Consider the following 54,441-nt stretch of genomic DNA (forward strand, 5'->3'; position numbering starts at 1 on the left):
CTGCGGCTGCTCCCCGGCGCGGCGCTGCTCGGCAGGTCCGCGGCCGTCGCCGACGCGGCGGCGGCGGCCGGCCTGCCGGCGTCCGAGGCGTGGGACCTGCTGCCGCCCGCCCAGGACGCCGGGCTGATCACGCTCGACGCGTCCGGCAGGCTGGAGTTCGGCCATGACCTGATACGGGAGGCGCTGCTCGACACCCTGCCCGTCACCGAACGCCTGAGCGTCCACGCCCGCATGGCCGACCTGCTGGAGCGGCGGCCGGCCGCCGACCCGGCGAGCCTGGCCGCGTACGCGCACGACGCGGCGGGCGCGGCGACCCCCGGCAAGCAGGACGCGGCCCGCGCGGTGGCGGCCTGCCGGGCGGCCGCGGCGGCGCTGCTGCGCGGCCTGTCCTACGAAAGGGCCGCCGACCTGCTGGAGACCGCCGTGTCGGTCAGGGCGCAGGCGCGGGTCCCGGGGCCGGTGGCGCCGCTGCTGGTGGAGCGGGCGGAGGCCGTGCTCCTGTGCGGGCGGCTGCGGGACGCGCGCACGATGTTCGACGAGGCCGCGGCGGTCGCCACTCGGGAAGGCGACGTGAACCGCCTGGCCAGGGCCGCGATCGGGCTGGGCGGGATCTGGGTGGACGAGCACCGTACCCGCATCGAGTGGGAGCGGGTGGCCGGCATCCAGCGTCGCGCCCTGGCCGCGCTGCCCGCGTCGGAGTCCTGCCTGCGCTCCCGGCTGACCGTGCGGCTGGCCGCCGAGGAGGTCTATCAAGGAGCGCCGGTCGAGCCGGTGCTCGCCGCGCTGGAGCAGGCCAGGCGCACCGGCGACGGCGAGGTCCTGGCCGAGGCGCTGTCGCTGTGCCACCACGCGCTGCTCACCCCCAGGTACGCCCGCGACCGCCTGCCCCTCGCCGAGGAGCTGATCAAGGTGGCGGCGGGGGCGGGCAAGGGCATGCTCGCCCTCATGGGGCTGTGCTGGCGAACCGTGGACCTGTTCCTGCTCGGCGACCCCCGGGCCGAACGCTCCCTGGCCGAGCTGCGCGACCGGGCCGAGTTCCTCACCTGCAAGACCATCGGCTACATCGTGGAGGCCATCGACGTCATGCTGCTGATCAGGGCGGGCCGGCTGGACGACGCCGAGGCCAGGGCCACGACCTGCTACCAGCTCGGCGAACAGGTCGGGGACGCCGACGCGCTCGGCTACCTGGGCGCGCACCTGGCGGTGATCCGGTGGGCGCAGGGCCGGGAGAGCGACGTGCTCGACATGGTCTCGGTCGTGGCGACCTCGCCGACGCTGGTGCCCGCCGAGTTCGCCTTCCGCGCCACCGTGGTCTGCTTCACCGCCGCCGCGGGCCGCCACGACGAGGCCCGTACGCTCCTGACCCGCCTCCTCGCCCCCGCCCCTCCCGCCGCCGGCCCGCCCGCGCCGTATCAGCCCGGGGCCGACCTGGCCGGGTTGCCCGAGTCGAGCACCTGGCTGGCCGGGATGGCGGCGCTCGCCGAGGCCGCGTACCTGCTCGGCGACGCGGACCTGGCCCGCAGGGTGTATCCGCTGCTGGAGCCGTACGCAGCCCTGCCCGTCATGGCCTCGCTCGCCACCGTGTGCCTCGGCTCGGTACGGCGGCCCCTCGGCCTGGCCGCCCTGGCCATGGGCGACCCGCGCCGCGCGGCCGGCCACCTGACCGGGGCCGTCGAGGCGACCCGCCTGCTCGGCAACCGCCCGGTCACCGTGCTGACCCAGGCCGACCTGGCCGAGGCGCTGATCGCCCTCGGTGAGCGCGAACGCGCGGCCGACCTGCTGCGGGACGCCGCGCTCGCGGCGAAGGAGCTGGACATGGGCCTGCGCGCCGAGCAGTGGACCGCCCGGCGGCTGGAGATCAGCCACCGCGAGGGCACCGTCCGCAAGGACGGGCGTACCTGGATCTTCACCCTCGGATCGCGCCGCGCCGCCGTCCCCGACATGGTCGGCGTCCGCCACCTGGTGACGCTGCTGCTCAACCCCGGCACGCCGATCTCCGCCCTGGAGCTCGCCACCGGCGAGGACGCCGCCTCCATGGCCCCGGCCGCGCGCCAGCCCCTGCTGGACGACCAGGCATTGACGGCCTACCGCGAGCATGCCCGCCGCCTCATGAACGAGATCGCCGAGGCGGACGCGGAGCCCGCCGAGCGCCTGCGCGCCCAGCTGGACCTCGTCATGGGGGAGCTGCGCGCCGCCACCGGCCGGGGCGGGCGGCGCAGGAGCTTCGCCGACCCGGGGGAGCGCGCCCGTACCGCCGTCAGGAAGGCCGTCAAGCGCGCGATCGACGAGATCACGGCGGCCGACCCCGAGATCGGCAGGTCCATCGCCGCCTCCGTGACCACCGGCACCCAGTGCCTCTACACGCCCGGCGACGTGACCTGGTCCTACCCTTCGCCCTGACGAGGCACCGCGCATCCCGGCCGGTTGAGGCGCCCGGACGGCGGGCCGCCCTGCGGGACGAGCAGGGCACGGCGGGCGCGATCCTGGTAGACGACGAGGGTGGGCGCCGGGATGGAGGAATGGAGCGCCTCGCGGATCAGGTCGCCGGCGAACTCGTACGCGCTGCCCGACACCACCAGCAACCCCCTGCCGAGCGCCCGTTCACAGTGCTCCGCCACCACCTGCGGCGGCAGCCCGAGCATCTCCCCGAGCAGCGGGGGATCGAACGCCGCCGCCCCCAGCACGCTGGCCGCCCGCAGCACCCGCCGGGCCTGGTCACCCAGCCCGCTCAGCCGGGCGAGCACGATGGCCCGCAGCGACGCCGGCACCCCGTGCCGGATCGCGCCCGGCTCGCCGAGCAGCGCCACCACGAGCTGCGGATGCCCCCGCGTCCGCCGGAACACCTCGTCGGCCAGCTCGCCCAGCCCGGCGCCGGCCGCCAGCTCCGCCACCGCGCCCGGCGGCAGCGGCCCCAGGCGCACCACCTCCGCCAGCCCGCGCAGCGCGTCGGTCACCGCCTCGTCGTCCGTGCGCACGGTCGCGACCACCAGCAGCCGGACCCCCGACGTCCGCCTGGCCAGATAGTGCACCAGCTCCACGGAGGCCGCCCCCGCCGCGTGCAGGTCCTCAAGGACCAGCAGCACGGGCTCCCGCTCGGCCAGCGCGCGCAGGAACGCGGTCACCGCCTCGTAGGCGTACCGGCGCTCCATGGGCTGTCCCTGCGACAGCGACTCCAGGGCCGGCGCCCACCCGCCCACCATGTCCCGCAGGAGCTGCCCGGCCAGGTGCGCGACGCGCGGGCGCAGCGCGTCCACGAACGGCTGCAGGAACAACGCCCGCTCGACCTCGTGACAGCGGGCCCGCAGCACGATCCCGCCCGTCGCCCCCGCCATCCGCTCCGCCTCCGTGGCCAGCCGCGACTTGCCGATGCCCGCCTCTCCGCAGATCAGCAGCACGCCGGTACGTCCCGCCGCGGCCTGCGCCCATGCCGCGGCGAGCCGGGCCACCTCGCTGGCCCGCCCCGCCGGCCCCCGCTCATAGGGCACCGCCACGGCGTCGGCGGCCGCGGCCTCCGGCGCGGGGGCGGGCTGCGGAGCGCGTACCGGCTCCTCGCGCAGGACCGCCAGGTGTACGGCCCGTGTCTCCGCCGCCGGATCGGTCCCCAGCTCCGCCGCGAGCCGGCGGCGCAGCCGCTCGTACGCCAGCAGCGCCTTGGCCGGCTCGCCCGCCGCCACGTGCGCCCGCATCAGCAGCCGGTAGGCCACCTCGTCGAACGGATCCGCGCTGACCGCCCCCTCGGCCGCCCGCCGCGCGCTCGCCGGATCGGCCGTGCGCAGCCCCGCCGTGGCCGCCGCGTGCCGCGCCCGCCGCACCAGGCCCGCCGCCTCCTCGCGGGCGGCCACCACCCATCCGGCGTCGTGCGGCTCGCCCTCCAGAACGGCCCCTTCGTGCAGCAGCTCCAGCGCCCGCCCGGCCGCGGCCCCGGCCAGCGCCGGCTCACCGGCCCCCAGGCATCCCTCCGCCTCGCCGGCCAGCGCGGCCGCCACGTCCAGATCGACCAGCACGCCGGGCGGCCCCCCGAGCCGATACCCGTGCCGCCCGCCGGTCACCACCCCTGGCCCGAGCGCCCCGCGCAACCTGCTGACCAGGGTCGCGACGTTCTCCGCCGGCCGTCTCGGCCCGCCGCCCGGCCACAGCGCCGCCACGACGCGGTCCGCGGCCACGGCCCGGCCGCGCTCGGCCGCGAGCAGTTTCAGCAACGTCCGTGCCTTGCCGCCGACCACCCCTCGCGGATACGGCACCCCGTCCCGCTCCACCGCGAAGGATCCGGCCAGCCGGATCAGCACATCATTCGGTACGGTCATGTTCCCCCCGGCGTGACAGCCCCCTGCCCTATTGGCGTGACACGCGCGTGCCACGGCCGTTCCACGGCGGCGGCACGAGATCTCGGGAGGTCAGAACGTCATGCGCCGCCCCGCGCGGCCTTCAGGTGGGCGGCCGCGGCCTGTTCGAGGTGGACGAGGTCGGAGGCCACGGTGGCGAACGTGTAGCCCTCGGCCAGCCGCCGGGCGGCCTGCTCGCCGGTGGGGTTGTGGATCCCGGCCGCGATCCCGGCGTCCCGCGCGGTCGTGCGGATCTTCTCCAGCGCGGCCTCGAACACGTCGGCGACCTCGGGATCGTTCGGGAACCTGCCGCCGACGGCCAGGCACAGGTCGGACGGGCCGACGTACACGCCGTCCAGACCGGGCGTGGCGCAGATGGCCTCGATGTCCGCCAGCCCCTCGGGGGTCTCGATCATGGCCAGGACCAGCACGCTCTCGTCCGCCTCCGCCGGGGTGGGGCCGATCCTGAGCATGGAGCGCATCGGCCCGTACGAGCGGCGTCCCTTGCCGGGGTAGCGGGCGGCCGACACGGCGCGGGCCGCGTCCTGCGCCGAGTCCACCAGCGGCACGATCACCCCGGCCGCGCCGAAGTCCAGGGCCCGGCCGATGACCGCGGGATCGGAGGACTCGACGCGCACGAGCCCGGCCGATCGGCCGCCCGCGTCGACGGCCATGAGGTTCGACAGCAGCCCGGCGGTGCCGATCAGCCCGTGCTGCCCGTCCAGCGCGACGTAGTCGTAGCCCAGCCTGGCCAGGCGCTCGGTGGCGACGGGGGCGTCGAGCACCACCCAGTAGCCGAGGCATTGTTCGCGGTCGCGGATCTTTCTGGCGAGCTCGGCTGCGGTCATGCCCTATCGATCTCCTCTGCGAACGTGCTCATCGGTTGTCTGCGGGCATCGGGCCGGCTCATCGGTTGTACGCCGGCATCGGCCGGTTGTCTGCCCGGCGATCGGCCGGTGTCTGCGGACATCGGGCCGTATCACCGGTTATATGCCGGCATCGGGCCGCGGAGCGGGTCGCCCACGGCGTCACAGGCGGCGGCCACGTCGGCGGGCAGCGGTCCGGCCGCCAGCGCCGCCAGGTTGGCGCGCAGTTGCCCGGGACCGGAGGCCCCGAGCAGCACGGAGCTCACCACCGGCTTGCCGAGCAGCCAGCGCAGCGACAGCTCGGCCAGCGGCACCCCGGCATCGAGGGCGACCGCGCCGAGCGCCTCCACCGCCTTGAACAGCTCCGCGTCCCAGTACCGCGCCCGATACATCGCCGCCACCCGCGAATCACCGAAGCGGCCCGTCTCGGGCGCCTGGTCGAAGCGATGCCTGCCGGTCAGCAGGCCGCCGCCGAGCGGGTTGTAGACCATCGTGCGCAGGCCGGCGCCGGCGGCGAACTCGGCGTACTCGTCCTCGATCCGCCTGGCCAGCAGGTTGTAGAGCTGCTGGGCGACCACGGGGCGCGGGCTCATCCCGGCGATCTGCCAGGCGGCGTAGTTGGACACGCCCAGGGCGCCGATCTTCCCCTCGGCGATCAGCTCTGCCACCGTGCCGAGGGTGTCCGCCAGGGGAGTGGCCCGGTCGGGCTGGTGCAGGTAGAACAGGTCCACGTGCTCGACCCGCAGCCGCCGCAGGCTGCCCTCCAGGCCGGCGCGCAGCCCGGCGGGGGACAGCGGCGCGTGCTCGCCGGCGTCGGGGTGCGGGATGCCCGCCTTGGTCGCCAGCACCACCCGGTCCCGCCGGCCGCGCAGCAGCTCGCCCAGGATCTCCTCGGCGGCGCCGCCCGCGTAGCCGTTGGCCGTGTCGACGCCGGTGACGCCCGCGTCCAGCGCCAGGTCGAGCATCCGCCCGGCGGTCTCCGCGTCGGCGGTGTCACCGAAGGTCATGGTGCCGAGCACCGGTTCCACGCTCATCGCGGGCCTCCTCTGGCCGCCGCCCGGCGGGTGTGCGTGCCGGATCTTCTGGGCAACTGTGGCATATTGCGCGCGTTCTGTGCAATTCTGACGGCGTGATTCACGCAGTTCGGGGAGGGGTGCGCATGGCTGGCGTGTTCGCCCTGGCGGACGACCTGTCCGGGGCGGCTGAGGTGGCGGCGGTGCTCATGTCGGCCGCGCGTCCTGCGCGAATCGCGCTGTCCGGGCCGCCGTACGCGTCCGGTCCCGTGGTGGTGGCCGATCTGGACGGCAGGCACCGTACGGAGGAACAGGCCGGGGACGCGGTACGGGCGGCGCTGCGGCACGCGGGCGACCGGCACGTCTTCCTCAAGATCGACTCCCTGCTCCGCGGCCACATCGCCGCATCGGCCGCCGCCACCCTGCAGCTCCCCTGCGACACGGCGCCCCCGGGCACGGCGGTCGCGGTCCAGCGCCCCTCTGCGGCGGAGCTTTCGGGCACCGCGGTCCAGCGTCTCTCTGAGGCGCGGTCCCCAGGCATGGTGGCGGTGCTCGCTCACGCGCTTCCGTCGGCCGGGCGGACGGTGGTCGGCGGCGTGCCCCTCATCCACGGTGTGCCGCTGCGCGAAACGCGCGCCTGGCAGGCCGAGTCCCGGCCCGCTCCCGCCTCCGTCATGGAGGCCCTGGGCGGGCTGCCCTCGGTGCTCGTTCCCCTGGCCACCGTCCGCGCGGGCTACGCGGACCTGGCCGCCGCGCTGTCCGCAGCCGCCGGGCGGGTCGCCGTGTGCGACGCGGAGACGGACGCCGACCTGGACGCCGTGGTGGCCGCCGCCCTGTCCGGCACGGGAACCGCGCGACCACGCCTCATCGGCGCCGGCGGCCTGGCCGCCGCCCTCGGCCGCGCCCTGAACAGCCCGGCACCCGCCCCGGCACCGGACGTCGCCGGCCCGGCGCCCGGCACCCCCTTGCTCGTCGTCGTCGGCACGGCGGAGCCCGACGCGGCCGACCAGGTCAAGCTGCTCATCGAACACGGCGCAGCGGCGATCGCCCTCACCCCGCAGGACCTCACCGCCCCAGCAGGACGGCAGCGAGCGGCACGACGCGTACGGGATGCGCTGCGAGCCGCCCCGCCCGCGGCCACCGTACTGACCATCGAGTGGCAAGGACCGGCACCACCCACCCTCACCCGCACCCTCGCCGGCATCGTGCGCCAGGCACTCGAAGGAACACCGGCCGACCTGGTCCTGACCGGCGGCGAGACCGCCAGGAGGGTCCTCGACGCGCTGGGCGTGCGCGAGCTGACCCCCGTCGCCCAGATCCACCACGGCGCGGTGCACAGCCGCACCCCGGAAGGCCGCTCGGTGGTCACCAGGCCGGGCAGCTTCGGCGGCCGCGACAGCCTCCTCCGGATAGCCGCCCACCTCAGACCACACGTCTCCCCAACAAGCGACACGTCCGCGAAAGGATGAAATGAGCACCCCTCTCATCGCCCTCACCATGGGGGACGGCTCCGGCGTGGGCCCGGAGGTCATCGTCGGCGCGCTGCTGGCCAAGGAGACCGCCGCGTTCTGCCGCCCGGTCGTCATCGGTGACGCCGGGCGGCTGCGGATGGCGGCCGGGTTCCTCGGCGTGCGGCCGGCGGTGGTCACCGTGAACGCCGTCGGGGAGGCCGTGTTCGAGCCGGGCCGGATCAACGTCATCGACCCCGGCCTGCTCCCCGCCGACCTGCCCTGGGGCGAGGTGTCGCCGGTCGCGGGGCACGCGGCCCACGAGTACGTGCGGCTGGCCGGTGAACTGGCGATGGCCGGCGACGTACGGGCGATCTGCACGGCCCCGCTGAACAAGGCGGCCCTGCACGCCGCCGGCCACGTCTACCCGGGCCACACCGAGCTCCTCGCCCACCTCACCGGGACGGAGGAGGTGTCGATGATGCTGTCCACCGCCAAGGTCAAGGTCATCCACGTCACCACCCACATCGGCCTGATCGACGCGGTCGCCCGCATCGAGCCGGGCCTGGTCGAGCGGACCATCCGCCGGGGCGAGGCGGCCCTGCGCGGCTCCGGCGTCGAACGCCCCAAGATCGGTGTCTGCGGCATCAACCCGCACGCGGGGGAGAACGGCCTGTTCGGGTACGGCGAGGAGGAGGTGAAGATCGTCCCCGCGGTCGAACGCCTGCGTGCGGAGGGCATGGACGTGCACGGGCCGCTGCCCGCCGACACCGCCTTCTTCCTCGCGGGCCGGGGCGACTATGACCTGATCGTGGCCATGTACCACGACCAGGGCCACGGCCCGGTCAAGATCCTCGGCTTGGAGGCGGGCGTCAACATCACCGTCGGCCTGCCCGTGATCAGGACCTCGGTCGATCACGGGACCGCGTTCGACATCGCGGGGAAGGGCGTCGCCGACGCCGGTAGCATGATCGAAGCCCTCCGCCAGGCGGCCGAGCTGTCGTCCGCGCAGGGGTTGTGACGGAAAGGGACCATCGATGGGCCGGGCAGCACAGGTTCGCCGCGACGAGATCGTCCGCCTCGCCACGACCACCGGCCTGGCGAGCGTCGAGGAGCTGTCGGCCCAGCTCGGCGTGACGGCTTCCACGATCCGCCGCGACCTCGCCCACCTCAAGGCCGAAGGGCTGCTGGCCCGCACGTACGGCGGGGCCATGGCCGTGGTCACCCACCCGGAGGCGTCGCTGCGGCAGCGCATCGGGGAGGCGTTCGAGGCCAAGCGCGCCATCGCGGCCTGGGCGGCGGCTCAGATCCGCCCCGGCGAGACCGTCCTGCTCGACTCGGGCTCGACCACCGGTGCCCTGGCCCACGAGCTCCGGCACTCCGTGGACCTGACCGTGGCCACCACCGGCCTGAACGCGCTGCAGGAGCTGGCCGGCGCGACGGGCGTACACGTGGAGTGCCTGGGCGGGACCCTCCGCCACGTGTCACAGGGCTTCGTCGGCCCCCTGGCGGAGGCGGCGCTCAGCCGGATGACGTTCGACCGCGTCTTCCTGGGCGCCGACGGCGTGACGGCGGAAGACGGCATCTGCGAGGCCAGCCTGCAGCAGACCCGCTTCAAGGAGCTGATGATGCGGCGCGCCCGCCACGTCTACCTCCTGGTGCACGCCGCGAAGCTGGGCCGCCGCCCGTTCCACGCCTGGGCCCGCATGCCCGACACCTGGACCCTGGTCACCGACTCGTCCGCCACCCCCGAGTCCCTGAAGCCCTTCGCCGCGCAGGGCGTGGAGACCGTCGTCGTGTGACCCCTGACGCAGGTCACCATGGGCGAACACGGACGCCTGACCGCCTGATCTGCCATGAGATGCTGCATTCGTGACCACCGAGCCCACCGGATCCGCCCCGCGCCGTGGCCGTGGCCGTCCCGGCTACGACCAGGCGGCCATCCTGCGCGCCGCCGTGGAGCTGTTCAACCGCAAGGGGTACGACGCCACCAGCATGGGAGACCTGGCCAAGGAGCTCGGGCTGACGAAACCGGCCATCTACCACCACGTCACGAGCAAGGAACAACTGCTCAGCCAGGCCCTGGACGACGCGCTCGACGAGCTGACCGCCGCCGTGACGGAGGCCACCGGCGACCGGGCGGGCCAGACCGCCTACGAGCGGCTGCGTGAGGTGGTGCGGCGCAGCGTGGAGGTGCTGGTGGCGCACCAGCCCGCCGTGACGCTGCTGCTGCGGGTGCGCGGCAACAGCGGGGTCGAGCTGGCCGCGCTCGAACGGCGCCGCTGGCTCGACGACCGCCTCGCCGAGCTGGTCGCCGACGCGGTCGCCGAGGGCGCGCTGCGTGACACCGTGCCGCCGGCGCTGGTGAGCCGGCTGCTGTTCGGCATGGTGAACTCGCTGGTCGAGTGGTACTACCCGGGCGGCGCGTACGACCCGGCGATGCTCGCCGACGCGATCACCGTCATCGCCTTCGACGGACTGGCCAAGCACGCGGCCTGAGCGGCATTCACCAGGTGTAGAAGCCCTGGCCCGCCTTGCGCCCGAGGTGACCGGCGGCGACGAGGTCCCGCAGGATCCGCGGCGGCTCGAACCGCGGCCCCAGCTCGCGGGCCAGGTGCTCGGCGATCGCCAGCCGCACGTCGAGCCCCACCACGTCGGTGGTGCGCAGCGGCCCCATCGGATGGCGGTAGCCGAGGGTCATGGCCGTGTCGATGTCGGCCGCGCTCGCGACGCCCTCCTCCAGCATGCGCATCGCCTCCAGGGCCAGGCAGACGCCCAGGCGGCTGCTGGCGAAGCCGGGCGAGTCGGCGACGGTGATCGGCGTCTTGCCCAGCGCGGCCACCCATTCCTGGGCCCGGGTCACGAGCTCCGGGTCGGTACGGGGGCCGGTGACGATCTCGACGAGCGCGCTCACCGGGACGGGGTTGAAGAAGTGCAGCCCGAGGAAACGGCCGGGGGCGGCCAGCACGTCGGCGAGGCCGTCGATCGACAGGCTGCTGGTGTTCGTGGCGAGCACCGCGCCCGCCGCCCGCCGCTCGACCAGGGCGAGCACCTCGGCCTTGAGCGCCGCGTTCTCCGGTACGGCCTCGACGACCAGCTCACAGCCGGCCAGATCGCCCGCGTCGGTCGTCGTGCGCAGGCGGGCGAGCGCGTCTTCGAGGGGGACGCCGAGCTTGCCCTTCTCGCGGGCCTTGGCCAGGCCGTCGCCGATCCGGACGCGGGCCGCCTCCGCCGTCTCGGGGCCGTTCTCCACGACGGTCACGTGGCTGCCGGAGGCGAGGAACGTGTGCGCGATCCCGGCCCCCATCCGCCCGCCGCCGAAGACGCCCACCGTCTGGGGCAGGGTCATGAGCGTGGCTCCTTCCGCCGGTTCAGGAACTCCGTCATCCGGGTCTGCTTCTCCTCGGTCTCGAACAGGACGGCCTGCGCGACGTCGTCCACGAACGGGTGCGCGGCCCTGGGCGCGTGGAAGACGGCCTTGGTCAGCCGGGTCGCCAGCGGCGCCCGCGCCGTGATGCGGTCGGCGAGCCGATGGCCGGCGGCCAGGAGGTCGCCGGGCTCCACGACCTCGTTGAGCAGCCGCACGGCCAGCGCCTCGTCGGCCGCCAGCACCCGGCCCGCGAGCAAAATCTCCTTGGCCAGCGGCTCGCCGACCAGCTCCGCGAGCCGCCAGGCCGCCCCGGCCGCCGCCAGGATGCCGAGCCCGGTCTCCGGATTGCCGAGCCGGGCCTGCGGCGTGCCGATGCGGAAGTCACAGGCGTAGGCGAGCTCGGCGCCGCCGCCGAGAGCGGGCCCGTCCACGAGGGCCAGGGTGGGCATCGGCAGCCGGTGGATCCGATCGAAGATCTTGGAGTTGATGCCGCGCAGCGCGTCCGTCCGGTCCCGTTCGCGCAGCTGGGCGATGTCCGCCCCGGCCGCGAACGTGCGCCCCTCGCCGATGAGGAGGACGACGCGCGGCTCCTCCTCGACGGCGGCGCACGCCTCGTGCAGCGCCGCGACCATCTCCCGGTCGATCGCGTTGCGGACCTCGGGACGGTTGAGCCGCCACACCACCCGGTCCCGCTCCTCCTCGACGATCAGCGTCATGACCGCTCCACCAGCAGCGCGGTGCCCTGCCCGACGCCCACGCACATGGTGGCCAGCCCGCGCCGGCCGCCGCCGCGTTCGAGCCGGCCGAGCAGGGTGACGAGGATGCGGGCCCCGGACGCGCCCAGCGGATGGCCGAGCGCGATGGCGCCGCCGTCGGCGTTGACGCGGTCGAGGTCGAGCCCCAGGTCGCGGACGCAGGCCAGGGACTGCGAGGCGAACGCCTCGTTCAGCTCCACGGCGTCGAGGTCGCCGGCGGACCAGCCGGCGCGGTCGAGCGCCTTGCGGGTGGCCGGGACCGGGCCGATCCCCATGATCTCCGGCGGCACCCCGGCGTTCGCCGCCGCCACCAGCCGGGCGCGCGGCGTCAGGCCAGAACGCTGGAGGAACCGCTCGCTCACCACCACCACGGCCGCCGCGCCGTCGTTGAGCGAGCTGGAGTTCCCGGCGGTGACGACCCCGTCGGGGCCGTTGACCGGCCGCAGCCGGGCCAGCCGCGCCAGGCTCGTGTCCGGGCGCGGGCCCTCGTCGGTGTCCACCACGCCGTCACCGACCGGCACCGCGACGATCTCGCCGGCGAACCGGCCGTTCTTGATCGCGGCGACCGCCCGCTCGTGGGAGCGCAGCGCGAACGCGTCGAGCTCGTCGCGGGTCAGGCTCCAGCGCGCCGCCACCGTCTCGGCGGTCTGCGGCATGGACGCGGTCGTCGCGGTGCCGAAGCGCGGGTTGGTGAAGCGCCAGCCGATCGAGGTGTCGAAGGACGCGCCCGGCTTGGCGAACGCCTTGGCCGGCTTCTCGGTGACCCACGGCGCCCGGGTCATCGACTCCACACCGCCCGCGACGACCACGTCGGCGTCGCCCGCCGCGATCATGGCGCGCGCGGTCGCGACCGCCGTGAGACCCGAGGCGCACAGCCGGTTGACGGTGAAGCCGGGCACCGTGTCGGGCAGGCCCGCCAGCAGCGCGGCCATCCGGGCGACGTCGCGGTTGTCCTCGCCGGCCTGGTTGGCCGCGCCGAGCACCACCTCGTCCACGAGGGCGGGGTCGATCCCGGCGCGGGAGACGGCCTCGCCCACGACGAGGGCGGCGAGGTCGTCGGGGCGGACGTGGGCGAGCGCGCCGCCATAGCGGCCTATCGGCGTCCGGACACCGGAGACGACGAAGGCTTCGGTCACGATAACTCCTAGGGTTCAGGCGTCGAAGTCGACGGTGACGTTCTCGCTGGCCGGGAATGTCTGACAGGTCAGGACGAACCCGGCGGCCACCTCCGACGGTTCGAGGGCGTAGTTGCGCCGCATGTCCACCTCGCCGTCGCGGACGACGGCCCGGCAGGTGCCGCAGACGCCGCCCTTGCAGGCGAACGGGAGGTCGGCCCGGGTCGACTGGGCGCCGTCGAGGATCGTCGTCTCCCGCGAGACGGCCGAGGTGGCCCGCCGGCCGTCGAGCACCGTCGTCAGCTCGGTGGTCGCGCCGGTCAGGGCCGCGTCTTCCCTGCGCGGCGCGGGCGGGGGCGCGTCCACGTAGAACAGCTCCACGTGCACGTTGCGGGCGGGGACGCCGAGGCCGGTGAGCACCTGGCGCGCCTCCTCCACCATGGCCAGCGGCCCGCAGAGCCAGACGTGATCGAACGTCTCGACCGGCACCAGGTCGGTCAGCAGGCGGCGCAGCCGGTCGCCGTCGAGCCGGCCGGAGAACAGCTCGACGTCGCGCGGCTCCCGCGACAGCACGTGCACCATCTGGAGCCGGGGGCCGTAGCGGTTCTTCAGGTCGCCGAGCTCCTCCGCGAACATCACGGTGCGGCTGGTGCGGTTGCCGTACAGGAGCGAGACCTGGGCGTCCGGATGGGTCAGCACCGTCGAGACGACCGACAACATCGGGGTGATGCCCGAGCCGGCGGCGACGCACAGGTGCCGCTCGCCCCGCGCCGGGTCGGCCCGCCACGAGCCGGACGGCGTGCGGACCTCGATCCGCGTGCCCGGCCGCACCTCGCGCAGCAGCCAGGACGAGAACAGCCCGCCCGGGATCTCCCGCACCCCGATGCGCGGCGCGGCCCCGGCCGGCGCGCAGATCGAGTACGACCGCCGGTGCTCCCGCCCGTCCACCACGCGGCGCAGGGTCAGCGACTGCCCCGCCCGGAAGGCGTACGCCTCGCGCAGCTCGTCGGGCACGGCGAAGGTGATCGCGGCGGCGTCCTCGCACAGGTGGTCGACCGCCGCCACGGTCAGCGCGTGAAAGGCGGCGGACGTCCGGGCCGGCGCGGGTCCGGGCGCGAACGTGGTCATCTCATATCTCCTTGACATGCTCGAAAGGCTCAAGGCAGTCGGTGCAGGTGTAGAGGGCCTTGCAGGCCGTGGCGCCGAACTCGGAGATCAGCCGGGTGGCCGCCGAGCCGCAGCGCGGGCAGGCGAGCGCGCGCCGCACGGGCCCGAGCGTGAGCACCACCGGCCCGGCCGCGCGGCGCGCCGGGCCCGGCGCCGACAGCCCGGCCTCGTGCAGGGCGCTCCGGCCCCGCTCGGAGATCCAGTCGCTGGACCAGGGCGGGTCGAGCACGACGCGCACCTCGACGCGCGGGAAGCCGGCGTCGTTCAGCCGGTGCACGAGGTCGTCGCGCATGGTCGCCATCGCCGGGCAGCCGGTGTAGGTCGGGGTGATCGAGGCGACGACGATCTCGCCGCCGTCCGGCTTCCGCTCGACGTCCACGGCGCGCAGCACGCCGAGGTCGGCGAGGGTGAGCATCGGCATCTCCGGGTCGCGCACCTGCGCGGCGACCTCGGAAGCGCGTTCGCGGGCGTTCACCAGCGCCCCGGAAGCGCGTTCCCGGGCGCTCACCAGCGCCCCGGAAGCGCGTTCCCGGGCGCTCACCAGCGCCCGCTCGGGTGCGCTCGGGCGACCACCTGCATCTCGGCGAGCAGCGGCCCGAAGTCCTCGGTGTGCGTGCCGTGCCGGCCACCGCCGGGCAGCGGCGCGACGTCCGGACGGGCGACGCCGCTCACGGCGAGCACTTGGTCGAGGACCGCGTCCACCTCGTCGCGCGCGGTGGCGGGATCGACGCCGACGCCGGCCCGCGCGAGCGACAGCTCGACCGGGTGCCCGGCGAACAGCTCGGCCTGGAACGGCCACAGCCCTTCGAGGGCCGCGAGGAGCCGGCGGCGCGACTCCTCGGTGCCCTGGGCGAGGGTGAGGAACCAGCGGCCCGCCCAGTCACGGTGGTAGGTGAGCTCCTTGACGCTCTTGGCGGCCACGGCGGCCAGGACGGAGTCGGTGCTCGCGCGCAGCCGTTCCAGCACCGCGAGCCGGGCCGTGGCGAACAGCAGCAGGCGGACCACCACGTGCGCGAAGTCGCCGTTCGGAACCTCGGCCAGGCGCACGTTGCGGAACCCGCCGGCGTCGCGGAAGAAGGCCAGCGCGTCCTCCGGCGGGACCGGCGAGCCCTCGGGGAGGGCCGGCGGCACGCCGGGGTCGGCGGCGGCCGCCCGCGCCAGCAGCAGGCGCGCCTGCCCGAGCAGGTCGAGCGCGACGTTGGCCAGCGCGATGTCCTCTTCGAGGTCGGGCGCGCGGCTGCACCACTCCGTCAGGCGCTGCGACATGATCAGCGCGTCGTCCCCGAGCATGAGGCAGTACGCGGCGAGCTCGGCGTGGTCGACGCCGCCGGGCACCGTCGTGTCGACGCCGGCCAGCGGGTCCTCGAAGTCGGTGCCGAAGGCCCACTGCGCGGAATCACCGCCGATCAGGCCGTCGAAGATGCTGCCGTGGTCGTCGCTCACGGTGGTCCGCCTTCCTGTGGTGTGGTGTCGCATCGGGTCACATGTGCGGGACGTCGTCGGGGATGTCGTAGAACGTCGGGTGCCGGTAGACCTTGTCGCCGTTCGGCGCGAACAGCGGATCCTTCTCGTCGGGACTGGAGGCCGTGATGGCGTCGGCCCGTACGACCCAGATGCTCACGCCCTCGTTGCGCCGCGTGTAGACGTCGCGCGCGTTCCGCAGCGCCATCGTGTCGTCGGGGGCGTGCAGGGATCCGACGTGCACGTGGTTGAGCCCGCGCTTGCTGCGGACGAACACCTCGTACAGCGGCCATTCCCGCCGGTCGGCGCTCATCGGGCGCCCGCCTTCGCGGACCGGTCGGCGAACGCCGTCGCGGCCTCGCGCACCCAGGCGCCGTCCTCGTGGGCGGTCCGGCGGTGGCTGATGCGCTGGGCGTTGCACGGCCCGTCGCCGCGCACGACGGCGGCGAACTCGTCCCAGTCGGGCGAGCCGAAGTCGTGGTGGCCGCGCTCGTCGTTCCAGCGCAGCTCCGGGTCGGGCAGCGTCACGCCGAGCGCCTTGGCCTGCGGGACCGACATGTCCACGAACTTCTGGCGCAGCTCGTCGTTGGAGTTGCGCTTGACGCCCCAGGCCATCGACCGCTCGCTGTTGGTGGACTCGGCGTCCGGCGGGCCGAACATCATCAGCGCCGGCCACCAGAACCGGTCGACCGACTCCTGGACCATGGCGCGCTGGGCGTCGGTGCCCCGCATCATCGTCATGAGCAGCTCGTACCCCTGCCGCTGGTGGAAGGACTCCTCCTTGCAGATGCGGATCATGGCCCGGCCGTAGGGGCCGTAGGAGGTGCGGCACAGGGGCACCTGGTTGCAGATCGCGGCGCCGTCCACGAGCCAGCCGATCGTGCCGACGTCGGCGTAGGACGGCGTCGGATAGTTGAAGATCGACGAGTATTTCTGCCGGCCGGCGAGCAGCAGCTCGGTCAGCTCCGTCCGGGAGACGCCCAGGGTCTCGCACGCCGAGTAGAGGTAGAGGCCGTGGCCGGCCTCGTCCTGCACCTTGGCCAGCAGGATCGCCTTGCGGCGCAGGGACGGCGCGCGGCCGATCCACTCGCCCTCCGGCTGCATGCCGATGATCTCGGAGTGCGCGTGCTGGGCGATCTGGCGTACCAGCGTCTTGCGGTAGGCGTCAGGCATCCAGTCGCGCGGCTCGATCCGGTCGTGGCGGGCGATGGTCGCGTCGAACGCGGCCAGCAGCCGCTCCGCCGCGTCCGGCTCCACCGGAGTCGTCGTCATCTCTCCTCCGACACCTCTGTCTTATTTACTTATCGCTCGGTCAGTAATACGGTGACATGAGTCGGGGCATCCGCGCAAGAGAGGAGACAGCGTGAGTACGCTGCTGGAGAGCTACGCCGCCGGACGATGGTTCCGGGCGGCGGACGACGGAGCGCCCTTGCTCGACGCCGCCACCGGCGACGAGGTCGCGCGCATCTCGAGCCGGGGGCTGGACGTCGCCGCCATGGTGCGGCACGCGCGCGAAACCGGCGGTCCCGCGCTGCGGTCCCTGACCTTCCACGAGCGGGCCGCCCTGCTCAAGGCGCTGGCCAAGCACCTGTCGGCGGCCAAGGACGAGCTCTACGCGCTGTCGTTGCGCACCGGCGCCACCGAGCGCGACACCTGGGTCGACGTGGACGGCGGCTTCGGCACCCTGTTCAGCTACGCGAGCAAGGGCGTGCGTGAGCTGCCGAACGACACGATCGTCCTCGACGGCGGCCTCGAACGCCTGGGCAAGGGCGGCACCTTCGCCGGTCAGCACCTCTACACCTCCCGGCCGGGCGTCGCGGTGCAGATCAACGCCTTCAACTTCCCCGTCTGGGGCATGCTGGAGAAGCTCGCGCCGGCCTTCCTGGCCGGGCTGCCGACGATCGTCAAGCCCGGGAGCCAGACGGCCTACCTCACCGAGCTCGTCGTCCGGCGCATCATCGAGTCGGGCATCCTGCCGGAAGGAACGCTCCAGCTCATCGCCGGCAGCGCGGGCAACCTGCTCGACGAGCTGACCGTGCACGACTCCGTGGCCTTCACCGGCTCCGCACACACCGCCGGCATCCTGCGCCGCCACCCGAACGTGCTCGACGGCGGCGTCGTGCTGGGCGTCGAGGCCGACTCGCTCAACTGCTCCATCCTCGGCCCCGACGTGCGGCCGGACGACCCCGAGTTCGATCTGTTCATCAAGGGCGTCGTCGCCGAGATGACGAGCAAGGCCGGGCAGAAGTGCACTGCAATCCGCCGGGTGCTGGTGCCGGAGAACCTGGCCGACCAGGTGGCCGAGGCCCTGGCCGCCCGCCTGGCGAAGGTCACCGTCGGTGACCCGCGCAACCCCGATGTGCGGATGGGCCCGCTGGCCGGCCTCGGCCAGCGCGACGAGGTGCGCAAGGCCGTCGAGGCGCTGCGGGCGAGCGCCGAGGTCGTCTTCGGCGACCCCGGGGGCGCGGCCCTGCTCGACGGCGACGCCGAGCGCGGCGCCTTCATGACCCCGCTCGTGCTGCGCGCCCGCCCCGGCGCCACCGAGCCGCACGACGTCGAGCCGTTCGGCCCCGTCAGCACCGTGCTCACCTACGACGGCGTCGAGTCGGCGCTCGCGCTGGCCGCCCGCGGCAAGGGCAGCCTCGTCGCCTCCGTCGTCACCCACGACCCGCAGGTCGCGCGCTCGGTGGTGCTCGGGCTGGCACCGTGGCACGGCCGGGTCCTCGTCCTCGACCGGGACGACGCCAAGGAGTCCACCGGGCACGGCTCGCCGCTGCCCGTCCTCGTGCACGGCGGCCCCGGCCGGGCCGGCGGCGGCGAGGAGCTCGGCGGTGTGCGGGCGGTGCTGCACCACATGCAGCGCACCGCCGTCCAGGCGTCGCCCGACCAGCTCACCGCGATCACCGGCCGCTGGACGACCGGCGCCGCCCGCGCCGCGTCCGGCGTGCACCCCTTCCGCAAGTCGCTGGCCGAGCTGCGGATCGGCGACACGATCGCCTCTGAGAAGCGGACGGTGTCGCTCGCCGACATCGACCACTTCGCCGAGTTCACCGGCGACACCTTCTACGCGCACACCGACCCCGAGGCGGCCGCGCGCAACCCGCTGTTCGGCGGCATCGTCGCCCACGGCTACCTCGTCGTGTCCCTCGCCGCCGGCCTCTTCGTCGATCCGGCGCCCGGCCCGGTCCTGGCCAACTTCGGCGTGGACGCCCTGCGTTTCCTCACCCCGGTCAAGGCCGGCGACACCATCGACGTGACGCTCACCGTCAAGCAGATCACGCCGCGAAGCAACGCGGATTACGGCGAGGTGCGCTGGGACGCCGTGGTGGCCAACCAGGAAGGGCAGCCGGTCGCCACCTACGACGTGCTGACCCTGGTGGCGAAGACCTGGGAGGACTGACGTGCTCAGCGTCGAACGGGACGGCGCGGTGGCCGTCCTCACCCTCGATCGCCCCGACCGGCGCAACGCGCTCGACGCCGGGCTCAAGACGGCGCTGCGCCACGCGCTGGCGGCCGCCGCCGACGACGACGGCGTCCGCGCGGTGCTGCTGACCGGCGCGGGCAAGGCGTTCTGCGTCGGCCAGGACCTCGCCGAGCACGCGGCCGGGCTGCGCGCCGACCCCGGCCACGCGTTCGACACCGTGGAGGCGGACTACGCGCCGATCATCCGGCTGGTGACCACGATGGCCAAGCCGGTCGTGGCCGCCGTCAACGGCGCGTGCGTCGGTGCCGGGCTGGCTCTCGCGCTCGCCTGCGACCTGCGGGTGCTCGCCGAGGAGGCGGTGTTCGCCACGGCGTTCACCGCGATCGGGCTCACCTGCGACTCCGGGCTGTCGGCGACGCTCACCCGGGCGGTCGGCGAGGCCAGGGCCAAGGAGCTCGTGCTGCTCGGCCGGTCGTTCACCGCCGAGCAGGCGGTCGCGTGGGGGATCGCCGGCCGCGTCGTTCCCGGCGCGGACGTCGGCAAGGCCGGCCTGGAGCTGGCGGCCCGGCTCGCGGCGGGGCCGACCGCCGCCTTCGCCGAGTCCAAGCGGCTCATCTCCGAGTCGTGGGGCCGCGACCTCGGGACGGTGCTCACGGACGAGGCCCGCGCACAGGAACGCCTCGGCCGGACCGGCGATCACGCCGGAGCGGTCGAGGCGTTCCTCGGCAAGCGCGAGCCCGTCTTCAGCGGGCACTGACCTCCTGGGCCTGCTGGACCGCCAGGTCGATGGCGGTCCAGGCCATGGCGGTGGCGCCGTCCAGGACCGCCCGATCGGCGGCCGGGGTGGCGCACGCCGCGGTGAACTCCGGCTGGTGGTTGGCCGCCGGCAGGCAGTCCAGCCCGAGCATCGGGTGGATGCTGCGGACGACATGCGAGACGTTGCCCATGTCGGTGGCCGCGCCGGGCGGGCCGCCGCCGGGCAGGTCAGGGAAGACGCGCCCGAGCGCCTCGGCGTTGGCCCGGTACAGGCCCAGCAGGACCGGGTCGGGCCGCATGTCGGCGTAGTCGAGGCCGATCGGGGTGAGCGTCAGGTCGCAGCCGGTGGCCAGCGCCCCGGCCTCGAAACAGCGCCGCACCCGGGACTTCAGGCCGGCCAGGCCCTCGAACGCCGGCGACCGCACGATCCACCGGCCGGAGCTGGCGTCGGGGATCACGTTCGCCGCGCTGCCGGCCTCGGTGACGATGCCGGCGATCCGGTCGCCCGCGCCCGTCTGCTGCCGCAGCAGCCCGATCGCCACCTGCGCGACGGTCATCGCGTCGGCGGCGTTGACGCCCAGCTCCGGGTAGGCGCCGGCGTGGGCCGGCTTGCCCCGGTAGGAGACCTCGAACTGGGTGACGGCCGCCCCAGGCATCGCCGCCATCTCGACGGCGGCCGGATGGACCATCATCGCCGCGTCGATGCCCTCGAACGCGCCCCGTTCCAGCATGCGGATCTTGCCGCCGCCGCCCTCCTCGGCCGGGGTGCCGAGCACGGTCACCGTCAGCCCGAGGTCGTCGGCCAGGCCGGCCAGCGCCGCCCCGGCGCCGACCGCGGCGGCGGCGATGACGTTGTGCCCGCAGGCGTGGCCGATGTCGGGCAGGGCGTCGTACTCGGCGCAGATCCCGATGTGCAGCGGGCCCGTGCCCACCGTCGCGCGGACGGCGGTGGGCAGGTCGTAGCAGCCGTGCCGGACGTCGAAGCCGGCGGCGCCGAGCGCGTCCGCCACCCACGCGCTCGCCCGCGTCTCCTCGAAGGCCAGCTCGGGGTGGGCGTGGATGCGGTGCGACAGGTCCACCAGGCGCTCGCTCCAGTCGCCGACGACGTCCGCGGCCCGGCGCTTGGCGCCTTCCTGCGTCTCTTTTACGCCCGTCATCAGGCCGTCGGAGCGAGGTGGACGGATGTGGGGCGGGTGGCGGCGTCGTAGGCCGCGCGGGCGCCGGTGGCCCCCATGCCGCTGTCGCCGGCCGGCTCGTAGAGCCGCTCGGGGCCGCCGCCCTGCCACTGGTTCACCCACACCACGCCGGCGGGGATGCGCCGCGCCGCCACCACGTGCTCCGGGTCGCCGGTGTAGACGGTGGCGGCCAGGCCGTAGCGCGTGGCGGCCGCCCGCTCCAGCCCCTCCTCGAAGGAGGCGACGACGGCGACGGGGGCGAGGGGGCCGAAGGTCTCCTCGGTCATGACGAGCATGGACTCGTCCACGCCGGTCAGCACGGTGGCGGGGTAGAAGAACCCCTTGCCCTCGGGTACGACGCCGCCGGTGCGGACGGTCGCGCCGCGTTCGACCGCGTCGGTGACGTGCCGGACGACGATGTCCCGCTGCCGCCGGTCCACCAGCGGCCCCAGGACGTCGCCGGTGGTGTAGCCCGCGGCGGCCGTCACCAGGGCGTCGATGAAGGCGTCGGCGACGTCGCGGTGCACGTAGATCCGCTCCATGGAGGTGCAGATCTGGCCCGAGTTGGCGAACGCTCCGAACGCCACGGCGGCGGCGGTCGCGACGGGGTCGACGCCCGCGTCCACGATCACCGGGTCCTTACCGCCGAGCTCGAGGATCGCGCGGTGCAGCAGGCCGCCGCTCTCCGCGCCGACCCGGCGGCCGGCCTCGATCGAGCCGGTGAAGTGCACCAGCCCGATCCCCTCCGCGGCGACCAGCGGCGCTCCGGCGCGCGAGTCGCCCAGCACCAGGTTGACCACGCCGTCCGGCAGGTCCATGAGCTCCAGCAGCCGCACCGCCGACATGGGGGAGCGCTCCGAGGGCTTGATCACGACGGTGTTGCCGGCGGCCAGCAGCGGGCCGATCGCCCCCAGCGTCATGGGAATGGGGAAGTTCCACGGCACGATGACCGCCGCCACGCCGACGGGGCTGCGCACGATCGTGGTGCCGCCGCCGTCCGTGCCCGCGATGGTCTCCTCGAACGGGTAGTCCAGGGCCTCGGCCGCGGCGCCCTTGAGCCCCATCGCCGCGCCGCCGATGAAGGCGCTGCCGAGGGCGACGGGCTTGCCCATCTCGGCGCACTCGACCTCCGCCAGCTCCTCGGCGTGCGCGGCGATCGTGTCCGCCCAGCGGCCGATCAGGTCCACGCGCTCGGCGACCGGCAGCGCGGCCCAGGCCGGAGCGGCCTTCGCGGCCGCGTCCACGGCCAGGCGGACGTCCTCCGCCGAGCCGCTGGGGCAGCGGGCGACGACCTCCTCGGTCGCCGGGTTGATCACCTCGTGGAAGGCGTCGCCCCGGGAGTCCGTCCAGATGCCGCCGATCAGGTTCTGCAGGGTCTTCACAGTGCTCCTTAGAGGCGGTCGGCCATGAGCTCGCCGACCATGATCGAGGCCAGGTTGGTGTTGGCGCGGGGGACGGACGGGAAGATCGACGCGTCGACCACCCGCAGCCCCTCCACCCCGAGGACGCGGCACGACGGGTCGACCACGGTGGCGGCGTCGCCGGGCGCGCCCATCCGGCAGGTGCTGGTGCCGTGCTGGGCGTCCATGGCGGTGGTGAGGAGGTAGTCGTCGAGCCGGGCGTCGTCGTCGAGGACGGCGAACAGGCGGCTGTTGCGGGCCTCGACGCTGCCCTCGACGATCTCCGCGGCCTCGGGGGAGCGGGCCAGCCCGACCAGCGCCCGTACGCCGTCGCGCAACCGCGCCAGGTCGCGGGCGTCCGACAGCATGCGCTCCCTGACCTCGGGCTGGGCCTGCGGATCCGCGGACGTCAGCGTCAGCACGCCGCGCGAGAAGTTCTGGTTCAGCCACACGCCGAACCCGCCCGCCGGCAGGCTCGTGTCGGCGGACTCCATGGCCAGCACGTTCTGGTTCAGCGAGACGAACATCATGTCGTACGGCAGGGCGCCGGGGCCGCTGGTGTAGCGGACGCAGACGTTGGTGTGGCGGTCGTCGGGCGTCTTGATGGCGGCCTCGGCGGTCAGCGGCAGCTCGACGACGATCATGGGGTGGTCCTGCATGCCGACGCCGACAGGCAGGTCCCGGCGTACGGTGATGCCCAGGCGACTCAGGTCGGCGGCCGGGCCGATGCCCGACCGCAGCAGGATCGCCGGAGAGTGGATCACTCCGGCGCTGAGCACGATCTCGTCGGCGTACTCGGTCACCGCCGCGCCGTCCTGGATCACCCGGACGCCGGCCGCCCGGTCACCGGCGAAGACGAGCCGGTCGACCAGGGCGTCACCGCGGATGGTGAGGCCGGCCAGGGACCGGGCCGGTTCGAGGTAGCCGTCGTTGACCGTGACCCGGCGGCCGGCGCGCGAGTTGATCGGGTAGGGGGACACGCCGTACGCCTGGGGCGCGTTCACGTCCGGGGCCCACGGGTGCCCGGCGGCCAGCGCGGCGGCGGCCAGCCCGGCGTCTCCGCCGCCCCACTGCTCCCGCGGCGCCCGGTAGATCGGGGTCGGCCCGCCGCGCCCGTGGTAGGGCTCGTCGCCGAACTGCTCGTCGTCCTCCAGCCTGGCGAAGTAGGGCAGCACGTCGGCGGCCGACCAGCCGGCGCAGCCGGCCGCGGCCCAGTCGTCGAAGTCCTCCATCGGCGGGCGGATGGCGATCTGCCCGTTGATCGCCGAGCTGCCGCCCACGCCGCGTCCCCGCCAGTAGGGGGCCTGCGGCTGCTTGTCGGTACGGGAGGAGGTGACGCCCATCCAGACCAGGCCGTCGACGGCGGTGGGGTCGAGCAGCGCGCGGCCCGGGTTCGGCGAGCGCCACGCCTCGTGCATCGCGGCCGAGCGGTAGTCGGGCCCGGCCTCCAGCAGCAGGACGCGCTTGCCGCGCTCGGCGGACCGGGCGGCCAGTGCCGCGCCGGCGGAACCGGCTCCCACGACGATGATGTCCCAGCCCGTGTCTGTCACGGAGAACCTCCTGCGATTCGGCTCAGGGGAGCGCGGCACCGGATCCGTCCGGAGCGCGTGTTAGCCGGTAGACTGCCGCTTAGACGAAAGTTCAGTCAATAGTGAACATTCAAATTTTTTTGAGAGTTTAGGGGCCGATGGTGTCCAGCGCCCTCGGCGCGAGCTGCTGAGCCTGGCCGAGAACGCGGCGCGCCGACCGGTCAGGTGGCCCGCCACTCCGCGCCCGGGCCGCGGGCCTCCTCGAACACCAGCCACGTGCGGGTGGCGCGCACGCCGGGGATGTCCTGGACGCGCTCCAGCACCACGTGCCGCAGCGTCGCGTTGTCCGGCGTCCTGACCAGCACCAGCACGTCGTAGTCGCCGCCGACCATGGCGAAGTGCTCCACGTAGGGGGTCTCCCGCAGCCGGGCCGACACAGCGCGCCAGGAGTTCTGCTCGATGGTGACCGACACGTACGCGCTGGTGCCCAGACCCGCCTTGCGCGGTGCCACCTCGGCCCGGAATCCGGTGATCACCCCGTCGTCCGTCAACCGGGTGAGGCGGGCGTAGGCGTTGGCGCGCGAGATGTGCACGCGCTCGGCCAGCGACCGCACCGACATCCGGCCGTCACGCACCAGCTCGGCGATGATCGCGCGGTCCACTTCGTCGAGCTGTCCGGCCGAACGTCCCGGCCAGCCCCCCTCAGTGCCCTCTCCGGCAGACATTTGGCCCTCCTTAAGCCTTAGTACAGCCATTTGTCGCCTATCATGCCCGATGTCTTGAACGGATGGCTCCGCAGGCGGACGCTTTGCTTGTCAAACGTCCAGAGAAAGTGAGCGTCGCATGTCCGTGCGGACGAGCCGCCGAGCGGTCGACGGCCTTCTCCCCTCGCCCGAGCCGGTTCGCTTCGTCGCCGAGGACGGCACGGCCGTCGAAGCGCCGGCCGGATATCGGGCTCCGGCGGACGAGCAGCTTCTGGAGGGCTACCGCCGGATGGTCCTGGGCCGCCGCTTCGACCGTCAGGCGACCGCCCTGACCAAGCAGGGCCGGCTCGCCGTCTACCCGTCGAGCCGGGGGCAGGAGGCCTGCCAGGTCGCCGGCGTGCTCGCGCTGCGCGCCGATGACTGGCTCTTCCCCACCTACCGGGACTCCGTGGCCCTGGTCGCCCGGGGCGTCGACCCCGTCGAGGTGCTCACCCTGCTGCGCGGCGGCTGGCACTGCGGCTACGACCCGGTGGCCACCCGCGTCGCGCCGCAGTGCACGCCGCTGGCCACCCAGACGATCCACGCGGTCGGCATGGCCGAGGCGCTGCGCCGCAAGGGCGAGGACGCCGTGGTCATGGCCTTCATCGGCGACGGCGGCACCAGCGAGGGCGACTTCCACGAGGCGCTCAACTACGCGGCCGTGCTCAACGCGCCGGTCGTGTTCTTCGTGCAGAACAACAAGTACGCGATCTCCGTCCCGCTGGCCAAGCAGAGCGCGGCGCCGGCGCTGGCCTACAAGGGGATCGGCTACGGCATGCGTTCAGAACAAGTGGACGGCAACGACCTCGTCGCGGTGCTGTCGGTGCTCGGCCCGGCGGTCGAACGGGCGCGGACGGGCGGCGGCCCGTCCCTGGTGGAGGCGCACACCTACCGCATGGACGCGCACACCAACGCCGACGACGCCACCCGCTACCGCGAGACGGAGGAGGTCGAGCAGTGGGCGGCGGCCGACCCGCTCGCCCGCCTGGAGACCTACCTGCTGGGCCGGGGCCTGCTGGACGCCGAGGCCGTCGCCGCGGCGAACCAGGTCGCGGAGGAGTTCGCCGCGCGGCTGCGCGAGCGGATGAACGCCGATCCCGAGATGAACCCGTACGAGCTGTTCGACCACGTCTTCGCCGAGCCCACACCCCAGCTGCGCGAGCAGCGGGCGGTGCTGGCGTCCGAGCTGACCGCGTCGGAGGAGTGACATGACCGAGATGACGATGGCGCAGGCGCTCAACACCGCGCTGCGGGACGCGCTGCGCGAGGACGAGCGCGTGCTCGTCTTCGGCGAGGACGTCGGCCCGCTGGGCGGCGTCTTCCGCATCACCGAAGGCCTGACCAAGGAGTTCGGCGAGGAGCGCTGCTTCGACACGCCGCTCGCGGAGTCGGGGATCGTCGGCCTGGCCGTGGGCCTGGCCATGGGCGGCTTCCGGCCGGTGGTCGAGATGCAGTTCGACGCCTTCGCCTACCCGGCGTTCGAGCAGATCGCCTCGCACGTGGCCAAGCTGCGCAACCGCACCCGGGGGCGGCTGTCGCTGCCGATGGTGATCCGCATCCCGTACGCGGGCGGCATCGGCGGCGTCGAGCACCACTGCGACTCCAGCGAGGCCTACTACGCGCACACGCCCGGCCTGAAGGTCGTCACCCCGGCCACCGCCGACGACGCCTACTGGCTGCTGCGCGAGGCCGTCGCCGACCCCGACCCGGTGATCTTCATGGAGCCCAAGCGGCTGTACTGGTCGAAGGGCGAGGTCAGGGCCGAGCCAGCACCCCGCTTCGGCCAGGCGGCGGTCGTGCGCGAGGGCCGCGACGCGACGCTGGTCGCCTACGGGCCCAGCCTCTCGGTGGCGCTCCAGGCCGCCGACGCCGCCGCCCAGGACGGCATCTCGCTCGAAGTGGTGGACCTGCGCACGATCGTGCCGTTCGACGACGAAACCGTCGTGGCGTCGGTGCGCAAAACCGGCCGGTGCGTGGTCGTCCAGGAGGCCCAGGGGTTCGCCGGGGTGGGCGCGGAGATCGCGGCCCGCGTACAGGAGCGCTGCTTCCACTCGCTGGCCGCGCCCGTGCTGCGGGTGGCGGGGTTCGACATCCCCTACCCGCCGCCGATGCTTGAGCACTCGCATCTGCCGGACGCCGAGCGCGTCCTCGACGCGGTGGACCGGCTCCAGCTCGACGACCAGCCGGACCTCGCGCACCTGTCACGGGAGGCGTCATGACCACCACCGTCACGGGGCAGGTGTTCCGCCTGCCCGACCTGGGCGAGGGCCTCACGGAGGCCGAGATCATCGACTGGAAGGTCGCCGTCGGCGACGTGGTCGAGGTCGACCAGATCGTGCTGGAGGTCGAGACGGCGAAGGCCGCCGTGGAGCTGCCCGTCCCTTATGCCGGGACTGTGCTGAGGCTGCACGCCGCGGCGGGCACGGTGCTGTCGGTGGGGGAGCCGCTCATCGAGGTCGGGACCGCGGACGCGGCGGATCCGGCGGCCTCCCGGTACCGGGAGGAGGAGCAGGCCGGGTCCGGCAACGTCCTGATCGGGTACGGCACGGGCCACGGCGCCGGCCCCCGCCGACGCCGCCGCGCCCGCCCGGCCGGGACGTCTGCCGAGACGCCTATCGAGACGTCCGCTGGGACGTCTGCTGGGACGTCTGCTGGGACGTCTGCTGGGACGTCTGCTGGGACGTCTGCTGGGACGTCTGCTGGGACGTCTGCTGGGACGTCTGCTGGGACGCCCACCAAGACGTCTGCCAGGACGTCCGCCGAGACGTCCGCCGAGACGGCCACCAAGACGTCCGCCGAGACGGCCACCGAGACGGGCGCCAGGACGGCCACCAGGACGGGCGCCGAGACGGGCGCCAGGACGTCCCCCGTGGTGGCCCCCGCCACTGCACCGGAGCCGGCGGACGCCGTTCGACATGCGCCCCGCGTGATCTCGCCGCTCGTCCGTAAGCTCGCCCGTGAGCACGGGCTGGACCTCACCGCCGTCACCCCCACCGGGCCGCGCGGTGTGATCCTGCGCCGCGACGTCGAGCAGGCCATCGCCGGGCAGACCCCCGAGACGCCGTCGTCCCCGGAGGGGAAGCGCATCCCGTCTCCGGAGGGGGAGCGCATCCCGCTGCGCGGCCTGCGCCGCGCGGTGGCCGACAAGCTGACCCGCAGCCGCACCGAGATCCCCGACGCCACCACCTGGGTGGACGTGGACGCCACCGCCCTGCTCACCACCAAGGACGAGCTGAAGCGGGCCCGCCCCGACCTCGGCATCGGCCTGCTGGCGATCATGGCCCGCATCTGCGTGTCCGGCCTGCGCCGCTTCCCCGAGCTGAACTCCTCGGTGGACGTCGAGCGGGCCGAGATCGTCCGGCACGGCCACGTCAACCTCGGTTTCGCCGCGCAGACCGACCGCGGCCTGGTCGTGCCGGTGGTCCGGGACGCGCACCAGATGACGACCGCCGAACTGGCCGCCGAGCTGACCCGGCTGACCGGCCTGGCCCGCGCGGGCCGGCTGCCGCCCGCCGCCCTGACCGGGGGCACGTTCACGCTCAACAACTACGGGGTCTTCGGCGTGGACGGATCCACCCCGATCATCAACCACCCCGAGGCGGCGCTCCTCGGCGTCGGCCGGATCATCGACCGCCCCTGGGTGGTGGACGGCGCGGTCGTGCCCCGCAAGATCACTCAGCTGTCCTTCACCTTCGACCACCGGGTCTGCGACGGCGGCGCCGCCGGCGGCTTCCTGCGATACGTGGCCGACTGCGTCGAGCAGCCCTCCGTCCTGCTGGCTCACACGTAGTCGAGCAGCCCTCCGTCCTGCTGGCTCACACGTAAGGGAGGCCCCATGGTTCTGCTCCGCCCGTCCCTGGTCGAGCTCCAGTCGTACGTCCCGGGGCGCAAGCTGCCCGGCGCCGTCGTCCTGGCCAGCAACGAATGCCCGTACGGCCTGCTGCCCGAGGTCGCCGCCCGGGTCACCGAGCTGACCGGCGGCCTGTCCCGTTATCCCGACATGGGGGCCACCCGGCTGCTCGACGCGCTCGCCGCCCACCACGGCGTGCCGGCCGAGCGGATCGCGGTGGGGGCGGGCTCGTCCGAGGTCTGCGGCCAGCTCCTGCACGCCGTGTCGGCGCCGGACGGCGAGGTCGTCTTCGGCTGGCGTTCGTTCGAGGCCTACCCCATCCTCACCACCGTGGCCGGCGGCACCGCCGTACGGGTCCCGCTGCGGGAGCACGTTCAGGACCTGGACGCCATGGCGGCGGCCGTCACCCGCCGGACCCGGCTGGTCTTCGTCTGCAACCCCAACAATCCGACCTCGACCCCCGTCGGCGAGGCCGCCCTGCGCGCTTTCGTCGACCGCGTGCCCGAGCAGGTGCTGATCGTCATCGACGAGGCCTACCACGAGTACGCCGACCCCGCCGTGGTGCCGGACGCGCTCGCCCTGTTCGGCGACCGGCCCAACGTCGTCGTCCTGCGGACCTTCTCCAAGGCGTACGCGCTGGCCGGGCTCCGCGTCGGCTACTGCGTCGGGCCGCCCGGCGTCATCGCCCAGGTACGCAAGGCGCAGACCCCGTTCAGCGTGAGCGCCCTGGCCCAGGAGGCGGCCGTCGCCGCGCTCGGCGAGCACGAGGAGGTCGCCCGCCGGGTCGCCGTCACGGTCGGGGAGCGCGACCGCGTCACCCGCGCCCTGCGGGCTCTCGGCCACGACCTGCCGGACTCCCAGGCGAACTTCGTGTGGCTGCCGCTCGGCGCGGACAGCGCCGGCTTCGCCGCCCACTGCCTGGACGGCGGCGTCATCGTGCGCGCCTTCCCGGGCGAGGGGGTGCGCGTCACCATCGGGCTGCCCGAGGAGAACTCCGCCTTCCTCACCCTCGCCGGGGACTGGACGCCCACGCTGAGGTAGGTCAACACCATTCAGCGACAAATGGATGATTCCGCACAACAAAAAGCCCCAGACTCCCGGCAGTGCCGTGAGCTGGGGCGACAGTTCCTGTTGGACCAGGTCCAACAAGGAGACTGGTGGACGATACTGGGATTGAACCAGTGACCTCTTCCGTGTCAGGGAAGCGCTCTCCCGCTGAGCTAATCGTCCGTATTGAGTGATAACTCAGAGCGGAAGACGGGATTCGAACCCGCGACCCTCACCTTGGCAAGGTGATGCTCTACCACTGAGCCACTTCCGCATGGTGTTGCCATTACTCTAGCGGATCCCCGAGGGGCCGCTGGTCACCGAGGTGGAGACGGGATTTGAACCCGTGTAGACGGCTTTGCAGGCCGCTGCCTCGCCTCTCGGCCACTCCACCAGGAGTTTTACTCCGAGCGGAAGACGGGATTCGAACCCGCGACCCTCACCTTGGCAAGGTGATGCTCTACCACTGAGCCACTTCCGCGTGAATCCCCGGCGGTGTGCGCCGGGCCACGGGAAAACCATATCGTCTTCGCGGAGTGCCCGTGCGCAGCAAGCGGCCCGTGGGAGCAAATTCAGCGGGTCAGGCGCACGTCCTTGGCCATCACGAACATCACCCGGTGCCCGAGCTGGATCTGGTAGTAGCGGGTCGTGCCGGTCGTGGTGACGTGCCGGGCCGGGCTGAAGGCGCCGGCGGCGTAGTAGGAGCCGGTGATCGTGTCGCCCACCGTGTACGTCTGGCCGGGCGCGATCTTGTACTGGAGCGGGATCAGGGCCTGGTACGACGCGCTCCGGTAGGCGGACTTCTCCGGGTACGCGCGCCCGTACACCCTCGTGTCGGGACGCAGCGGCGTGACCGTCGGGCCCTTGGCGGGGACGGCGGCCGGGTTCGCGGCCGGGTTGTGGAACCAGGCCTTCTGGCCCAGGTACCAGATCGCCGTCCAGTCGCCCTGCCTGGCCGCGACGGCGTAGCGCTGGCCGGTGGAGGCGCGGGCGCTGTGGTCGTACACGCTGTACGTGCTGGGCTTGCCCGGATGCTTGCCGGAGTCGGTGATCAGGGAGGAGGTCTCGCTCGGCGCCGTGTGCAGCCACACGCTGGCGGCACCGTGCGCGGGGCAGGCCTGGCCGGGCTTGGTGGACACGCAGCCGGTGAAGCGCGGGCGGTTGGTGTCGTACGACGGGCGGATCATGAGGGAAGTGCCGTCCTTGTCACCCTTGATCGGCCGGTCCATCAGGTCGAAATAGTGGGCCCAGTCCCAGTACGGGCCCGGGTCCTCGTGCATTCCGGCGACGGTGCCCGGGGTCGTGCCGGGCACGTTGTCGTGGCCGAGGATGTGGGCGCGGTTGAGCGGGATGTGGTGCTTGCCGGCCAGGTATCTGACCAGCTTGGCCGACGCCCGGTACATCGCCTCCGTGTACCAGGTGCCGCCCTTGGCGAGGTAGCCCTCGTGCTCGATACCGATCGAACGGGTGTTGACATCCCAGTTGCCCGCATGCCAGGCGATGTCCCTCGTCGGTACGTGCTGGGCGACATGCCCGTCACGCGACCGGACCGTGTAGTGCCAGCTCACGTACCTGGGGTTGCGGATCATGGCCGGGATGCCCTGATAGGTGCCCTCGGTGTCGTGGATGATGATGTAGTCGACGTCCCTGGCCCGGCTCAGGCGGTCGTGGTTGCCGTAGTCCTTGGCCTCCTTGCCGGCCTTGACGCTCTTGGTCCCCTTCGTCTTCTTGTTGCCCTTCTTGCTGAAGCGTTTGTGGGCGGCGGGCATCCATTCGCAGGCGAGCGTGGCAGGGCATTCCGCCTGCCCGCCGGCCGGGGTCGCCTGGCCGGTCTTGCCGGTGTACGGGGTGCCGAGCGCGGCCTCCCCCGGCAGCGCGCCGAACTCGTCCGTCTGGCCGTCCGTGTCCGTCTGGTCGTCGGTGTCGATCTCCGGTCCCGCGCCCGCCCGCGCGTCCGGGTCGTCCTGGGTGGTGGCTTCGGCCTGCTCGCCGGTGACGGTTCGCGCGTCGGCGGCGGCCTGCTCGTCGGCCGCGACCTGATCGTCGGGGTCCGTCCCGCTAGCCAGGCCCTGTTCTGTGGCCTGCCCGGCGCCGGTCAAGGGAGCGGCCGGCAGGTTCGGTACGGGGTCGAGCCGTACCAGGTGACCGTCGTCGGTACGGCGCTCCGCCCCCTCCCGCATCACCGAGAACACCTCGTTCGCGAACTCATGGGCGGCGGCGGGATCCGTCGCGCCCGAGTAGCGGGCGACCGCGTCGTACCAGGCGGCGGGATCGGCGCTGGGGTGCTTCTGGTAGGAGGCGAGGAGCGCGGCGCCCGCCCTGATGTTCGCGGCCGGATCGCTGCGCAGCCGGTCGGGCGTGAGCGCGGCCAGGCGCGCGGCCTCGGGCAGTGTCGTCTCCTGCCGGACCGCCGACTTGCGCATCGCCGTACGCAGCGCCGCAGGCGGGGGAGAGGCGGTGAGCAGGTGGGTCATCGGGCGGGCGTCGTCGCCCCGGGCGTCGCCGAGCGCGTCGCCGGGCCACAGCGCCTCGACGGGGAACGCGTCCACCAGGTGCATCGGCCCGTAGCCGCCCGCCGTGCTGGGCAGCCCGCCGTTCGCGTCCCAGCGGGACTCCAGGTACGAGACCCCCAGCAACACGCTCTCCGGCACCCGGTGGTCCCGGGCGGCGGCGGCGAAGTCGAGTTGCCTGCCAGCGCCCACGGCATCGTCCGGTGCGGCAGGAGCGGCGGGTGCGGTGAGTGCCCCGGCGGTCAGGACGGCGGCGAGCCAGAGCTGCATGAACATCTCCCCATGGAACGTTACGATACGACTACTCACCGTAACTGTTCCCAGAAAGGGATGTGTCAGACGGGTCGGATGATACGCATGAGATCCGCCAGATCCGCTGCGAACTCGGCATCCCAGTCACGAGCCGCAAGATGCCCCGCCAGCCGCCGATGCGCCGGGGCATCGACCCCCCGGCGCGTCCTCGTCTCGTTCGAGCCGCCGGAGAAGCGCCCGTTCACCTCGGAGATGGCGAACCCGATCACGAACGTGCTCACCATCCGCTCGATCCTGGGCACGTCCGCGTCCGGCACCCCCGCCTCGATCAGCGCCTGATAGAGCAGGTCCACGACCCGGACCCCGTCCGGCGTCACCGAAGGCCGGGACAGCAGCAGCGGGAACACCGACGGATGCTCACGCGCCAGCCGCCGGGTGGCCCAGGCGATCGCCCCCAATCGCTCGTTCCAGGCGCCCTCCAGCCCGGGCCCGATGCGCTCCGCGTCCTCCGCGACGAGCTTGGTGAGCAGCCGTCCGACCAGGCCGTCGAGCAACTCATCCTTGTTCCGGAAATATCCGTACAACGCCATGGGCGTCACCCCGACGCGCTCCGCGACCGCCCGCATGGACAGGGCGTCGAGGCCGCGCTCGTCGGCGATGGCGAGCGCCGCGTCGAGGATTTCCGGCTGCCGGGAGGTCTTGAGTTTGCGCACCAGCCGAGTCTACAGTGTAGAGCAGTCTACAACGTAGACCATAGAGGGAGCTGAAGCTCATGCTGAACGCGACCGGGCTGGTCAAGCGCTACGGTGACGTCACCGCGCTGGACGGCTTCGACCTGCGGGTAGAGCCAGGGGAAATAGCCGGATTAGTCGGACACAACGGCGCGGGCAAGACCACGTTCTTCGACCTCGCCGCAGGTCTCATCCGCCCAGACGCCGGAAATATCGCGATAAAAGGGGACGTAGGGATGGCGCCCCAGCAACTCGCCCTCTACCCCAGCGTGACCGTACGCGAGACGCTGCGCCTCTTCGGCGGCCTGGCCGGCCTGCGCGGGCGCGCCCTGACCGCCGCCATCGAGACCACGGCGGACGAGCTGGCGCTGAGCGGGATCCTGGGCCGGCGGGTCGGCGTGCTGTCCGGCGGCCAGCAGCGCCGCACGCAGGCCGCCGCCGCCCTCCTGCCCCGTCCGGGCGTGCTCCTCCTCGACGAGCCGACGGCGGGCGCCGACCCTGATACCCGCGCCGCGCTCCTGGCGGCGGTCCGGCGCAGGGCGGACGCCGGCGCGACGGTCGTCTACTGCACCCACTACCTCCCGGAGCTCGCCGACCTGCGGGCCACCCTGGCGGTGGCCAGGAACGGCCGGGTGATCGCCAGAGGCACGGGCGCCGACCTGCTCAAGGGCCTGCCGGGCGAGGTGCGGGTGGTCCTGGACGACGACGAGATCACGATCACCACCGCCGACCCCACCGGGGCCCTCGCCACCCTGCTGCGCGACCTCGACCGCCCGGTGCGCGGCATCGACATCCGCCGGCCCTCGCTCGACGACCTCTACCGGGAGCTGTCCCATGTCGCGTGAATCGCTGCACCGCATCGCCGTGCTGACCGGGCACAACACGCTGCTGCGCCGGCGTGACCCGGCCCATCTGATCAGCTATCTGGTCATGCCGATGGTGCTCATGCTGGTGTTCAAGGCCATGATCGGCGATCCGGCCCAGGTGGTGACGGGGCTGCTGGTGATGTTCTCGGTCCTGTCGATGGCGGACGTCGCCACCGCCACCCTCACGGAACGCGTCTGGCACACCTGGGACCACCTCAGGGCGACGAAGGCCCGCATCCCGGAAATCCTGATCGGCAAGGCCGTGCCCGTCTTCGTCGTGCTCGCGCTGCAGCAGGCCGTGCTGATCGGGTACGGGGTGCTCGCGGTCGGGATGCGCCCTGCCGGCCCGCCGTGGCCGCTCATGCTGGCCGTGGCGGCCTGGTGCTTCGCGCTGCTCGGGGTCGGCACGGCGCTCGCGGGCGTGGTGCGCAGCCAGGGCGAGCTCAGCACGCTCTGCAACATCGCCGCCCTGTCGGTCAGCGCGCTGGGCGGGGCGCTGGTGCCGTACGCGCTGATGCCCTCCTGGGCGCAGGCGGTCGCGCCGATCTCGCCGGGGTACTGGGCGACGACCATGCTGCAGGCGGCGGTCAAGGGCGACCTCGCGGGCACGGCGGGCCCGGCGGCCGTGCTGATCGGGATCGGGCTGGCGGCCGGAGCCTTCGCCTGCCACCGCTTCGCCAGGGGCTGGGGCCGTACCAGCCTGCTTTGAGCCCTGGACGGACGCCCTCCGACCCGTGGGCGTCGCGGTTCGCGGGTGATCTGGTTAATTCCTGCCCGATATCGGGCAGGATGTTGGCGTGTCTCGTTCCAGCTGCGTAGTGTCCTCGTCTGTGTCCACGGCACGGCATCCGTACGAAGATCTCATCGCCCACCTCACCAGGACGAGTCCGCTCGGTCCTGGCGAAGCGGCCCGCGTGGTCGCCGACGTGCTGTCGTACTTCTCGGAACCGGCCGAGGAATACGTCCGCCGCCGCCACGGCGAGCTGAAGTCACGCGGTCTCACCAACGACGAGATCTTCCCCAGGATCGCCGGCGAATTACGCGGACGCCGGGTGGCGGCGCCGGAGCTGTCCCTGCGGCAACTGCGCAGAATCGTGTACGGATGAACAGATAAAGGGAGACCTCGATGTGCGGAATCGTGGCCTATGTCGGCCCGAAGGACGCGGCGCCTATCCTGCTGGAGGGGCTGCAGCGGCTCGAATACCGGGGCTACGACTCAGCCGGGGTCGTCGTGTCGAACAAGGGGCTCAAGCTCCGCAAGGTCAAGGGCAGGGTGGCCGACCTGGCCAAGGTCGTGCCGGTCAGGTTCAAGGGCGGCCTCGGCATCGGGCACACGCGCTGGGCCACGCATGGCGTACCGAGTGACGAGAACGCGCACCCGCACCTGTCCGCCGACGAGCGCATCGCGGTCGTGCACAACGGCATCATCGAGAACGCCGGCGAGCTGCGCGCCAAGCTTGAGGCCGACGGCGTGACGTTCCTCTCCGAGACCGACACCGAGGTGCTCGCGCACCTGATCGCCCGCGCCGCCGACGAGAACGACTCCCTGGAGGAGGCGGTCAGGAAGACGCTCAAGAGCATCGTCGGCACGTACGGCATCGCCGTCATCGACGCCGAGCGGCCCGGCGAGGTGGTCGTGGCCCGCAACGGGAGCCCGATCGTGCTCGGGATCGGGGAGAAGGAGATGTTCGCCGCGTCCGACGTTGCCGCCCTGGTCCGCTACACGCGCCAGGTCGTGCACCTGGAGGACGGCGAGCTGGCCGTGCTCAAGGCCGACGGCTTCCACACCTTCGCCAGCGACGCCCGCGAGACCGCCAAGGAGCCGCTGACCGTCGACTGGGACGCCGGCCACTACGACACCGGCGGCTACGAGCACTACCTGCTCAAGGAGATCTCCGAGCAGCCGGAGACGATGACCCGCACGATGAGCGGCCGGCTCGACGAGCGCTTCCACGTGGCGCACCTGGGCGGCCTGAACATGGACGCCCGCGAGACCCGCTCCTTCCGCCGCGTGAAGATCATCGGCTGCGGGTCCGCCTACTACTCCGGGCAGATCGGCGCGCAGCTCATCGAGGAGCTGGCCCGCATCCCCGCCGACGCCGAGCCGGCCAGCGAGTTCCGCTACCGCAACCCGGTCGTCGACCCCGACACGCTCTACGTCGCGATCAGCCAGTCCGGCGAGACCTACGACACCCTCGCCGCCGTACAGGAGCTCAAGCGCAAGGGCGGCCGGGTCATCGGCATCGTCAACGCGGTCGGCAGCGCCATCGCCCGCGAGGTGGACGGCGGCATCTACCTGCACGCGGGCCCCGAGGTGTCGGTCGCCTCGACCAAGGCGTTCACCTCGACCTCGGTGGCGTTCGCGCTGCTCGCGCTGCACCTGGGCCGGGTGCGTGACCTGTCGCCCGCCGACGGCCGGCGCGTCGTGGAGGGCCTGCGCAGGCTGCCCGGGCAGATCGAGGAGATCCTCGCCCAGGGCGACAAGATCGCCGAGCTGGCCAAGAAGTACGCCGGCCACCCGAGCATGATGTTCGTCGGCCGGGTGCGCGGCTACCCGGTGGCCCGCGAGGGCGCGCAGAAGCTCAAGGAGATCTCGTACGTCCACGCCGAGGCCTACCCGGCCAGCGAGCTCAAGCACGGCCCGCTGGCGCTCATCGGCCCCGACATGCCGACGGTCGCGGTCGTCCCCGACGACGAGCTGCTCGACAAGAACCTCACCACGCTCGGCGAGATCCGCGCCCGTGGCGGCCGGGTGCTCATGGTCGGCCACCGCGAGCCCGAGGCCAAGCTGGCCGACGACGTGATCGTGATTCCCAAGAACGAGATCGAGCTCGACCCGATCCTGCTGACGATCCCGCTTCAGCTGCTCGCGTACCACGCCGCGGTGGCGCTCGGCAGGGATGTGGACAAGCCGCGCAACCTAGCCAAGAGCGTTACGGTCGAATAAATCGCGCCAATCTAGCCACAATCTTCTCAAGGTAGTGTTATCTGGCCGCAGACGACATAAATTCGATTCTGTGCGGCAGTTCGACCACCAGAGGCCCAATCCCGCACGCATGTACGATTACATGCTTGGCGGGAAGGACAACTTCGCGGTCGACCGCCTTGCCATCGAGCAGCTCGCAGAGCTGATTCCGGAGGCGGTCCCGCTGGCCCGCGCGAACCGGGCCTTCCTGCAGCGTGCCGTGCGTTATGTGGCCGCCGCGGGAGTGCGCCAGTTCATCGACCTGGGCAGCGGGCTGCCGACCCAGGGCAGTGCGCACGAGGTGGCGCCCGAAGCCAGAGTCGTCTATGTGGACCACGATCCGGTCGTGGCCGCACACGCCAGGGCCCTGCTCGAATCCCCGAGTCCGGGGGTCGCGAGCAGGGCCGCCTTCGTCGAGGCCGACCTGCTCGACCCCGGCGAGGTGCTGGCCAAGGCCGGCCGCTTCCTCGACCTGGACCGGCCGGTCGGCATCCTGCTGGTGTCGATCCTGCACTTCCTGCCCGACTCTGGAGGTCCGCAGAGCGCCGTGGCCGAGTTGCGGGGGAGGCTGGCGCCCGGCAGCCATCTGGTGATCTCGCACGCCACCACGATGGGGCGGATGGAGGAGCAGGAGCGGACCTATCGGGGCTCGTCCGCCGGCGGGGCCGACCGTACTCCTGGGGAGATCCGCGCGTTCTTCGGCGAATTCCCGCTGGAGCCGCCTGGCCTGGTGCAGGCCACCGACTGGCGTCCTGACCGGCCCAAACTGGTGGGCGACTGGTCACTGCCGTCCTCGCTCATGGCGGGGGTCGGGAAGAAAGCCGGGTAATAAGCCCGTACATTTCGCACTTTAATGGACTACGACCCCGATGTGTAACGGCGAGTATTCTGTCAATAACCTGGAGTAATGGGGGGCTCGGGGGAGAAGATACGCATGCGTCGTCGGGGATTCTTCGCATGGGGGCTCGGCCTGGCCGCGTGCGCCGCCGGCTGCGGCACCCAGCACGTCGGCGGCGGCGCCTCCGGGCTGCGTACCCGGTTCTCGATCAACCCCGCCGCGCGCCGCTGGAACCGCGTCTGCCAGGCGTTCTCCGGGGCCGCCCGCGCGTCCGGGTTCGAGACCGGCTCGGGGCAGCGGATCATCGTGGCGGGGCTGCCCGCGCTGGCCGCCGCCGAGCTGAACAACGGACAGACGCTGCTCGACACCAACACCCCGCTGGCCAGGCTGGCCGGCGACGTCGAAGTGGTGGTCGTGCCCGACAACTCGCGCTTCAAGGACTTCGACGACTTCGGCGCCCATCTGCTCGCCGACCCCGGCCAGACGATGCTGGCGGGCGGGCCGCAGGGTGAGCCCGACCATCTGCTGTTCGGCCTGATCGCCAGGGGACTCGGCGCGGACGCCAGGCAGGTCGACTACACCGGCTACCCCAGCAGCCAGGAGGCCGTGGTCGCGCTGCTGTCGGGCAAGGCGGCGGCGGCCGCCGGGCTGCTCGCCGACTGGCGCGAGAGCATCGGCGACGGCCGGGTCCGGGCGCTCGCGGTGTCCTCCGCCGGGCGTATGCCCGACGTCGACGTGCCGACGCTGCTGGAATGCGGTGTACGGGTGGACTTCGCCGACTGGATGGCGCTCTTCGGGCCGAACGACATGCCGGACGAGAGCCGCGATTCGGCCATTCGCATGTGCGAGGAGGTCACCGGCTCGGCGCGCTGGGAGGCGGCCTGCCGGGCGGCCGGGTGGCTCTCGATCCCGCTCAGCGGCGACGACTTCGGGGTGTGGCTCGGCTCCGAGGTCGAGCGCACGCGTGCCGTGCTGCGGGATCTCGGCTTGGTCGACGCGACACGAGCCACAACATGCTGGGGTAGTTGCGGGAACGGCCACTAGATGTAGGATCCTGGTCGTCGCTGGTTCGCCTCTCCGGAGGCGGAGCAAAAGGGAACCCGGTGAGATTCCGGGGCTGCCCCGCAGCGGTGAGCGGGAACGACCGCCGTCATGAGCACTGGAGCGATCCGGGAAGCGACGGCCAGTAGGAGCCATTGAGCACGCCCGCGAGCCCGAAGACCTGCCAGCGACGCCGGGCTGCGACCCGGCATGCAGTGTCCAGGGCCTCGAGGGAGGGCCGGGGGCGACGCGGCCGACCCATTGCCGCCGTGCTCTCGCGTGCCCTCACGGGGGATGAGCTCGCGAGGAGAGAGAGCACGTGACGCAGATCGTTGAGGCCGGCCACCACTCGGCCGCCGAGCCGCAGACCGCCGAGCAAGCGCAGACCGTCCAGCCGCAGACTGTTCAGCAGGTGCCGGCCGTCCAGGCGCAGGCTGGGCGGGGGCCGTCGGCCGAGCGGCGGCTGGCGATCGAGGAGGCCGCCGCCCGCGTGATCGCCGACCCGGCCAACTCCCGGGTCGCCGCCCGGCTGCTGGCCGAGGAGATCGCCGACGAGGCCGCCGGGCACGGGGTGCGTTCGTTCTCCGAGTCCGTCGCGGCCACCCACGCGGCCGGGCTGGTCCAGGACGGGCTGGCGGAGTTCGTCGCCGCGAACGCCGCCGAGCTGGACGCGCTGGTCGCCGCGGAGGCGGACGACAAATTCGAATATTTCGGCCTACGTACCGTCTACGATCGCTACCTCCTGCGCCATCCCGAGACGCGGGTGGTCCTGGAGCGCCCGCAGCACTTCTTCCTCAGGGTCGCCTGCGGCCTGTCGGAGACGGTCGCGGAGGCCGCCGAGCTGTACGCGCTGATGTCCACGCTGTCGTACCTGCCCAGCTCGCCGACCCTGTTCAACTCCGGCAGCCGCCGCCCGCAGCTCTCCTCGTGCTTCCTGCTCGACTCGCCGCGCGACGAGCTGGAGTCGATCTACGACAGGTACGGCCAGGTCGCCAGGCTGTCGAAGTACGCGGGCGGCATCGGCATCTCCTGGACCCGGGTGCGTTCGCGCGGCTCGCTGATCAAGGGCACGAACGGCCACTCCAACGGCATCGTCCCCTGGCTGCGCACGCTGGACTCCTCGGTGGCGGCGGTCAACCAGGGCGGGCGGCGCAAGGGCGCGGCCTGCGTCTACCTGGAGACCTGGCACGCCGACATCGAGGAGTTCCTGGAGCTGCGCGAGAACACCGGCGAGGACGCCCGCCGCACCCACAACCTGAACCTGGCCAACTGGGTGCCCGACGAGTTCATGCGCCGGGTGGAGGCGGACGAGCCCTGGTCGCTGTTCGACCCGAAGCAGGTGCCCGACCTCACGGACCTGTACGGCGAGGCGTTCACGACCGCGTACCGCGCGTACGAGGCGGCCGGGCGTTTCGTCCGGCAGATGCCCGCCAGGACCCTGTACGGCCGGATGATGCGCACCCTCGCGCAGACCGGGAACGGCTGGATGACGTTCAAGGACGCCGCCAACCGCACCTCCAACCAGACCGCCCGCCCCGAGAACGTCATCCACCTGTCGAACCTCTGCACCGAGATCCTCGAGGTCACCAGCGACGGCGAGACGGCGGTCTGCAACCTCGGCTCCATCAACCTCGCCGCGCACCTGACCCCCGGTGGCCAGGACGGCGACGTGGATTGGGCTCGGCTCAGGCGGACCGTGCGGACGGCCGTCCGCTTCCTGGACAGGACCATCGACCTCGGCTTCTACCCGACGCCCGAGGCGGAGGCGGCCAACAGGCGCTGGCGGCCGATCGGGCTCGGCGTGATGGGCCTGGCCGACGTGTTCTTCACGCTGCGGCTGCCGTTCGACTCGCCGCGGGCGCTGGCGTTGTCCACGCGGATCGCCGAGGAGATCGCCCTGGCCGCGTACGACACCTCGGCCGACCTGGCTGCCGAGCGCGGCAGGCACCCGTCGTACGCCGACACCAGGGCGGCCGGGGGAGTGCTGCACCCGGACCACTACCTCGCCGGCACCCCGAGCTGGGACGCGCTCAAGGACAAGATCGCCGTCACCGGCCTGCGCAACTCCCTCATGATCGCCATCGCCCCGACCGCCACCATCGCCTCCATCGCCGGCTGCTACGAGTGCATCGAGCCGCAGGTGTCCAACGTGTTCAAGCGCGAGACCCTGTCGGGCGAGTTCTTGCAGGTCAACCGGTATCTGGTGGCCGATCTGCAGGCGCGCGGGCTGTGGACGCAGCAGCTCCGCGACGACCTCAAGCGCGCCGACGGCTCGGTGCAGACGGTCCCGGGCATCCCCGACGACCTCAAGCTGCTCTACCGCACCGCCTGGGAGCTGCCGCAGAAGGCGCTCATCGACCTGGCCGCGGCGCGGCAGCCGTACATCGACCAGTCCCAGTCCCTGAACCTCTTCATGGCCAGCCCCACCATCGGCAAGCTCTCGTCGATGTACGCCTACGCCTGGAAGCAGGGCCTGAAGACCACCTACTACCTGCGCTCCCGCCCCGCCACCCGGATCGCCCAGACCACGGTGTCCGCGGTCGCCGAGCAGGTCGCCGAGCCGGTCGTTGAAGAGGCCGTCGCCTGCTCCCTGGAGAACCCCGAAGTCTGCGAAGCCTGCCAGTAACGATCTGAGGAGACCCCTTTTCCATGCTGCTCGACCCCGGAATGGACCTGACCCTGCGCCCCATGCGCTACCCGGACTTCTATGAGCGCTACCGGGCGGCCATCCGCAACACGTGGACGGTCGAGGAGGTGGACCTCCACACGGACCTCGCGGACCTGGCCAAGATGACGCCGCAGGAGCGGCACCTGATCAACCGGCTGGTCGCGTTCTTCGCCACCGGCGACTCCATCGTGGCCAACAACCTCGTGCTCAACCTCTATCAGCACGTCAACGCCCCCGAAGCGCGCCTCTACCTGAGCAGGCAGCTCTTCGAGGAGGCCGTCCACGTGCAGTTCTACCTCACGTTGCTGGACACCTACCTGCCCGACCCGGACGAGCGGGTGAAGGCGTTCGCCGCGATCGAGCACATCCCGTCCATCAGGGACAAGGCCGAGTTCTGCTTCAAGTGGATCGACTCGATCGACGGCCTGCAGCGGTTGGAGACGGCCGAGCAGCGCCGCGGCTTCCTGCTGAACCTCATCTGCTTCGCCGCCTGCATCGAGGGCCTGTTCTTCTACGGCGCGTTCGCCTACGTCTACTGGTTCCGCTCCCGTGGCCTGCTCAGCGGCCTGGCCACCGGCACGAACTGGGTTTTCAGGGACGAGTCCATGCACATGGAGTTCGCGTTCAGCGTGGTGGACACGGTCAGGGCCGAAGAGCCCTCGCTGTTCGACGACGAGCTGGGCAAGCAGGTCACCGGCATGCTGGAGGAGGCCGTCGCGGTCGAGCTGGCCTTCGCCGAAGACCTGTGCGGCGACGGCATGCTGGGGATGGGCGTCGAGCAGATGCGCCAGTACCTCGAATACGTCGCCGACCAGCGGCTCGTCCGCCTGGGCATGCCCAGGCGGTACGGCTCGGCCAACCCCTTCGCGTTCATGGAGTTGCAGGACGTGCAGGAGCTGGCCAACTTCTTCGAACGGCGTGTCTCTGCTTACCAGGTGGCTGTTGAGGGCAATGTGACTTTTGACGAGACGTTCTAGACATAGGGGGCATGGGCGTGCAGTCGCCGGCGGACTGGCCGATTCTCGTGATCTCGGTGATCGGATCAATCCTCCTGGTAGAGCTGGGAAGACGGGTGCTGAATCGGGTCGGGCGAAAATGGGCGCTCGCCCGGCACCTGGTCGAGCACTGCACGTGGCCCGCGTTCACGGTGGCCACGGTGGTGGCCGCCAACCTGGTGTTCGGGCAGGGGATGTTCGGCGACTCGCCGACCGAGCGCGGCCTGGCGGGCTCGGTCGAGCGGGTGCTCGGGCTGGTCACGATCGCCACCGTCACCTGGCTGATCATCCAGGCCACGTACGCGATGACGGACGTCGTACTCGATCGGCTGGTCCTGATCGAGGGCGAGCGCAACCGCAGGGCGCGCCGGATCATGACGCAGATCGCGCTGGTCCGCCGCATCGCCGCCGCGGTCATCATCGTGATCGCGCTCGGCGCGATGCTCTTCTCCTTCCCTCAGGTGCGCGCGCTCGGCGCCGGACTGCTCGCCTCGGCGGGCATCGCCGGCGCCGTCGTCGGCATCGCCGCCCAGCCCACCATCGGGAACGTCCTCGCCGGCCTCCAGCTCGCCTTCAGCGACGCGCTCCGCCTCGACGACGTGGTCGTGGTCGAGGACGAGTGGGGCCGGATCGAGGAGCTCACCCTCACCTACGTGGTGGTGCGGCTCTGGGACGAGCGGCGGCTGGTCCTGCCCGTCTCCTACTTCACCCAGAACCCGTTCGAGAACTGGACCAGGCACGGCAGCCGCGTGCTGGCCGTGGTGTTCCTGCGCGTGGACTGGTCGGTCCCGGTGCCGAAGGTGCGTGACGCCCTGTACGAGTTCCTGCAGGGCAACCCGCTGTGGGACCAGAAGGACTGGACCCTCCAGGTCACCGACGTGCTCCCGAACGGCCTGGTCGAGCTGCGCGCCCTGATGAGCGCCGCCGACTCGCCCTCCTCATGGGACCTCAAGTGCGACGTACGCGAATTCCTGGTCAACTATGTGCGGGACAATTACCCGGACGCCCTGCCCCGCTTCCGCGTCGAAACCCCGGAAACGCGTGTCGGGGTGTCCTGGACCAGAGACCGCGAATAGCCCGTTAAATAAGTGGCACCCGCCCGCACCCCGGGTTTACCGTAGACAACGTCCAGCAACAAAGACGAGGGAGGCGAAGTGCGCGACCTGAGACTACCCCGACCGTCCGCAGCCGCCCCTGAGCTGCTGCGCAGGCTTTCCGGATAATCCTCCGCAGGATTACCCAGGAAAGCCGTCTCGGACCTGTCCGAGGCGGCTTGTCGCATTCATGACCGAGTGTGGGGCAGTTTGGTCAGCCCGCCTGCCTTGGGAGCAGGAATACCGCAGGTTCGAATCCTGCCACTCGGACCCGGCCCTGAAAGAAAAGGGCCGCGGGTCACGGCCTGGCCGACGGGAATGGCGCCCCCCGGCCGGACTCGACCCTCGCCCCGGGCACGGCCCACGCCAGCCACGCCCGGGGCCCAGCCGCTCTGGCCCAACGGCAGAGGCGCCGTCTTCAGGAGGCGGAGGTTCAGGGTTCGAATCCCTGGAGCGGCACACAGAAGACCCTGAAACTTTCGTGTGTGCCTTCTGCGAGGGACCCAGAAGAAGGGAACACGTCGAGAGGCCCTCTGAGCACGGCTCTCCCGCGCGGCCATGGGGTTGGGACGATCTGGAGTGAGAGCTGTCGGAATAACGATCGTTCCGGCTATCCATAGTGCCTTGCGTGTCGGGCTGACCTCTATGCGCGTCACCGGCCCGAGCGCAGTAGCGACGGCTTCGGTGCTGAGCTGGACGTAGACATAGGTGCGCAGGTTCTCATGGCCGGACGGGGCCATGAGCCCTTGCCTACAACCTCAAGTAGACGAGACACCATCGCTTCGGCGCGTGAACGGTGTCACGATGGCAGGACGGTCAGGCCTGCTGGAGGACCCTATGGCGGAGGATGCAGCCCGCCACGGCACGGCTGCCGGAGCCACCGCCCGGACTGCTGTCGGGCGGCCCCGGGCCGCTGGTGGCGGATCAGGTCATACTCGACTCCCTGGCCGACGAACTGAGCCAGCTGCGAACGCGGCTGGAGCCCTACGCGGTGTGGCCTCCTTGGTCGGGACGTACACCAACACACTTGCTGACGTCGGCGAGGTCAAGGGCACAGCCAGCGCTGGCGACGTGGAAAAGGGCGGTGAAGTGATCGCCACCCGGGTGGAAGAGGGCCACTGACCCCTGGTCTCGGGCGGCCTGCCACCGATCGAGGAGGTGCCCGATGGTGTTCATGAGTGCGGGTGTCAGTGATGTGGGGGTATAGGCGCTCCAGTCGGTGGGTGCGGACAGCGTATATAAAGGGCAAGGGGTGTCTAGGGCGGCGAAAATGGCCCGCTGGTTGATGACGAAGCGTTCGGCGTAGACGGCGGATGTCAGATCGCCGCGGGTGATGACGAAGCAGCGGGCCTGATGCTCGATGACGGCGTCGACTTCAGCTTGCCGGTAGGCGGATGCGCCGTCCTTCATGAGCACAGCCCAGCCGAGTTCGGCGCTGTCTTCGGTCCAGCGGGTGTCTTCGACGGTCTCGTCTTGGGGACTCCGTAGTGTTCGGCCAGGGTGATCAGGTCTCACCTGGCTTCGCGCACCAGTTGGGGTACGGCGACCCGGCCACGACTGCGATCGACGAAGAACTTACACGGCTGTTCGGGTGGCGACACGCAGGACGTCCTCGCTCTTGTCGCGGGTGAGTTTGTACTCCTCTGCCACGATGTTGACGGGCTCGCCGGCCTGGAACAGGTTGATCACGTCTTCGAGCTTGGCGCCGCCGCGGGCGAAGCGGGGGCGGGCGAAGGCGTGGTCGGTATCCACGGTGACCTTGGCAACTCGGTGTTTGCTCAGGGTGATCACCTGGGCGTATCCGTCGTGGGCGAAGTCCACGCGGCGCAGGTAGTTCTCCACGACCTCGGGTCCTGGGCAACGATCTCGGACGACATGCTGTCGGGCGATCCGCTAACCAATAGTTGGCGAGCGGCTCCAGCAGCACCCGATTGTGTAGTGCGTGCGGGCGAACCCGAGATCCGATGGCACCCGGGGCTGGGGCTTACTGGCCTCCTCGCGCCAGCACCGCGCCGGCCCGAACCTCCGGATTGAAACGCCGCAGCGTGTCTGCTACGACCGAGCAAACCCCTCCTGGCTCGGTTTCTTCAAGAGCCACGGCTATCCCGCCAGTGAGCCAGAGCCGCCCGGTGTCCCCTGCCTAGCTGCCGTTTTCACGCGGTCCGGCTCGTGAAGACCTTATCGGCGACAGCAGTTCACACGCTTCCAAAGGACGTCGCTCGTGGATACGCATGAATCACCGGAGCAGCCTGGACCTGACGACGCCGTGACTCCCAAGAGCGCGGACCAGACCGGTTGGTCATCCAACCGGCGTCGGCAGGCGTCAGACGCTTGGCAGGTTCATTCGGCCGTCCGATGGTTTGGTTGACGAGACTGGCTCGGCTTGACGGTTGGTTCGAGCGCGGGGCCTTGGTCAGCTGCCATCCAGCGCGATGCGCGTCAGACCGCTGGCTCATGCGATCATGCCAACCCGGCGAATCGGCGCATGCGCATACAAGAAGGGCAGGCTGGGTAGCGCGCTGCGAATGTGGTCAACTCCGGCATCCGGGCCGAGGCGCCGGCTCATCACTCTCCTGATCATCGTTCTGCTGCTCGGCATCACCGAGTCCCTGATCGGGCCCTACCTCGTCCTGTTCGGAGCCGAACGGCTGCGGTTATCCGCACTGGAGATCGGCATCTTCGTCTCACTGACAGCGATCAGCGGCATGGCCACCAGCGCCTGGCTCGGCCGCCGCTACGATCACCGCCCCGGCCGATGGCCGGCGGTGCTGGCCGCGTCGCTGGCGGGGACGGGATACCTGCTGCTCCTGGCGACGCCGCCGTATCCGCTGCTGCTCCTCATCGGCGTGGTGTTCCTCGGCGCGGGCAGCGCCGTGTTCCCGCAGCTCTTTGCCCTCGCCAAGAGCCACACGGACGGGGTAGCGGCGAGGACCGGGAGCGGCACGCCCGTCCTGCGCTCGGCGTGGTCGCTCGCCTGGGCGATCGGCCCGTTGGCGGGCGGCGCGCTGCTGGCCGGTCCCGGCTACTCCGGGGTCCTTACGGCCACCGCCTGCGGGTTTTGCCTGGTGGTCGTGGCCGTGCTCCGGCTGGATGTCCGCCCGCCGGTGGCGCCCCGGCCCATCGAGGCGAGCAGAGACCGGCCGCTCACCTCGCGAGCCGTCGCGCTGCCACTCGCCAGCTTCGCCCTGTTCCACGTCGCGATGTTCTCGGGCGCGGTGGCGCTGCCGCTCTATGTCACCGAGGTGCTGCACGGCTCACCGGGAGACGTGGGTTGGATGTTCAGCGTCTGCGCCGCAGCCGAGATCCCCGCAGCGCTGGCCCTGCTGCTGGTGCCGGACCGCTGGAGACAGCGCATGATCCTGATCGGCATGGGACTCATGTTCGTCTACTTCGCGCTCGTGGCGGCGTTCACCGGCATCGTGGCTCTGGTGATCGTCCACATCGCCCGAGGCGTCGCCATCGCGGTCGTGGGCGCGCTGGGCATCAGCCATATGCAGGACCTGCTGCCGACCGCTCCCGGACGGGCCACCACGTTGTTCGCCAACTCGGCGACAGCCGGCTCGCTCGTGTCGGGCATCGCCGCCGGCGGCATCTCCCACGCCCTCGGCTATCGCGCGGCCCTGTTCGTCTGCGCCGTGCTCAGCGCCGTAGCGTGGCTGCTGTTCCTCCTCACACAGCGTCGAGCACGAGTTGAGACGAACACTTCCGTCACCGAGCCTCTGTCACCACGCTGAGCGTCGCCGACAGCGGGCGTACTGCCCACTGCTCTGGAGATTCGCCTCCCCGGCGTCGGCCTGGTCCCGCTCAGCCACCAGCACCACCGTGACACGCCCTCATCGAGATGACCAGCAGCCACCTTGCCAGGCGGCACGGTCACGAGCTCGGCACCATGCCTGTTCGACCGATGAAGTAGCCGTCCTCGGCGGCCATGTCGGCGCCGTAGGCGGCGTAGGGCGAGGTGGGGTGGGCGGCGTCGCCCGCGAGGGTGACGCGGCCTTGGGACCACTGTTTGAGGGGCTTGCGGTCGCGCAGCTGCCAGCGCTGCACGTTCGCGGGGTCGGTGGCGGCGATGAGCTGCGGAAGCGGGGCGGGGGAAACCTCTGCCAGATCGGTCGCGGCGGTGTAAAGGTCGCCGGTGAACTCTTCTCGGGCGTCGTGGGCGGCCAGCATCCACCATTGGCAGCCGTCGCGGCCCCTGGGGCGAATCGAGGTCCAGGAGCCCTGGATGGTGCGGCTGTGGGTCAGAATGCACAGGCCATGCTCGGCATCGATGTCGTCAGCCATCGTAAAGCCGCCGAAGATGTGCAGGTTGTGCTCCCTTTTGGGAGCCTGGCCCACAGGGTGCGGCGGACGGAGTCGATGACGTCGCATTCGTGGACTCCGCCGTCGGCAAGGGGTGGGCGCACGCCGTCCACGTCTTGCTCGAAGCTGTCGACTTGGCGGTTGACCTGCAGGATGCCGGGTGGCAGCGCGGCCAGCAGGCGTTCATAGAGTGCGGGGCGCAGCAGCCCGATGAAGCCGCCGGTGAATGCCTGGTCGATCAGTTCGCGTCCAGGCCGGGTGAGGGCGACGATTCGGCTGCGCAGGTCGTCGCCGGAACGGCGGCGGGTGACGAGTCCGGCGCGTGCCGGGCCGGATCGCACGCGTGTCATCGCCGGCCGGGCTGGGGCAGCAGGTATTCGGCGCCGCACGATTCGGCGAGGGCAGGGCCGAAGAGGGCGGCCGGGGTGTATACGCCAGGTCGGCCCTCACCGGCCAGCAGCCGCCGGGCAATCTCCGCGGGCACTGCTCCGGTGTACTCCTGTGCGTCGCCCAGGCGCAGCCAGCCCTCTCGGGTCTCGCCGTCCGCCCAGGTGACGACGGCGTGCCCCCAGGAGTGATCACGCGGCCGTTCCTTCGCCTTGACGCGTACCCGCGCCAGGCGGCGTGTGGTGAACGATCGCAGTCGCTCCCACCGCATGAGCGAGCTCACCGCCGGCATCATCGTCCGGATCACGGGCGAGGACGGTGCCTCGCTGGACGCCGAAAGGACATGGCGGGCGCCGCTCGCCCGGTGAGCCGCGAGAAGTTCGCCCAACGGCATGCTCGAGGTGGTCACCTGCGATCCGTCCGGCAGGGTGAGACGCACCGCATCGCTGAAAATCCGGGCGGGCGCCAGACGACTATCAGTGATCTGACGGCCTTCGAGGCCGCCCAAGAGGGTGCCGATCAAGGCTTCACCAGCAGTGCCTTCCTCCATCGCCATCGAGGGCACCATGTCGACCCGGACCCGGAGCGGTGTGGGACGCCCGTCGCACAGCTTCACCACGACGCTCTCGGTGGCGGTCACGCCGAACCCGGCGCCGGTGACCAGCGTGTGACCCGCCTGGGTGGCGGCGTCGTGCATCTCGAATGCAGCGGAGAGCGCCGCGACATCGTTGGCCAGGTCGATGTAATGGCTGCCGACGGCACGGCAGGCGTCGACGATCTCGGGGGCCGTTGCAGTGAACGGCCCAACCGTGTTGATGACCACGCTGGGTCGTTGCTGCCGGATTTCCGAGGCGGCGGTGGCAAGGGAAGGAGCCAGCAGTGTTTCGCTGCCGGTCTGCTCCGCTGCGGCGTGCAGGCGGTTCGCGTCCCGGCCGATGAGGACGGCCGTCAGGCCGCGCCGGGCGAGCTGCGCCGCGATGGTGCGGCCGCTGCGCCCGGTGCCGCCGAGTACCCAGATCTGTGCACTCATTCGAAGAGCTCCTGTAGTGGGAGTGATGCCGACGGTCGGCCAGAGGCGAGCGTCAACCGGTCGTGATGACGAGCTTGCCGCCCTTGGGTGTGCCATCGCGCTCGAGTTCGGTGAGCGCCTTGATGGCCTCCGTGAGTGGCGTCGTGCGGGCGATCGGCACCCGCAGGGCGCCCTGTCCAGCGGCGCGCGCGACCTCCTCAAGATCCTCTGGCGCGGCCTGGGCGACCAGGACGCGGAAGGGGCCTGGCAGAGCGGCCTTCATGAACGTTGCGGGCGTGGGGTGGAGGCTGATGATGCGCCCGCCTGGCTTGAGCAGCTGCTTCGCCCCTTTGTCGGACAGCGTGTGGGCGGTGTCGAGGACGATGTCGAATCGGCCGCTGAGCGCCTCCGGGTCGAAGCCGAACTCGACGATCGGGTCGATGCCGAGGTCGCGGGCGTCCTGCGCGGCGGTGGCGCGGCAACTGCCTCCCACCGAGGCGCCGCGCGCCAAGGCGATCTGAGCGGCGGCTCGGCCGACTCCGCCGAGGCAGCCGTTGATGAACACGGTTTGCCCAGGCTGTAGCTTGCCCTTCTTGGTCAGGGCCTGGAAGGCGGTGAGCCCGACGGTCGGAATGGCGGCGGCCTCCTCGAAGGAGAGATTCGCAGGTTTCTTCACGACTGCCTTCTCATCAGCGACGACCACGTCGCCGAAGGCCCCCGACGCTTTGATCGATGCTCCGCCGAGCACTTCGTCACCGACACCGAGTCGGGTGACGCCCGGTCCGACCGCCTCGACGACGCCTGCGAAGTCATGGCCCAGCCCGCGGGGGAAGGTCCGCCCGGTCACCATCTTCATGACGCCGCTGCGGATCCCCCAGTCCATCGGATTGGCTGCCGCGGCCCGCACGCGGACCAGGACCTGGCCGCTACCGGGCCGGGCCGGCTCGAACTCCTCCAGTCGCATGACTTCGGGACCGCCGTACTGGTGGTACTGGATCCGCTTCATGACCGCCTCCCCAAGTGATGTCATCTAATGACATCACTCTAGCACCTCCGATGTCACTAGGTGACATCACGCGAGCGGTGGCATGTCGCCAGATGACCTCACCTACACTCGCGGCATGGGACGGTGGGAACCTGGGGCCAGAGAGCGACTTCGCGAGGCCGCTCTGGAACTGTTCATGGAGCGCGGCTTCGAGCAGACGATGGTGGCCGACATCGCCCAGCGCGCCGGCGTCACTGCCCGCACCTTCTTCCGGTACTTCGCCGACAAACGCGAGGTACTTTTCGACGGCTCGGCCGACCTGGCGAAGCAGGTGCAGGACGTCGTGGAAACGATGCCGCCCACGGCATCGGCGCTGGACGTCGTCGCTGCCGTGCTCGACGCGGTGGCCCAGCTCGCGGGCGACGATCGTGATCGCGCACGGGCACGCCAGGCAGTAATCACGGCCAACACCGATCTCCGCGAACGCGAGCTGATCAAGCAGACGGCCCTGACAGCCGCGCTGACCGACGCCCTGCGGCAGCGAGGTATCGGCAACATCGAGGCCAGCCTGGCCGCCGAGACCGGCAGCGCCGTGTTCCGCGTCGCCTTCAGCCAATGGAGCGACGCCACCGAGAACCACGACTTGCGGGACGTCATCCGCGAGACCCTGACCCGCCTTCGGACCCTCGCCACCGCTGACTAGCCCCGCCCCTCGGGCGACTTCCGGCGCAGCTCGCTCAAGCCGTCGGGCAGAGGACGGCTTTGACGGTTTTGACGGTTTTGATCATCGCGGGGACGACGGCGTTGTCGTCGACGGTGCTCCGCGCGATGGAGATGGCGAACTGCTGCCGGCCGTCGGCCGAGGAGAAGGTCAGTGTGGTGAGGCCGGGTGCCGAGCCGCCGAGCATCTGGCCTTTCAGCTTTCCTCCGCACAGGCCCGTGCCCTGCTGCGCGCTGCCACCGGTGAGGACCGCCTGCAGCGACGGCGGCAGCAGCCTGCCCTGGTCGAAGGCCCGCCGGAAGACCGCGCGGGCCAGGAAGCTGGAGCGGCTGGAACGATGCCTGGGCCGCCACTACCCGACGAGCAAGCGCTGAGGCCGCTGATGAGAGACGAGATCTTCGGCCCGATCCTGCCCATCGCCGCGACGCACCACCTGGCCGAAGATCATCATGACTCGCGGCGCCTCCGGCAGCCGCCCGCCATACCCCGCACCGGACAAGCATCAGCGGATGGTTCTTGCCGTCGGGGATCTCGTCATCTTCAAGGGGTCCCGGTAGCAATCAAGAAATTTCCACCGAAGTAGCGGCTGACCTGCGGTAATGCAGAGGCTTCGTGAGTTGGATCTCGATTTGCTTACGGTGCGGAAGCTGAACGATGGACGATCAGCGATCGCGGTCTGCCCACAGGTGCGCGAGACGCTCCATCAACTCTCCGATCCGGTCGGCGTGTAGCTGCTGTCGCTGATCGGCCTGGGCCATCAGGCACGCCTGGTCCGGCTGCCGCGACCATAGACGGCCTGGGTGACCATCCATCGGCCGATGCGCCCCTGGCAGAACCGGCGAGGCGGGCGGCCCGGCGTCCAGGACGGTGGTTCCAGCGCCTCCTCCACGATTTCGAAGTCGGCGTCCATCTCGCGGCACAAGATGCAGTCGTGACGGGCATGGGGGTAGGGCGGCACCGGGCATGACGAGGGGCTTCATGGCCCGAAAGTGTGAGAAAAGGGTGTTGAGGTACTTGCTGAACACCCAGACTTCTCATCAACAGACCGCGAAGGCGGGAGGGATCGAGTGTGAATTTCCGAAGTCGCCTGCACGGATGTCCGAAGTCCTCTGCACAGGGGTGAGGAGACGCTGTCAGTCTTCGAAGTCGCGTGCACGGATGTGTGGAGCGGTCTGCACGCCCGTAGTAGCGTACGAGTGCGGTTTAGCAGTGGGTAATCCACCACAGCAGGCCACGAGACCGGTGCCGGTGACGTGAGCAGTACCGCGGACGAGGGCTAGAGCGATGGTGCGGCGGATGCCAGCGGAGCGGCCAGGACGCGATCCTGCTGGGCGCCGGTGCGGAGGTTGAGCTGGTCAGAACCGCGCCCTTGCGCCCAGCCGATGGCTCTGCCTTGACGGGTCGCCGACCTTGAGCCTGTCTCTCGTAGTGCGCTCCATTCCTTCGGGTACGCATTGCCGCGGACCCATCCTTCCAACAGACGCGTCAAGCGGTCAGGCCGGCGCTGATCAGCCAGATGTGTTCGCAGGTCGACGATGCCTTCTGCAACTCCTCGCGGGAGTCCTGCGAGGCGTGGTAGAAGGTCCTCTCGATCATCCAGCACAGGGCGCGGGCCATCGCCGGTGCTTGTTCTGGCTCGGTGCCGACCGGAACGCCGGCTCGTTCCAGGACGGCGGTGATGGCCGCGATGAACAAGTCAGCCGTGTGGCTCCACAGCTCGCCGATCTCCGGCACGGTCAACGACAAGTCGATCGCCGTGCGCATGACCAGGCCGTGCTCGTTCCACAGCTCGACCGTGCGCTGCATGGCCGCGGCGATGGCCTGACGCGGATCGTCGGTCTCCGCGGTGGCCCGCGAGCGCTCCCACAGGTGCTCAACGGTCCGGGCCACGAGTGCCGTGACCACTTCTTGTTTGGAGCCGAAGTAGAAGTACAGCGCGCCACGGGTGATGCCCGCGCCCTGGGCGATGTCGCCGACGGTCATGGCGTCGTAGCCCTTCTGCGCCAGCAGAGTTTCACAGACGTCGAGGATGGCTCGCTCCCTGACATCGCCCTTGCGTTCGGTGGTGCGCCGGCTTCGCGCGGGGTGGTGGCCGGGCATCAGAGCTGAGCGCCCTCGGCGAAGTCGGTCGTACGGGAGAGCGCCTCCCACGTACGGATGTCCTTGTCCACGGCCGTGCGCGCGGCGGTGACCAGCCGCAGTGCGTCCGAGCCCAGGACCAGGTGGGCCGGCGGCCGGTCGACCGACGCGATGTGCACGACGGCCTCCCCGGCCTTGGCCGGATTGCCCAGCTGGTTGCCGCTCGCCTTCTGCCGCGTTTCGCGGATGGGGTCGAACAGCGTGTCGTAGTCGTCGATGGTGTGCGCGGCACGTGACATGGACCGTCCGGCCCAGTCGGTACGGAAGGAGCCGGGCTCGATCGCCGTCACGTGGATCCCGAACTGCGCGACCTCCTTGCCCAGCGCCTCGAGGATGCCCTCCAGGGCGAACTTGCTGCCGCAGTAGGCGGACATACCGGGCACGGCCATGAGCCCGCCCATGGAGGTGACGGCCATCAGGTGCCCGCGGCGGCGCCGGCGCATGTGGGGCAGCGCCGCCTGCAGGGTGGCCACCGTCCCGAACACGTTGACCTCGAACTGCCGCCGCACCTCCGCCAGCGGCGTTTCCTCGAAGGTGCCCTCCAGGCCGTAGCCGGCGTTGGCGACGACGACATCCAAGGGCCCGACGCTCTGCTCCACCTCCGTGATCACACGCGAGACGGCGTGGTCGTCGGTCACGTCCAGGAGGCGGCCGTGAGCGTACCCGGGCTTGAGCCCTTCGAAGGCCCGCAGGTCCTCCTCGGAACGGACGGTGCCGGCGACGGTGTGTCCGGCGGCCAGGGCGGCCTCGGCGAAGGCACGTCCAAGACCTGTGCTGACGCCGGTGACAAGCCAGTTCTTCCTCTGCATTGCTCCTCCTGAGGTAACTCGCGAGGAGCCGGGCTGCTCCCCGCCTCAGATTATACACAGTGTCGATTTTTATCATCGTCATGTAGATTCCGGCGTGCGGTGTATGCGGGACGGCATCGTCGTGCCATCGGGCATCGCGGGTGCACGACGATGACTTCCTTCTGCGTGGAGGCCCACGACTGCCCGATGACCTCCTGCGCCGCCCCGGCCGGGTCGCCCTGCCGCACCGGCCGGGGCAAGGTGGCCGTCCAGTACCACACCGCCCGCTTCCGGCTCGTGCCCGCGCTCGCCAAGGCGCTCAACGTCCCCACCCCGGCCCTCCGCAAGCCGGGTACGGCCTGGGCCCAGCTGCTCCGCTCGGCCGCGGCCGAGGCCGAGCCCGCAGGGCACGCGCGGATCGCGGGGGGAGACTGGCAGGAGTCGTTGATCGAGTGATCGGTATTCGCCGGGCTGCTCGTTCAGTTGATCACTGGGCGTGATCGCTGGGGGCGTAGTGCTGATCGGTCGTATAGCCCCCATGGGGCCAACCGGCCACCTTCACACCAGCCGGGATTCAGTCAGGTCGAGATGCCAGTCGACCACGTTGGATGGAGCGGACCCTACCGCCCGGCACAGCTGCCGCAGCATCCAATGTGCCCAATACATCCGCAGGGTAGCGGGGGCGATTCGGTCGGCGAGAATCTCGTCC

At 71.7% G+C, this 54,441-nt stretch carries 50 protein-coding genes, 6 tRNA genes and 1 riboswitch; of the genes, 26 read left to right on the forward strand and 30 right to left on the reverse strand.

Annotated elements, in window-relative coordinates; all coding sequences use genetic code 11:
* Positions 1–2,400: ATP-binding protein (locus ABEA43_RS63430; protein ID WP_345579134.1), on the forward strand; the 2,400-nt coding region annotated here is incomplete at its 5' end.
* Here the strand turns inward: ABEA43_RS63430 and ABEA43_RS63435 are convergent.
* The 3 genes from ABEA43_RS63435 to ABEA43_RS63445 form a co-directional block, all read right to left on the reverse strand.
* A complete protein-coding gene (locus ABEA43_RS63435; RefSeq protein ID WP_345579136.1) occupies positions 2,385–4,304 on the reverse strand; it encodes an ATP-binding protein in 1,920 nt (639 codons plus the stop codon). The genes ABEA43_RS63430 and ABEA43_RS63435 overlap by 16 nt on opposite strands.
* Before the next feature lie 98 nt (positions 4,305–4,402).
* The gene (locus ABEA43_RS63440) at positions 4,403–5,170 is read right to left on the reverse strand and encodes an HpcH/HpaI aldolase family protein (RefSeq protein WP_345579138.1); all 768 of its coding nucleotides are present in this window, start codon (positions 5,168–5,170) and stop codon (positions 4,403–4,405) included.
* Positions 5,171–5,301: 131 nt separating this feature from the next.
* Entirely contained in the window at positions 5,302–6,222 is a 921-nt protein-coding gene (locus ABEA43_RS63445; protein WP_345579140.1) for an aldo/keto reductase, read from the reverse strand.
* Positions 6,223–6,347: 125 nt separating this feature from the next.
* Here ABEA43_RS63445 and ABEA43_RS63450 point away from each other — a divergent pair, with 125 nt between their 5' ends.
* The 4 genes from ABEA43_RS63450 (at position 6,348) to ABEA43_RS63465 (ending at position 10,148) form a co-directional block, all read left to right on the forward strand.
* Positions 6,348–7,670, forward strand: a complete 1,323-nt coding sequence (locus tag ABEA43_RS63450; RefSeq protein WP_345579142.1) for a four-carbon acid sugar kinase family protein — start codon at positions 6,348–6,350, stop codon at positions 7,668–7,670.
* Position 7,671: 1 nt separating this feature from the next.
* A complete protein-coding gene (pdxA, locus tag ABEA43_RS63455) occupies positions 7,672–8,670 on the forward strand; it encodes a 4-hydroxythreonine-4-phosphate dehydrogenase PdxA (protein ID WP_345579144.1) in 999 nt (332 codons plus the stop codon).
* 16 nt (positions 8,671–8,686) lie between these two features.
* Positions 8,687–9,451: a DeoR/GlpR family DNA-binding transcription regulator gene (locus tag ABEA43_RS63460; RefSeq protein ID WP_345579146.1), complete on the forward strand. Its 765-nt coding sequence runs from the start codon at positions 8,687–8,689 to the stop codon at positions 9,449–9,451.
* Between the two features lie 70 nt (positions 9,452–9,521).
* Positions 9,522–10,148 carry a TetR/AcrR family transcriptional regulator gene (locus ABEA43_RS63465; RefSeq protein WP_345579148.1) on the forward strand — a complete coding sequence of 209 codons (627 nt, stop codon included), beginning with the start codon at positions 9,522–9,524 and terminating at the stop codon, positions 10,146–10,148.
* 7 nt (positions 10,149–10,155) lie between these two features.
* On the opposite strand, the gene ABEA43_RS63470 is transcribed toward ABEA43_RS63465, so the two are convergent.
* The 8 genes from ABEA43_RS63470 to paaA are packed head-to-tail and all read right to left on the reverse strand — an operon-like array spanning position 10,156 to position 16,789.
* Positions 10,156–10,998, reverse strand: a complete 843-nt coding sequence (locus ABEA43_RS63470; protein WP_345579150.1) for a 3-hydroxyacyl-CoA dehydrogenase family protein — start codon at positions 10,996–10,998, stop codon at positions 10,156–10,158.
* Complete coding sequence (locus ABEA43_RS63475; RefSeq protein WP_345579152.1) at positions 10,995–11,735, reverse strand: enoyl-CoA hydratase/isomerase family protein; 741 nt, start codon at positions 11,733–11,735, stop codon at positions 10,995–10,997. Before ABEA43_RS63475 ends, ABEA43_RS63470 begins: the two co-directional genes overlap by 4 nt.
* Entirely contained in the window at positions 11,732–12,910 is a 1,179-nt protein-coding gene (locus ABEA43_RS63480; RefSeq protein WP_345579154.1) for a thiolase family protein, read from the reverse strand. The genes ABEA43_RS63475 and ABEA43_RS63480 overlap by 4 nt, the downstream gene beginning before the upstream one ends.
* A gap of 15 nt (positions 12,911–12,925) precedes the next feature.
* Positions 12,926–14,017: a 1,2-phenylacetyl-CoA epoxidase subunit PaaE gene (gene paaE, locus ABEA43_RS63485; RefSeq protein WP_345579156.1), complete on the reverse strand. Its 1,092-nt coding sequence runs from the start codon at positions 14,015–14,017 to the stop codon at positions 12,926–12,928.
* A gap of 1 nt (position 14,018) precedes the next feature.
* Positions 14,019–14,534: a 1,2-phenylacetyl-CoA epoxidase subunit PaaD gene (gene paaD, locus ABEA43_RS63490; RefSeq protein WP_345579255.1), complete on the reverse strand. Its 516-nt coding sequence runs from the start codon at positions 14,532–14,534 to the stop codon at positions 14,019–14,021.
* 59 nt (positions 14,535–14,593) lie between these two features.
* Positions 14,594–15,499 carry a 1,2-phenylacetyl-CoA epoxidase subunit PaaC gene (paaC, locus tag ABEA43_RS63495; RefSeq protein WP_345579158.1) on the reverse strand — a complete coding sequence of 302 codons (906 nt, stop codon included), beginning with the start codon at positions 15,497–15,499 and terminating at the stop codon, positions 14,594–14,596.
* A 37-nt stretch (positions 15,500–15,536) separates the two neighbouring features.
* Complete coding sequence (paaB, locus tag ABEA43_RS63500; RefSeq protein WP_345579160.1) at positions 15,537–15,830, reverse strand: 1,2-phenylacetyl-CoA epoxidase subunit PaaB; 294 nt, start codon at positions 15,828–15,830, stop codon at positions 15,537–15,539.
* Positions 15,827–16,789, reverse strand: a complete 963-nt coding sequence (paaA, locus tag ABEA43_RS63505; RefSeq protein WP_345579162.1) for a 1,2-phenylacetyl-CoA epoxidase subunit PaaA — start codon at positions 16,787–16,789, stop codon at positions 15,827–15,829. The genes paaB and paaA overlap by 4 nt, the downstream gene beginning before the upstream one ends.
* 91 nt (positions 16,790–16,880) lie before the next feature.
* Between paaA and paaZ the strand changes: the two genes are divergently transcribed.
* Together paaZ and ABEA43_RS63515 are read left to right on the forward strand one after the other, a co-directional pair.
* Positions 16,881–18,917: a phenylacetic acid degradation bifunctional protein PaaZ gene (paaZ, locus tag ABEA43_RS63510; protein WP_345579164.1), complete on the forward strand. Its 2,037-nt coding sequence runs from the start codon at positions 16,881–16,883 to the stop codon at positions 18,915–18,917.
* A gap of 1 nt (position 18,918) precedes the next feature.
* Positions 18,919–19,698, forward strand: a complete 780-nt coding sequence (locus tag ABEA43_RS63515) for an enoyl-CoA hydratase/isomerase family protein (protein WP_345579166.1) — start codon at positions 18,919–18,921, stop codon at positions 19,696–19,698.
* On the opposite strand, the gene ABEA43_RS63520 is transcribed toward ABEA43_RS63515, so the two are convergent.
* The 4 genes from ABEA43_RS63520 to ABEA43_RS63535 all read right to left on the reverse strand — a co-directional run bounded on the left by ABEA43_RS63520 (position 19,685) and on the right by ABEA43_RS63535 (position 24,526).
* A complete protein-coding gene (locus ABEA43_RS63520; protein ID WP_345579168.1) occupies positions 19,685–20,854 on the reverse strand; it encodes an amidohydrolase in 1,170 nt (389 codons plus the stop codon). The genes ABEA43_RS63515 and ABEA43_RS63520 overlap by 14 nt on opposite strands.
* The gene (locus ABEA43_RS63525; RefSeq protein ID WP_345579170.1) at positions 20,854–22,254 is read right to left on the reverse strand and encodes an aldehyde dehydrogenase family protein; all 1,401 of its coding nucleotides are present in this window, start codon (positions 22,252–22,254) and stop codon (positions 20,854–20,856) included. Before ABEA43_RS63525 ends, ABEA43_RS63520 begins: the two co-directional genes overlap by 1 nt.
* A gap of 8 nt (positions 22,255–22,262) precedes the next feature.
* On the reverse strand, positions 22,263–23,822 hold the full coding sequence (locus ABEA43_RS63530) for a GMC family oxidoreductase (protein WP_345579172.1): 1,560 nt from the start codon (positions 23,820–23,822) through the stop codon (positions 22,263–22,265).
* A gap of 200 nt (positions 23,823–24,022) precedes the next feature.
* Positions 24,023–24,526, reverse strand: a complete 504-nt coding sequence (locus ABEA43_RS63535) for an Lrp/AsnC family transcriptional regulator (protein ID WP_345579174.1) — start codon at positions 24,524–24,526, stop codon at positions 24,023–24,025.
* Between the two features lie 118 nt (positions 24,527–24,644).
* Here ABEA43_RS63535 and pdhA point away from each other — a divergent pair, with 118 nt between their 5' ends.
* Genes pdhA through ABEA43_RS63555 form a run of 4 tightly spaced genes read left to right on the forward strand, consistent with a single transcriptional unit; the run spans position 24,645 to position 29,435 of the window.
* Positions 24,645–25,751, forward strand: a complete 1,107-nt coding sequence (gene pdhA / locus ABEA43_RS63540) for a pyruvate dehydrogenase (acetyl-transferring) E1 component subunit alpha (RefSeq protein ID WP_345579176.1) — start codon at positions 24,645–24,647, stop codon at positions 25,749–25,751.
* Between the two features lies 1 nt (position 25,752).
* The gene (locus ABEA43_RS63545; RefSeq protein ID WP_345579178.1) at positions 25,753–26,763 is read left to right on the forward strand and encodes an alpha-ketoacid dehydrogenase subunit beta; all 1,011 of its coding nucleotides are present in this window, start codon (positions 25,753–25,755) and stop codon (positions 26,761–26,763) included.
* The gene (locus ABEA43_RS63550) at positions 26,760–28,334 is read left to right on the forward strand and encodes a 2-oxo acid dehydrogenase subunit E2 (RefSeq protein ID WP_345579180.1); all 1,575 of its coding nucleotides are present in this window, start codon (positions 26,760–26,762) and stop codon (positions 28,332–28,334) included. The genes ABEA43_RS63545 and ABEA43_RS63550 overlap by 4 nt, the downstream gene beginning before the upstream one ends.
* A 45-nt stretch (positions 28,335–28,379) precedes the next feature.
* On the forward strand, positions 28,380–29,435 hold the full coding sequence (locus tag ABEA43_RS63555) for a histidinol-phosphate transaminase (protein WP_345579183.1): 1,056 nt from the start codon (positions 28,380–28,382) through the stop codon (positions 29,433–29,435).
* 114 nt (positions 29,436–29,549) lie between these two features.
* Here the strand turns inward: ABEA43_RS63555 and ABEA43_RS63560 are convergent.
* From ABEA43_RS63560 to ABEA43_RS63585, 6 genes are all read right to left on the reverse strand, one after another.
* Positions 29,550–29,624, reverse strand: a tRNA-Val gene (locus tag ABEA43_RS63560).
* Positions 29,625–29,643: 19 nt separating this feature from the next.
* A tRNA-Gly gene (locus tag ABEA43_RS63565) sits at positions 29,644–29,715 on the reverse strand.
* 49 nt (positions 29,716–29,764) lie between these two features.
* A tRNA-Cys gene (locus tag ABEA43_RS63570) sits at positions 29,765–29,835 on the reverse strand.
* A 15-nt stretch (positions 29,836–29,850) separates the two neighbouring features.
* Positions 29,851–29,922: transfer RNA gene (locus ABEA43_RS63575), tRNA-Gly, on the reverse strand.
* Positions 29,923–30,013: 91 nt separating this feature from the next.
* Complete coding sequence (locus tag ABEA43_RS63580; RefSeq protein ID WP_345579186.1) at positions 30,014–32,221, reverse strand: N-acetylmuramoyl-L-alanine amidase; 2,208 nt, start codon at positions 32,219–32,221, stop codon at positions 30,014–30,016.
* A gap of 65 nt (positions 32,222–32,286) precedes the next feature.
* The gene (locus ABEA43_RS63585) at positions 32,287–32,916 is read right to left on the reverse strand and encodes a TetR/AcrR family transcriptional regulator (RefSeq protein ID WP_345579189.1); all 630 of its coding nucleotides are present in this window, start codon (positions 32,914–32,916) and stop codon (positions 32,287–32,289) included.
* A gap of 59 nt (positions 32,917–32,975) precedes the next feature.
* Here ABEA43_RS63585 and ABEA43_RS63590 point away from each other — a divergent pair, with 59 nt between their 5' ends.
* The 11 genes from ABEA43_RS63590 to ABEA43_RS63640 all read left to right on the forward strand — a co-directional run bounded on the left by ABEA43_RS63590 (position 32,976) and on the right by ABEA43_RS63640 (position 43,860).
* Positions 32,976–33,779, forward strand: a complete 804-nt coding sequence (locus ABEA43_RS63590; RefSeq protein ID WP_345579192.1) for an ABC transporter ATP-binding protein — start codon at positions 32,976–32,978, stop codon at positions 33,777–33,779.
* A complete protein-coding gene (locus tag ABEA43_RS63595; RefSeq protein WP_345579195.1) occupies positions 33,769–34,509 on the forward strand; it encodes an ABC transporter permease in 741 nt (246 codons plus the stop codon). The genes ABEA43_RS63590 and ABEA43_RS63595 overlap by 11 nt, the downstream gene beginning before the upstream one ends.
* 121 nt (positions 34,510–34,630) lie before the next feature.
* Positions 34,631–34,906 carry a hypothetical protein gene (locus ABEA43_RS63600; protein ID WP_345579198.1) on the forward strand — a complete coding sequence of 92 codons (276 nt, stop codon included), beginning with the start codon at positions 34,631–34,633 and terminating at the stop codon, positions 34,904–34,906.
* A gap of 20 nt (positions 34,907–34,926) precedes the next feature.
* Positions 34,927–36,747 (forward strand): glutamine--fructose-6-phosphate transaminase (isomerizing), encoded by a 1,821-nt coding sequence (glmS, locus tag ABEA43_RS63605; protein WP_345579201.1) that lies wholly within the window; start codon positions 34,927–34,929, stop codon positions 36,745–36,747.
* A 70-nt stretch (positions 36,748–36,817) separates the two neighbouring features.
* On the forward strand, positions 36,818–37,594 hold the full coding sequence (locus ABEA43_RS63610; RefSeq protein WP_345579204.1) for an SAM-dependent methyltransferase: 777 nt from the start codon (positions 36,818–36,820) through the stop codon (positions 37,592–37,594).
* A gap of 105 nt (positions 37,595–37,699) precedes the next feature.
* Complete coding sequence (locus tag ABEA43_RS63615) at positions 37,700–38,647, forward strand: Bug family tripartite tricarboxylate transporter substrate binding protein (RefSeq protein ID WP_345579207.1); 948 nt, start codon at positions 37,700–37,702, stop codon at positions 38,645–38,647.
* Between the two features lie 4 nt (positions 38,648–38,651).
* Positions 38,652–38,847, forward strand: a riboswitch (cobalamin riboswitch).
* A 116-nt stretch (positions 38,848–38,963) separates the two neighbouring features.
* A complete protein-coding gene (locus ABEA43_RS63620) occupies positions 38,964–41,270 on the forward strand; it encodes a ribonucleoside-diphosphate reductase subunit alpha (protein ID WP_345579210.1) in 2,307 nt (768 codons plus the stop codon).
* Between the two features lie 23 nt (positions 41,271–41,293).
* Positions 41,294–42,289 (forward strand): ribonucleotide-diphosphate reductase subunit beta, encoded by a 996-nt coding sequence (locus tag ABEA43_RS63625; RefSeq protein WP_345579213.1) that lies wholly within the window; start codon positions 41,294–41,296, stop codon positions 42,287–42,289.
* Positions 42,290–42,384: 95 nt separating this feature from the next.
* Complete coding sequence (locus ABEA43_RS63630; RefSeq protein ID WP_345579216.1) at positions 42,385–43,383, forward strand: mechanosensitive ion channel family protein; 999 nt, start codon at positions 42,385–42,387, stop codon at positions 43,381–43,383.
* Between the two features lie 212 nt (positions 43,384–43,595).
* Positions 43,596–43,671, forward strand: a tRNA-Pro gene (locus ABEA43_RS63635).
* A 116-nt stretch (positions 43,672–43,787) separates the two neighbouring features.
* A tRNA-Leu gene (locus tag ABEA43_RS63640) sits at positions 43,788–43,860 on the forward strand.
* A 525-nt stretch (positions 43,861–44,385) separates the two neighbouring features.
* On the opposite strand, the gene ABEA43_RS63645 is transcribed toward ABEA43_RS63640, so the two are convergent.
* Both ABEA43_RS63645 and ABEA43_RS63650 read right to left on the reverse strand, forming a co-directional pair.
* On the reverse strand, positions 44,386–44,916 hold the full coding sequence (locus ABEA43_RS63645; protein WP_345579219.1) for a PIN-like domain-containing protein: 531 nt from the start codon (positions 44,914–44,916) through the stop codon (positions 44,386–44,388).
* Between the two features lie 60 nt (positions 44,917–44,976).
* Entirely contained in the window at positions 44,977–45,243 is a 267-nt protein-coding gene (locus ABEA43_RS63650; protein WP_345579222.1) for a hypothetical protein, read from the reverse strand.
* Positions 45,244–45,926: 683 nt separating this feature from the next.
* Here ABEA43_RS63650 and ABEA43_RS63655 point away from each other — a divergent pair.
* A complete protein-coding gene (locus tag ABEA43_RS63655) occupies positions 45,927–47,135 on the forward strand; it encodes a sugar efflux transporter (RefSeq protein ID WP_345579225.1) in 1,209 nt (402 codons plus the stop codon).
* 139 nt (positions 47,136–47,274) lie between these two features.
* Here the strand turns inward: ABEA43_RS63655 and ABEA43_RS63660 are convergent, their stop codons facing one another.
* Genes ABEA43_RS63660 through ABEA43_RS63675 form a run of 4 tightly spaced genes read right to left on the reverse strand, consistent with a single transcriptional unit; the run spans position 47,275 to position 50,105 of the window.
* Positions 47,275–47,685 (reverse strand): FAD-dependent oxidoreductase, encoded by a 411-nt coding sequence (locus ABEA43_RS63660; RefSeq protein ID WP_345579228.1) that lies wholly within the window; start codon positions 47,683–47,685, stop codon positions 47,275–47,277.
* Positions 47,643–48,044 (reverse strand): hypothetical protein, encoded by a 402-nt coding sequence (locus ABEA43_RS63665; RefSeq protein WP_345579231.1) that lies wholly within the window; start codon positions 48,042–48,044, stop codon positions 47,643–47,645. Before ABEA43_RS63665 ends, ABEA43_RS63660 begins: the two co-directional genes overlap by 43 nt.
* A gap of 5 nt (positions 48,045–48,049) precedes the next feature.
* The gene (locus ABEA43_RS63670) at positions 48,050–49,120 is read right to left on the reverse strand and encodes a saccharopine dehydrogenase NADP-binding domain-containing protein (RefSeq protein WP_345579234.1); all 1,071 of its coding nucleotides are present in this window, start codon (positions 49,118–49,120) and stop codon (positions 48,050–48,052) included.
* Positions 49,121–49,172: 52 nt separating this feature from the next.
* Positions 49,173–50,105 carry an NADP-dependent oxidoreductase gene (locus ABEA43_RS63675; RefSeq protein WP_345579237.1) on the reverse strand — a complete coding sequence of 311 codons (933 nt, stop codon included), beginning with the start codon at positions 50,103–50,105 and terminating at the stop codon, positions 49,173–49,175.
* A gap of 115 nt (positions 50,106–50,220) precedes the next feature.
* Here ABEA43_RS63675 and ABEA43_RS63680 point away from each other — a divergent pair, with 115 nt between their 5' ends.
* On the forward strand, positions 50,221–50,787 hold the full coding sequence (locus ABEA43_RS63680) for a TetR family transcriptional regulator (RefSeq protein WP_345579257.1): 567 nt from the start codon (positions 50,221–50,223) through the stop codon (positions 50,785–50,787).
* A 34-nt stretch (positions 50,788–50,821) separates the two neighbouring features.
* On the opposite strand, the gene ABEA43_RS63685 is transcribed toward ABEA43_RS63680, so the two are convergent.
* Entirely contained in the window at positions 50,822–50,992 is a 171-nt protein-coding gene (locus tag ABEA43_RS63685) for a hypothetical protein (RefSeq protein WP_345579240.1), read from the reverse strand.
* Between the two features lie 55 nt (positions 50,993–51,047).
* On the opposite strand from ABEA43_RS63685, the gene ABEA43_RS63690 reads away from it, so the two are divergent.
* Positions 51,048–51,179: a hypothetical protein gene (locus tag ABEA43_RS63690; RefSeq protein ID WP_345579243.1), complete on the forward strand. Its 132-nt coding sequence runs from the start codon at positions 51,048–51,050 to the stop codon at positions 51,177–51,179.
* Between the two features lie 1,111 nt (positions 51,180–52,290).
* On the opposite strand, the gene ABEA43_RS63695 is transcribed toward ABEA43_RS63690, so the two are convergent.
* Complete coding sequence (locus ABEA43_RS63695) at positions 52,291–52,905, reverse strand: TetR/AcrR family transcriptional regulator (RefSeq protein WP_345579246.1); 615 nt, start codon at positions 52,903–52,905, stop codon at positions 52,291–52,293.
* Positions 52,905–53,753 carry an oxidoreductase gene (locus ABEA43_RS63700; protein ID WP_345579249.1) on the reverse strand — a complete coding sequence of 283 codons (849 nt, stop codon included), beginning with the start codon at positions 53,751–53,753 and terminating at the stop codon, positions 52,905–52,907. Before ABEA43_RS63700 ends, ABEA43_RS63695 begins: the two co-directional genes overlap by 1 nt.
* Positions 53,754–53,903: 150 nt before the next feature.
* On the opposite strand from ABEA43_RS63700, the gene ABEA43_RS63705 reads away from it, so the two are divergent.
* Positions 53,904–54,188, forward strand: a complete 285-nt coding sequence (locus ABEA43_RS63705) for a zinc finger domain-containing protein (protein WP_345579252.1) — start codon at positions 53,904–53,906, stop codon at positions 54,186–54,188.
* Positions 54,189–54,441: the final 253 nt, after the last annotated feature.

It is taken from the genome of Nonomuraea rosea (assembly GCF_039539705.1).
Classification (GTDB): Bacteria; Actinomycetota; Actinomycetes; order Streptosporangiales; family Streptosporangiaceae; genus Nonomuraea; species Nonomuraea rosea.

What these genes read in the sequence shown, in the direction of transcription:
- ABEA43_RS63435 (WP_345579136.1), bottom strand. Translation starts at nt 4,304, where the DNA reads ATGACCGTACCGAATGATGTGCTGATCCGGCTGGCCGGATCCTTCGCG.
- ABEA43_RS63440 (WP_345579138.1), bottom strand. Translation starts at nt 5,170, where the DNA reads ATGACCGCAGCCGAGCTCGCCAGAAAGATCCGCGACCGCGAACAATGC.
- ABEA43_RS63445 (WP_345579140.1), bottom strand. Translation starts at nt 6,222, where the DNA reads ATGAGCGTGGAACCGGTGCTCGGCACCATGACCTTCGGTGACACCGCC.
- ABEA43_RS63450 (WP_345579142.1), top strand. Translation starts at nt 6,348, where the DNA reads ATGGCTGGCGTGTTCGCCCTGGCGGACGACCTGTCCGGGGCGGCTGAG.
- pdxA (WP_345579144.1), top strand. Translation starts at nt 7,672, where the DNA reads ATGAGCACCCCTCTCATCGCCCTCACCATGGGGGACGGCTCCGGCGTG.
- ABEA43_RS63460 (WP_345579146.1), top strand. Translation starts at nt 8,687, where the DNA reads ATGGGCCGGGCAGCACAGGTTCGCCGCGACGAGATCGTCCGCCTCGCC.
- ABEA43_RS63470 (WP_345579150.1), bottom strand. Translation starts at nt 10,998, where the DNA reads ATGACCCTGCCCCAGACGGTGGGCGTCTTCGGCGGCGGGCGGATGGGG.
- ABEA43_RS63475 (WP_345579152.1), bottom strand. Translation starts at nt 11,735, where the DNA reads ATGACGCTGATCGTCGAGGAGGAGCGGGACCGGGTGGTGTGGCGGCTC.
- paaE (WP_345579156.1), bottom strand. Translation starts at nt 14,017, where the DNA reads ATGACCACGTTCGCGCCCGGACCCGCGCCGGCCCGGACGTCCGCCGCC.
- paaB (WP_345579160.1), bottom strand. Translation starts at nt 15,830, where the DNA reads ATGAGCGCCGACCGGCGGGAATGGCCGCTGTACGAGGTGTTCGTCCGC.
- paaA (WP_345579162.1), bottom strand. Translation starts at nt 16,789, where the DNA reads ATGACGACGACTCCGGTGGAGCCGGACGCGGCGGAGCGGCTGCTGGCC.
- ABEA43_RS63520 (WP_345579168.1), bottom strand. Translation starts at nt 20,854, where the DNA reads ATGACGGGCGTAAAAGAGACGCAGGAAGGCGCCAAGCGCCGGGCCGCG.
- ABEA43_RS63535 (WP_345579174.1), bottom strand. Translation starts at nt 24,526, where the DNA reads ATGTCTGCCGGAGAGGGCACTGAGGGGGGCTGGCCGGGACGTTCGGCC.
- pdhA (WP_345579176.1), top strand. Translation starts at nt 24,645, where the DNA reads ATGTCCGTGCGGACGAGCCGCCGAGCGGTCGACGGCCTTCTCCCCTCG.
- ABEA43_RS63545 (WP_345579178.1), top strand. Translation starts at nt 25,753, where the DNA reads ATGACCGAGATGACGATGGCGCAGGCGCTCAACACCGCGCTGCGGGAC.
- ABEA43_RS63550 (WP_345579180.1), top strand. Translation starts at nt 26,760, where the DNA reads ATGACCACCACCGTCACGGGGCAGGTGTTCCGCCTGCCCGACCTGGGC.
- ABEA43_RS63555 (WP_345579183.1), top strand. Translation starts at nt 28,380, where the DNA reads ATGGTTCTGCTCCGCCCGTCCCTGGTCGAGCTCCAGTCGTACGTCCCG.
- ABEA43_RS63580 (WP_345579186.1), bottom strand. Translation starts at nt 32,221, where the DNA reads ATGCAGCTCTGGCTCGCCGCCGTCCTGACCGCCGGGGCACTCACCGCA.
- ABEA43_RS63590 (WP_345579192.1), top strand. Translation starts at nt 32,976, where the DNA reads ATGCTGAACGCGACCGGGCTGGTCAAGCGCTACGGTGACGTCACCGCG.
- ABEA43_RS63595 (WP_345579195.1), top strand. Translation starts at nt 33,769, where the DNA reads ATGTCGCGTGAATCGCTGCACCGCATCGCCGTGCTGACCGGGCACAAC.
- glmS (WP_345579201.1), top strand. Translation starts at nt 34,927, where the DNA reads ATGTGCGGAATCGTGGCCTATGTCGGCCCGAAGGACGCGGCGCCTATC.
- ABEA43_RS63615 (WP_345579207.1), top strand. Translation starts at nt 37,700, where the DNA reads ATGCGTCGTCGGGGATTCTTCGCATGGGGGCTCGGCCTGGCCGCGTGC.
- ABEA43_RS63625 (WP_345579213.1), top strand. Translation starts at nt 41,294, where the DNA reads ATGCTGCTCGACCCCGGAATGGACCTGACCCTGCGCCCCATGCGCTAC.
- ABEA43_RS63655 (WP_345579225.1), top strand. Translation starts at nt 45,927, where the DNA reads ATGTGGTCAACTCCGGCATCCGGGCCGAGGCGCCGGCTCATCACTCTC.
- ABEA43_RS63660 (WP_345579228.1), bottom strand. Translation starts at nt 47,685, where the DNA reads ATGGCTGACGACATCGATGCCGAGCATGGCCTGTGCATTCTGACCCAC.
- ABEA43_RS63670 (WP_345579234.1), bottom strand. Translation starts at nt 49,120, where the DNA reads ATGAGTGCACAGATCTGGGTACTCGGCGGCACCGGGCGCAGCGGCCGC.
- ABEA43_RS63675 (WP_345579237.1), bottom strand. Translation starts at nt 50,105, where the DNA reads ATGAAGCGGATCCAGTACCACCAGTACGGCGGTCCCGAAGTCATGCGA.
- ABEA43_RS63680 (WP_345579257.1), top strand. Translation starts at nt 50,221, where the DNA reads ATGGGACGGTGGGAACCTGGGGCCAGAGAGCGACTTCGCGAGGCCGCT.
- ABEA43_RS63685 (WP_345579240.1), bottom strand. Translation starts at nt 50,992, where the DNA reads ATGCTCGGCGGCTCGGCACCCGGCCTCACCACACTGACCTTCTCCTCG.
- ABEA43_RS63695 (WP_345579246.1), bottom strand. Translation starts at nt 52,905, where the DNA reads ATGCCCGGCCACCACCCCGCGCGAAGCCGGCGCACCACCGAACGCAAG.
- ABEA43_RS63700 (WP_345579249.1), bottom strand. Translation starts at nt 53,753, where the DNA reads ATGCAGAGGAAGAACTGGCTTGTCACCGGCGTCAGCACAGGTCTTGGA.
- ABEA43_RS63705 (WP_345579252.1), top strand. Translation starts at nt 53,904, where the DNA reads ATGACTTCCTTCTGCGTGGAGGCCCACGACTGCCCGATGACCTCCTGC.